The organism is Rhodococcus spelaei, from assembly GCF_006704125.1.
Classification (GTDB): domain Bacteria; phylum Actinomycetota; class Actinomycetes; order Mycobacteriales; family Mycobacteriaceae; genus Rhodococcus_G; species Rhodococcus_G spelaei.
The window spans coordinates 401606-457549 of the sequence record NZ_VIGH01000004.1 but is presented as its reverse complement, the minus strand read 5'-3'; the positions used below and the strand labels follow the sequence as shown (position 1 = coordinate 457549).

The 55944-nt window shown below is 70.0% G+C and carries 56 protein-coding genes and 1 riboswitch (2 of these 57 only partly in view); of the genes, 19 read left to right on the top strand and 37 right to left on the bottom strand.

Features of this window, described 5'->3' with window-relative positions; all coding sequences use genetic code 11:
• The 5 genes from FK531_RS11520 to FK531_RS11500 form a co-directional block, all read right to left on the bottom strand.
• Nucleotides 1-532 carry the 5' portion of an adenylate/guanylate cyclase domain-containing protein gene (locus tag FK531_RS11520; RefSeq protein WP_435531046.1) on the bottom strand. The gene continues 248 nt to the left of window position 1, outside the view, so 532 of the gene's 780 nt are visible here — the first part of the coding sequence; the start codon lies at nt 530-532; the stop codon falls past the left edge of the window.
• An 89-nt stretch (nt 533-621) separates the two neighbouring features.
• Complete coding sequence (locus FK531_RS11515; protein ID WP_246098103.1) at nt 622-1401, bottom strand: SDR family oxidoreductase; 780 nt, start codon at nt 1399-1401, stop codon at nt 622-624.
• Between the two features lie 35 nt (nt 1402-1436).
• On the bottom strand, nt 1437-2978 hold the full coding sequence (locus tag FK531_RS11510) for an AMP-binding protein (RefSeq protein ID WP_142099324.1): 1542 nt from the start codon (nt 2976-2978) through the stop codon (nt 1437-1439).
• Between the two features lie 81 nt (nt 2979-3059).
• Nucleotides 3060-3350 (bottom strand): YdhR family protein, encoded by a 291-nt coding sequence (locus FK531_RS11505; protein ID WP_142099323.1) that lies wholly within the window; start codon nt 3348-3350, stop codon nt 3060-3062.
• Nucleotides 3351-3411: 61 nt separating this feature from the next.
• A complete protein-coding gene (locus FK531_RS11500) occupies nt 3412-4812 on the bottom strand; it encodes an APC family permease (RefSeq protein ID WP_181762915.1) in 1401 nt (466 codons plus the stop codon).
• A 200-nt stretch (nt 4813-5012) separates the two neighbouring features.
• On the opposite strand from FK531_RS11500, the gene FK531_RS11495 reads away from it, so the two are divergent.
• A complete protein-coding gene (locus tag FK531_RS11495) occupies nt 5013-5792 on the top strand; it encodes a helix-turn-helix transcriptional regulator (RefSeq protein WP_142099321.1) in 780 nt (259 codons plus the stop codon).
• Nucleotides 5789-6949, top strand: coding sequence for a MalY/PatB family protein (locus tag FK531_RS11490; RefSeq protein ID WP_142099320.1), 1161 nt, complete (start codon nt 5789-5791; stop codon nt 6947-6949). The genes FK531_RS11495 and FK531_RS11490 overlap by 4 nt, the downstream gene beginning before the upstream one ends.
• Before the next feature lie 43 nt (nt 6950-6992).
• On the opposite strand, the gene FK531_RS11485 is transcribed toward FK531_RS11490, so the two are convergent.
• The 6 genes from FK531_RS11485 to thiO all read right to left on the bottom strand — a co-directional run bounded on the left by FK531_RS11485 (nt 6993) and on the right by thiO (nt 11927).
• A complete protein-coding gene (locus FK531_RS11485; protein WP_142099319.1) occupies nt 6993-7787 on the bottom strand; it encodes an ABC transporter permease in 795 nt (264 codons plus the stop codon).
• Nucleotides 7787-8734 (bottom strand): ABC transporter ATP-binding protein, encoded by a 948-nt coding sequence (locus tag FK531_RS11480; RefSeq protein ID WP_142099317.1) that lies wholly within the window; start codon nt 8732-8734, stop codon nt 7787-7789. Before FK531_RS11480 ends, FK531_RS11485 begins: the two co-directional genes overlap by 1 nt.
• Before the next feature lie 91 nt (nt 8735-8825).
• Nucleotides 8826-9779, bottom strand: a complete 954-nt coding sequence (ppk2, locus tag FK531_RS11475; RefSeq protein WP_142099596.1) for a polyphosphate kinase 2 — start codon at nt 9777-9779, stop codon at nt 8826-8828.
• Between the two features lie 77 nt (nt 9780-9856).
• The gene (locus FK531_RS11470) at nt 9857-10615 is read right to left on the bottom strand and encodes a thiazole synthase (protein ID WP_181762928.1); all 759 of its coding nucleotides are present in this window, start codon (nt 10613-10615) and stop codon (nt 9857-9859) included.
• A 4-nt stretch (nt 10616-10619) separates the two neighbouring features.
• Complete coding sequence (thiS, locus tag FK531_RS11465) at nt 10620-10838, bottom strand: sulfur carrier protein ThiS (RefSeq protein ID WP_142099315.1); 219 nt, start codon at nt 10836-10838, stop codon at nt 10620-10622.
• Entirely contained in the window at nt 10839-11927 is a 1089-nt protein-coding gene (gene thiO, locus FK531_RS11460; RefSeq protein WP_142099313.1) for a glycine oxidase ThiO, read from the bottom strand.
• A riboswitch (TPP riboswitch) is annotated at nt 11924-12035 on the bottom strand. It overlaps the preceding gene by 4 nt.
• Before the next feature lie 26 nt (nt 12036-12061).
• Here thiO and thiE point away from each other — a divergent pair.
• Nucleotides 12062-12778: a thiamine phosphate synthase gene (gene thiE, locus FK531_RS11455; protein ID WP_142099311.1), complete on the top strand. Its 717-nt coding sequence runs from the start codon at nt 12062-12064 to the stop codon at nt 12776-12778.
• 116 nt (nt 12779-12894) lie between these two features.
• On the opposite strand, the gene FK531_RS11450 is transcribed toward thiE, so the two are convergent.
• Nucleotides 12895-13764 (bottom strand): NUDIX hydrolase, encoded by an 870-nt coding sequence (locus FK531_RS11450; RefSeq protein ID WP_142099309.1) that lies wholly within the window; start codon nt 13762-13764, stop codon nt 12895-12897.
• A gap of 169 nt (nt 13765-13933) precedes the next feature.
• Here FK531_RS11450 and FK531_RS11445 point away from each other — a divergent pair, with 169 nt between their 5' ends.
• The 3 genes from FK531_RS11445 to FK531_RS11435 are packed head-to-tail and all read left to right on the top strand — an operon-like array spanning nt 13934 to nt 18565.
• Nucleotides 13934-15286: a GlnX family signal transduction membrane protein gene (locus tag FK531_RS11445; protein WP_142099307.1), complete on the top strand. Its 1353-nt coding sequence runs from the start codon at nt 13934-13936 to the stop codon at nt 15284-15286.
• Between the two features lie 35 nt (nt 15287-15321).
• Nucleotides 15322-16266 (top strand): glutamate ABC transporter substrate-binding protein, encoded by a 945-nt coding sequence (locus tag FK531_RS11440; RefSeq protein ID WP_142099305.1) that lies wholly within the window; start codon nt 15322-15324, stop codon nt 16264-16266.
• A gap of 10 nt (nt 16267-16276) precedes the next feature.
• Nucleotides 16277-18565: a serine/threonine-protein kinase gene (locus FK531_RS11435; RefSeq protein WP_181762914.1), complete on the top strand. Its 2289-nt coding sequence runs from the start codon at nt 16277-16279 to the stop codon at nt 18563-18565.
• 67 nt (nt 18566-18632) lie between these two features.
• Here the strand turns inward: FK531_RS11435 and FK531_RS11430 are convergent, their stop codons facing one another.
• The 6 genes from FK531_RS11430 to FK531_RS11405 all read right to left on the bottom strand — a co-directional run bounded on the left by FK531_RS11430 (nt 18633) and on the right by FK531_RS11405 (nt 26832).
• Nucleotides 18633-19823 carry an acetate kinase gene (locus FK531_RS11430; protein WP_142099301.1) on the bottom strand — a complete coding sequence of 397 codons (1191 nt, stop codon included), beginning with the start codon at nt 19821-19823 and terminating at the stop codon, nt 18633-18635.
• Nucleotides 19820-21919, bottom strand: coding sequence for a phosphate acetyltransferase (gene pta / locus FK531_RS11425; RefSeq protein ID WP_142099299.1), 2100 nt, complete (start codon nt 21917-21919; stop codon nt 19820-19822). The genes FK531_RS11430 and pta overlap by 4 nt, the downstream gene beginning before the upstream one ends.
• A gap of 140 nt (nt 21920-22059) precedes the next feature.
• Nucleotides 22060-24672, bottom strand: coding sequence for a helix-turn-helix transcriptional regulator (locus tag FK531_RS11420; RefSeq protein WP_142099297.1), 2613 nt, complete (start codon nt 24670-24672; stop codon nt 22060-22062).
• Nucleotides 24673-24729: 57 nt separating this feature from the next.
• Nucleotides 24730-25332: a suppressor of fused domain protein gene (locus tag FK531_RS11415; RefSeq protein ID WP_142099295.1), complete on the bottom strand. Its 603-nt coding sequence runs from the start codon at nt 25330-25332 to the stop codon at nt 24730-24732.
• 43 nt (nt 25333-25375) lie between these two features.
• Nucleotides 25376-26383, bottom strand: coding sequence for a glucose-6-phosphate dehydrogenase (coenzyme-F420) (gene fgd, locus FK531_RS11410; protein WP_142099293.1), 1008 nt, complete (start codon nt 26381-26383; stop codon nt 25376-25378).
• A gap of 104 nt (nt 26384-26487) precedes the next feature.
• Nucleotides 26488-26832: a YidH family protein gene (locus FK531_RS11405; RefSeq protein ID WP_142099291.1), complete on the bottom strand. Its 345-nt coding sequence runs from the start codon at nt 26830-26832 to the stop codon at nt 26488-26490.
• A gap of 187 nt (nt 26833-27019) precedes the next feature.
• Between FK531_RS11405 and FK531_RS11400 the strand changes: the two genes are divergently transcribed.
• From FK531_RS11400 to FK531_RS11390, 3 genes are all read left to right on the top strand, one after another.
• The gene (locus FK531_RS11400) at nt 27020-27547 is read left to right on the top strand and encodes an NlpC/P60 family protein (RefSeq protein ID WP_142099289.1); all 528 of its coding nucleotides are present in this window, start codon (nt 27020-27022) and stop codon (nt 27545-27547) included.
• A 75-nt stretch (nt 27548-27622) separates the two neighbouring features.
• Nucleotides 27623-28099: a VOC family protein gene (locus FK531_RS11395; RefSeq protein WP_142099287.1), complete on the top strand. Its 477-nt coding sequence runs from the start codon at nt 27623-27625 to the stop codon at nt 28097-28099.
• A 78-nt stretch (nt 28100-28177) separates the two neighbouring features.
• A complete protein-coding gene (locus tag FK531_RS11390; RefSeq protein ID WP_142099592.1) occupies nt 28178-28945 on the top strand; it encodes an HAD-IIA family hydrolase in 768 nt (255 codons plus the stop codon).
• Between the two features lie 115 nt (nt 28946-29060).
• On the opposite strand, the gene FK531_RS11385 is transcribed toward FK531_RS11390, so the two are convergent.
• The 7 genes from FK531_RS11385 to FK531_RS11355 all read right to left on the bottom strand — a co-directional run bounded on the left by FK531_RS11385 (nt 29061) and on the right by FK531_RS11355 (nt 35805).
• Nucleotides 29061-30404: a bifunctional adenosylcobinamide kinase/adenosylcobinamide-phosphate guanylyltransferase gene (locus FK531_RS11385; RefSeq protein WP_142099285.1), complete on the bottom strand. Its 1344-nt coding sequence runs from the start codon at nt 30402-30404 to the stop codon at nt 29061-29063.
• Nucleotides 30404-31192: an ABC transporter ATP-binding protein gene (locus FK531_RS11380; protein WP_142099283.1), complete on the bottom strand. Its 789-nt coding sequence runs from the start codon at nt 31190-31192 to the stop codon at nt 30404-30406. The genes FK531_RS11385 and FK531_RS11380 overlap by 1 nt, the downstream gene beginning before the upstream one ends.
• Entirely contained in the window at nt 31189-32214 is a 1026-nt protein-coding gene (locus FK531_RS11375) for a FecCD family ABC transporter permease (protein WP_246098102.1), read from the bottom strand. The genes FK531_RS11380 and FK531_RS11375 overlap by 4 nt, the downstream gene beginning before the upstream one ends.
• The gene (locus FK531_RS11370; protein WP_142099281.1) at nt 32211-33146 is read right to left on the bottom strand and encodes an ABC transporter substrate-binding protein; all 936 of its coding nucleotides are present in this window, start codon (nt 33144-33146) and stop codon (nt 32211-32213) included. Before FK531_RS11370 ends, FK531_RS11375 begins: the two co-directional genes overlap by 4 nt.
• Before the next feature lie 89 nt (nt 33147-33235).
• On the bottom strand, nt 33236-34459 hold the full coding sequence (locus FK531_RS11365) for an O-succinylhomoserine sulfhydrylase (protein WP_181762913.1): 1224 nt from the start codon (nt 34457-34459) through the stop codon (nt 33236-33238).
• Entirely contained in the window at nt 34456-34872 is a 417-nt protein-coding gene (locus FK531_RS11360; protein WP_142099279.1) for a rhodanese-like domain-containing protein, read from the bottom strand. Before FK531_RS11360 ends, FK531_RS11365 begins: the two co-directional genes overlap by 4 nt.
• Before the next feature lie 102 nt (nt 34873-34974).
• On the bottom strand, nt 34975-35805 hold the full coding sequence (locus FK531_RS11355) for a helix-turn-helix transcriptional regulator (protein WP_142099277.1): 831 nt from the start codon (nt 35803-35805) through the stop codon (nt 34975-34977).
• Nucleotides 35806-35907: 102 nt separating this feature from the next.
• On the opposite strand from FK531_RS11355, the gene FK531_RS11350 reads away from it, so the two are divergent.
• Nucleotides 35908-36615 carry an SDR family NAD(P)-dependent oxidoreductase gene (locus FK531_RS11350; protein ID WP_142099275.1) on the top strand — a complete coding sequence of 236 codons (708 nt, stop codon included), beginning with the start codon at nt 35908-35910 and terminating at the stop codon, nt 36613-36615.
• Between the two features lies 1 nt (nt 36616).
• Here FK531_RS11350 and FK531_RS11345 read toward each other — a convergent pair whose 3' ends face one another.
• The 3 genes from FK531_RS11345 to FK531_RS11335 are packed head-to-tail and all read right to left on the bottom strand — an operon-like array spanning nt 36617 to nt 39355.
• Nucleotides 36617-37420 carry an ABC transporter ATP-binding protein gene (locus FK531_RS11345; protein ID WP_142099273.1) on the bottom strand — a complete coding sequence of 268 codons (804 nt, stop codon included), beginning with the start codon at nt 37418-37420 and terminating at the stop codon, nt 36617-36619.
• A 7-nt stretch (nt 37421-37427) separates the two neighbouring features.
• Nucleotides 37428-38474, bottom strand: coding sequence for a taurine ABC transporter substrate-binding protein (locus FK531_RS11340; RefSeq protein ID WP_142099271.1), 1047 nt, complete (start codon nt 38472-38474; stop codon nt 37428-37430).
• Nucleotides 38471-39355 (bottom strand): ABC transporter permease, encoded by an 885-nt coding sequence (locus FK531_RS11335; RefSeq protein WP_142099269.1) that lies wholly within the window; start codon nt 39353-39355, stop codon nt 38471-38473. The genes FK531_RS11340 and FK531_RS11335 overlap by 4 nt, the downstream gene beginning before the upstream one ends.
• 303 nt (nt 39356-39658) lie before the next feature.
• Between FK531_RS11335 and FK531_RS11330 the strand changes: the two genes are divergently transcribed.
• From FK531_RS11330 to FK531_RS11320, 3 genes are all read left to right on the top strand, one after another.
• A complete protein-coding gene (locus FK531_RS11330) occupies nt 39659-41026 on the top strand; it encodes an FAD-dependent oxidoreductase (protein WP_142099267.1) in 1368 nt (455 codons plus the stop codon).
• An 81-nt stretch (nt 41027-41107) separates the two neighbouring features.
• A complete protein-coding gene (locus FK531_RS11325) occupies nt 41108-41845 on the top strand; it encodes an amidohydrolase family protein (protein ID WP_142099264.1) in 738 nt (245 codons plus the stop codon).
• Between the two features lie 106 nt (nt 41846-41951).
• Nucleotides 41952-42380 (top strand): hypothetical protein, encoded by a 429-nt coding sequence (locus FK531_RS11320; protein WP_142099262.1) that lies wholly within the window; start codon nt 41952-41954, stop codon nt 42378-42380.
• Between the two features lie 11 nt (nt 42381-42391).
• Here FK531_RS11320 and FK531_RS11315 read toward each other — a convergent pair whose 3' ends face one another.
• Nucleotides 42392-42778 carry a VOC family protein gene (locus FK531_RS11315; protein WP_142099260.1) on the bottom strand — a complete coding sequence of 129 codons (387 nt, stop codon included), beginning with the start codon at nt 42776-42778 and terminating at the stop codon, nt 42392-42394.
• Nucleotides 42779-42888: 110 nt separating this feature from the next.
• Between FK531_RS11315 and FK531_RS11310 the strand changes: the two genes are divergently transcribed.
• Nucleotides 42889-43998 (top strand): CaiB/BaiF CoA transferase family protein, encoded by a 1110-nt coding sequence (locus FK531_RS11310; protein WP_181762912.1) that lies wholly within the window; start codon nt 42889-42891, stop codon nt 43996-43998.
• A 72-nt stretch (nt 43999-44070) separates the two neighbouring features.
• Here FK531_RS11310 and yczR read toward each other — a convergent pair whose 3' ends face one another.
• Complete coding sequence (gene yczR / locus FK531_RS11305; RefSeq protein ID WP_142099256.1) at nt 44071-45552, bottom strand: MocR-like transcription factor YczR; 1482 nt, start codon at nt 45550-45552, stop codon at nt 44071-44073.
• Between the two features lie 101 nt (nt 45553-45653).
• Here yczR and FK531_RS11300 point away from each other — a divergent pair, with 101 nt between their 5' ends.
• Both FK531_RS11300 and FK531_RS11295 read left to right on the top strand, forming a co-directional pair.
• Nucleotides 45654-45887, top strand: a complete 234-nt coding sequence (locus FK531_RS11300; protein WP_142099254.1) for a hypothetical protein — start codon at nt 45654-45656, stop codon at nt 45885-45887.
• A gap of 94 nt (nt 45888-45981) precedes the next feature.
• Nucleotides 45982-46521, top strand: coding sequence for a methylated-DNA--[protein]-cysteine S-methyltransferase (locus FK531_RS11295; RefSeq protein WP_142099252.1), 540 nt, complete (start codon nt 45982-45984; stop codon nt 46519-46521).
• Nucleotides 46522-46569: 48 nt separating this feature from the next.
• Here FK531_RS11295 and FK531_RS11290 read toward each other — a convergent pair whose 3' ends face one another.
• The 5 genes from FK531_RS11290 to FK531_RS11270 form a co-directional block, all read right to left on the bottom strand.
• Nucleotides 46570-47181: a LysM peptidoglycan-binding domain-containing protein gene (locus FK531_RS11290; protein ID WP_181762911.1), complete on the bottom strand. Its 612-nt coding sequence runs from the start codon at nt 47179-47181 to the stop codon at nt 46570-46572.
• 263 nt (nt 47182-47444) lie between these two features.
• On the bottom strand, nt 47445-48485 hold the full coding sequence (locus FK531_RS11285; protein WP_142099248.1) for a lytic transglycosylase: 1041 nt from the start codon (nt 48483-48485) through the stop codon (nt 47445-47447).
• 128 nt (nt 48486-48613) lie between these two features.
• Complete coding sequence (locus FK531_RS11280) at nt 48614-49903, bottom strand: adenylosuccinate synthase (RefSeq protein WP_142099246.1); 1290 nt, start codon at nt 49901-49903, stop codon at nt 48614-48616.
• A gap of 151 nt (nt 49904-50054) precedes the next feature.
• The gene (locus FK531_RS11275; protein ID WP_142099244.1) at nt 50055-50366 is read right to left on the bottom strand and encodes a hypothetical protein; all 312 of its coding nucleotides are present in this window, start codon (nt 50364-50366) and stop codon (nt 50055-50057) included.
• Nucleotides 50367-50617: 251 nt separating this feature from the next.
• Entirely contained in the window at nt 50618-51049 is a 432-nt protein-coding gene (locus tag FK531_RS11270) for a hypothetical protein (protein WP_142099242.1), read from the bottom strand.
• A gap of 274 nt (nt 51050-51323) precedes the next feature.
• Between FK531_RS11270 and FK531_RS11265 the strand changes: the two genes are divergently transcribed.
• Together FK531_RS11265 and FK531_RS11260 are read left to right on the top strand one after the other, a co-directional pair.
• Complete coding sequence (locus FK531_RS11265) at nt 51324-51989, top strand: hypothetical protein (protein WP_246098118.1); 666 nt, start codon at nt 51324-51326, stop codon at nt 51987-51989.
• Between the two features lie 36 nt (nt 51990-52025).
• A complete protein-coding gene (locus FK531_RS11260) occupies nt 52026-52808 on the top strand; it encodes a site-2 protease family protein (RefSeq protein ID WP_142099240.1) in 783 nt (260 codons plus the stop codon).
• Nucleotides 52809-52860: 52 nt separating this feature from the next.
• Here the strand turns inward: FK531_RS11260 and FK531_RS11255 are convergent, their stop codons facing one another.
• Nucleotides 52861-53775: an aminotransferase class IV gene (locus tag FK531_RS11255; protein ID WP_142099238.1), complete on the bottom strand. Its 915-nt coding sequence runs from the start codon at nt 53773-53775 to the stop codon at nt 52861-52863.
• A 98-nt stretch (nt 53776-53873) separates the two neighbouring features.
• Here FK531_RS11255 and FK531_RS11250 point away from each other — a divergent pair, with 98 nt between their 5' ends.
• Nucleotides 53874-54836 (top strand): DUF389 domain-containing protein, encoded by a 963-nt coding sequence (locus tag FK531_RS11250; protein ID WP_142099236.1) that lies wholly within the window; start codon nt 53874-53876, stop codon nt 54834-54836.
• A gap of 105 nt (nt 54837-54941) precedes the next feature.
• Here FK531_RS11250 and FK531_RS11245 read toward each other — a convergent pair whose 3' ends face one another.
• Nucleotides 54942-55944, bottom strand: partial view of a helix-turn-helix transcriptional regulator gene (locus FK531_RS11245; protein ID WP_142099234.1) — the 3' portion only. Its footprint extends 14 nt past the window's final position; only the last 1003 of its 1017 coding nucleotides appear in the window; its start codon lies beyond the right edge, outside the window; the stop codon is at nt 54942-54944.

Genomic DNA, 55944 nt, shown 5'->3' with positions numbered 1-55944 from the left:
CCACCCGCATGCGTGGCCGGTAGCCGCCGTTTCGCACCTCGGCAAGGGCGGTGCGCGCGGCGAACGCCGCTTCGATCGCGCGGTCGGGCCGGGTGAACACGGCCATCATGCCGTCGCCCATCCGTTTGACGACATGGCCGCCGAGGTCCGCGACAGGGGGTTCGATGGCCCTGGCGACGTCCCGCAACAGGTCGAGGGTGGCCTCGTCGCCCGCGGCGAGCGCCCAGTCGGAGAACCCGATCAGGTCGGTGAAGACGATGGTGACCTCGCGGGTGCCGCGGCCACGGCCGGTGCGCTCGAGCAGCGCCTGCCAGACCTGCAGCGCACCGAGGCTGACCTCGCGGGAGGCGCCGGGGCCGTCGTCGAGCAGGCGGTCGGCGGCCCGGGCCATCGCCCGCACCCCGCCCGGGCCGGCCGTGGAGAGGGGGTCACCGAAGGAGGGGTCGCCGGGCAATGCCCGTCGCGCACGCCGCACCGTGTCGACCACGGCCGGCGCGCTGTCGACCGCACGTATCCAGGCCAGCACGGACACGATGCGGCCTGCTGACACCCGCGCATCGCCTCCCGGCTCCTCGGTCACCGGCAAAGTGTAACCGTCCGTCACAGGAAGGCACCCGTGCCTCAGCGGGAGGCGACCACGCCACCGTCGACGGGGATGACCGCTCCGGTGATATAGGTGCTCGACGGTCCGGCGAGGAAGGCCGCGATGCCCGCCATGTCAGCGGGGCGGCCGATCCGGCGCAGGGGAATCTGCGCGGCCACCGCATCCTCACCGAACGCGAGCAGACCGGTGGTCATCTTCGACTCGAACAGTCCCGGCGCGATCGCGTTGACCAGGATGTCCGGCGCGAGGGTGGTCGCCAGCTGCTGGGTGAGCATGTGCACCGCGGCCTTGCTGGCGCTGTAGGAGAAGTTGTTGATGCCGGGCTGCGGCGCCCGGAGTCCGTCGATACTCCCGATGTTGACGACGCGGGCGGGGTCGTCGTCGGTGGACGCCGCCCGCAGTTGCGGCAGCAGCGCCTGGGTCAACCCGAACATCGCCTTGACGTTGACCGAGAGCACCTTGTCCCATGCCGACGCCGGGAAGTCCTCGACCGGTGCACCCCAGTTCGCTCCCGCATTGTTGACCAGGACGTGCAGGGCATCGACCTGCTCCGCGACGTGGGCGGCCAACGCCTCGACTCCGCCGGTGGCGCCTAGGTCGGCCGCGAAGGAGGAGATCTCCCCGAGCGGGGACAGTTCCGCGACCGCCGCATCGAGATCGTCCTGCTTGCGGCTGCTGATGATCACCGAGGCTCCCTCGCGGAGGAGCCCCTCTGTGATCATCCTTCCGATGCCGCGGCCACCGCCGGTGACGACGGCCGTCTTGCCTTCGAGGGTGCGGTGCGACGTGGTGTTCACAGTGCGAATGCCTTTCGGGTGGATAGTGTTGCCGATCAATGGGATACGGGGTCGGGCGCGCCGGCCAGGACCCGCTTGAGGACCTTGCCGGTCGCCCCCTGCGGAAGGGCGTCGAGGACGGTGACCGCCCGTGGGTACTTGTAGGCCGCGACCCGCTCCCTGGCGAACGCGATCAGTTCGTCCGGGTCCAGTCGAAGGCCGGGCTCGGTGACGACGAAGGCGACGACCTCCTCACCGAGCCGATCGTCGGCGCGTCCGACCACCGCGGCCTCCATCACCGAGGGATGTTGCAGCAGTGCTTCTTCCACTTCGCGCGGATAGACGTTGTAGCCGCCCCGCAGGATCACGTCCTTCTTGCGGTCGACGATGAAGTAGTAGCCGTCGCCGTCGACGTACCCGAGATCACCGGTGGCAAGCCAGCCGGCACGCAGGACCGCGGCCGTTGCCTCGGGTTGGCCGATGTAGCCCTTCATCACGTGATGGCCCCGAATCTCGAGTTCACCGACGTGATCGGGCCCGGTCGCCCGCAGCACCTCACCGGCGCTGTCGACTAGACGGACTTCGGTGCCCCACAACGGGGTTCCGATCGAACCGATCTTGCGGGCACCGCGTCCGGTGTTGAAGGTCGCAACACTCGCGCATTCCGTCAGGCCGTAGCCCTCCAGGATGGTCGCGGACGGGACGGCTGCCTCGAAGGCGTTCAGATGGGTGGGTGACAGCGCCGCACCACCGGAGAGGCCGAGCCGCAGGGAGGACACGTCCCGCCCGGCGATGTTCGCGGCCAGCAACGAGACGAAGACCGTCGGGACTCCCGGCAGGACGGTGGCGCGGTGACGTTCGATCGCGTCGAGGACCGCGTCCGCGTCGAAGCGCGGTACCAGCACCAGCGCCGACCCCCACCGGACCGCCGCGTCGAGGACGCTCGAGAGACCGAAGACGTGGAACAGCGGCAGCACCCCGACAACGACGTCGTCGACGCCAAGGCCGCCGAGTCGGCCGGCGTGGGTGCAGTTCATGTACAGCTGCACGTGGGTGAGCTCGGCGCCCTTCGGCCTGCCGGTGGTACCACTGGTGAAGATGACGACGGCCGTGGCCTCGGCGTCGGTGGGTTCCAGCATCGGTTCGGCGCCGTCGACGTGCAGGTCCTCGAAGCCGAGAACGGGGCGCTCGGTCACGACCTCGGCGTCGCCGACCACCACCAGCACCAGGTCCGGCAGATCGCTTGCGCCGGCGAGGGCCTGCTCGAGCAGTCCACGCTCGGTGATCATCACCCGAGCATCGCTGCGGGCAAGTTGGTGGGCGATCTCCGGCGGCCGCAGCAACGGGTTCATCGGAACCATCACCAGCCCGGCCTTGAGTATGCCGAAGTACGCGAACACGAACTCGGGAATGTTCGGCAGTTGCACGGCGACACGGTCGCCGCTGCCCAGGCCGCCGGCGAGCAGTCCGGCCGCGACGCGATCCGAGACCGCGTCGACCTCGCGGCGGGTCCAGGTCCGGCCGCCGAAATGCAGCAGCGCGGCATCCGGGTCGGCACGGACGGACTCACGCAGGATGAGCGCCAGATTGAGAGACATCGTCGGGTCCTTCTTCCGTGCAGGATCGGTGAACGGCGGTGACGGCGCGGGCCCGTTGCCCGCGCCGTCGCCGCCCGGCCGTCAGGCCTCGTCGAGGGTCATTTCCACTTCGAGGAGTTCGATCTCGACGTCGCCGACCACCCGGAACCGCTCGCCGACGCTGGCGACGATCGGGCCGTCGATGTACGCCTGGGCGGCCTCTTTCGATTCGAACAGGTAGACGCCGCCGACCACACCCGCGTCACGGTTGCGCACGTAGTACTTCTGCAGTAGCCCTTCGAGGGCACGGAACTTCGGCAGCCCCGCGCGGGACAGCTTCTCCTGTTCGGCCTCGTCGAGGGCGGTCTCGAATCGCATCCGGACGATCCACATGGCGATACTCCTTCATGGGTTGTTGTTACCGAAAAATGTTGGTGTCAAGGGATTCGAGGGATCAGTTCGCCACGGCAACGGCGACATCGCCGATGGCAGGCACGCCCGGCGGCGTCAGGAGCACACGCGAGCGTTCCATCAGCATCGGCCGAATTCGCGGGTAGCGCACGCAGAACCAGATCCCGCAGGCCGCGAGCCACACGAGCAGGCCGATCGCGGCAACCGGGGACAGGTGGGTGAGCAACAGGTACGTGGTGATGCCGAGTACCGGTACCGAGAAGATCGACAGCCCGACATGCACCGCCCACGGCAGCCGGAAGGGCGCCGCCTCGAACAGGTCCGGACGCCGGCGTCGCAGTCGCAGGGATGCGCCGACCAGGATGATGATCGCCAGCGCAAGGAAAGCCGACACCCCTTTGGCGATGTCCTCGATGCCGTATCCGAGCACGACGGGTGCGAGCCCGACCAGCGTCACCGCTACGAGCAGGTAGTGCGGTGTGCCGAAGCGCTTGTTCACGGCCCCGAACCCGGCCGGGAACCAGCCGTCCCCGATCGCGATCAGCAGCCCCTTGGTACCCCAGGTCATGGACGCGTTCATACTGCCGACCGCGGCGACGAGGCTGCCACCGATGACGAAGAAGACGAACATCGGGTGCGGAAGCACCTCGCTCGCCACCACGGACAGCGGCTTGCCTGCGACCTCGGGAATCGGCAGCACACCGACTGCCGGAATGGCGAGCAGGATGTAGATGACCCCGGCGAAGAGGGTGCCGCCGACGATCGAGATCGGGATGGCCCGCCCGGGGTTCTTCATCTCGCCGCCGAGTTCGGCGATGAACGTGCCTCCGCCGAGCACGAAGGTCAGCAGCGCGGACGTCTGGAGCAGGCCGCCGATGCCGTCGGGCAGGACGGCGGGATAGTCGGCCCAGTCGATGTCGAGGAAGCCCGCGACCACGAAGACCGCGTAGGCGGCGAGCATGACGCCCGCGAGTGCGATCCCGACCCGGGCGGAGAATGAGGCCCCGAGCAGGTTGACGACGAAGAACACCAGGATCAAGGTGACCGCGACCCACCGTGGGTTGAACCACGAGTTGAGGCTCTCCAGGTAGATGCCCGCGGTGAGACCGAAGACGCCGACCGTGATCTGGCCGAGCACGACGAAGCTCAGGTTCAGGAAGCCGAGGGCGGGGTGGACGACCCGCGCGGCGTAGCGGTACATGCCGCCTGCGGTGGGCAGCGCGGACGCCATGGCGGCGTAGGGCATGCTCGCCAGGGGCAGCGCCACCGCGGTGATCACGATGGCCAGCGGTACGCCCCCGCCGGTGAGCGAGATGGCGGAGCCGAGGATGGCAAGGATCCCGGCACCGACGATCTGGTGGAACGTGATGCCCAGCGCCTGCGGCAGGGTGATCGAGCGCTTCAGGTTGGATTCCGCTGTGGTGGCAGCGGACGGAGCACCCATCATCTCAACTCCTTGTTGAATTCAGTGGAGGAATGTTGCGTGAAGTATGAGCAGTGCCCTCGGAATGTGTCAAGGGCCACATAATTTGCCTCGATTTGCTACGTTCTTCAACATGAAGTCGAGTTCCTCCTCTTCATGTTGAGATTTGTTTAGCTTCGCGCATCGCTGACACGCGCGCCCCCGACAGGAGTGGAATCGCCATGACGGAGTGGACCGGACAGTCCGATCTCGGTGCCGATCTCGGCGCCCTCGGCCGCACACTCGACGGCGAGCGATTACTCGTCGTACTCGAGGGCATCGTCGACGTGCTCGGTCACGCACTGCCGTTCGGCACCGAGGTCGTGCTGCACGACCTCTCACGTCTTCCCAATTCCGTCATCGCGGTGAGCGGCTCCGTCACCGGTCGCACCGTCGGCGGCACGGCCGCGGACATCCTCGTCGAACGGATCACTGGCGCCGAGGACGACCGCATCTACGGGTACGAGAGCACGCTGTCCGACGGCCGGTGGATCCGCTCCTCCGCCCTGGTGGTGCGCGACATCGCGGGCACCGCGGTCGCCGCCCTGTGTGTCAACACCGAACTGTCCCTCTGGCAGTCGGTCGAGCGAGTGGTCTCCTCGATGCTCGGCCACGAACCGCGCGAGCCCGTGAGGTCCCCCGCCCCGGCCGCCCCGCGGGTGCCCGCGACGAGCCGCAGCTACGAGCAGGCCAACTTCACCGAGGATGTCGACTCGTTCGCGGCGATGATGATCGGCAGGCAGGTCGCCGCCGCCGAGGTCCCGGTCGAGGCCATGCGCAAGGCACACAAGGTCGCGGTGGTGGCTGCGCTGAAGGAACGCGGCGTGTTCGAACTGCGCGGCGCGGTCCGGCAGGTCGCCGACGCCCTCCATGTCTCGCGGTTCACCGTCTACAACTATCTCAACGAACTCGGCGAGCCGGACAACAGCACGGACCAGGACACAGACGGGGCCGGCAGATGAGTTTCGACACTGTCACCGCCACCCAACTCCGCGCCACCGGCGGGCTGAAGTGGAGCAAGTACCCCGAGGCGCTGGGCGCCTTCGTCGCCGAGATGGACTTCGGGGTGCCGCCAGCGGTGACCCGTGCACTGCACGGCAGCGTAGGCAGTGGACTGCTCGGATATCTACCGTCGTGGCTCGAGCAGGAACTGCAATGCGCGACGAGCGAATGGATGTCCACCCGCTACGACTGGACGATTCCGCCGGAGGACGTGCTACCCACCGCGGATGTGATCCTCGCCTGCGAGCTCGCGTTGCGCGTGCTCACCCCGCCGGAAGCGAAGGTCGTCGTGATGACGCCGGCATACGGTCCGTTCTTCGGGCTGTCCGCCGTGCTCGGGCGTGAGGTGATCGAGGTGCCGATGATCCGGGACCGGCAGTCGTGGGCCGTGGACCTCGACGGTATCGCCGCGGCCTTCCGCGCCGGGGGCGGAATCCTGGTCCTGTGCAATCCTCACAACCCGATCGGCAAGGTGTACACCCGCGCAGAATTGGACGCGATCGCCGAGATCGTCGACTATCACGGCGGTAGGGTCTTCGCCGACGAGATCCACGCGCCGGTGATGTACGGCGGCGGGCGCCACATCCCCTACGCGTCGATCAGCGAGATCGCCGCCGCCCACGCTTTGACCGCGACCTCCGCATCGAAGGGCTTCAACCTGGCGGGCCTCAAGTGCGCCCAGATCGTCGTCGGCAACGACGCCGACCGCAGAACACTCGGCCGGCTGCACGACTACATCACGCACGGCTGTGCCACCCTCGGAGCGATCGCGACGGTCGCCGCCTACCGAGAAGGCCGGCTGTGGCTCGACGAAGTGGTCTCGTATCTCGAAGGCAATCGTGACCTCGTCGCCCGCATGCTGCCTGAGATCGCGCCGGAGATCGGCTTCAGCCACCCCGCCGCCACCTACTTCTCATGGCTCGACGTGCGCCCGTTGCGACTCGACGACCCGCGGTCCTACTTCCTCCACCACGCACAGGTGGCCCTGTCCGACGGAGTCGGCTTCGGCTCCGTCGGACAGGGCCACGTGCGGCTGAACCTCGCGATGCCGCGACCACTGCTCGAGCAGGCGGTCACCGCGATCGCCGAAAGCGCTGCGCGCTCGAGCGCGGTGTGAGGGTCCCTGGACCCGTCAACCGCGCACGGGCGCCGCAGCTGCCTCACGCGTCGCGTCGGTTCACCATCACCAGCGCCGCACCGAAGATCGCGAGTACGACCACCGCGAAGTACACCAGCGAGCCCCACGGACCCCAATGCCAGTCGATGCCCTGGTCCTGGCCGAGGAAGTGGTTCGCGTTGGCGAACGGCAGGAACGGCCGGACCTTCTCGCCGAAGGTCCCGAACAGGCTGAACAGGCTCTCGAGCAGCAGCGGCCACAGCAGCAGCAAGGTGATCGCGCCGGCCGACTGCCGGATCAGCGACCCCACCGCCACCGCGAGGACGACGCACAGCAGGGCGAAGATCGGGACGCCGTAGACGGACCGCCAGTCGTCGCCGCCGGACAGGTGCAGGTCCGCCCCTGCGGCGCTGCCCGCGGTCGCCTTGGCGATCGCGAAGGCGCCCAGCGCCAGAACGAAGGTCAGCACGGCACCGAAGGCGCCGATCAGTCCGGCCTTGGTCACGAGCACCGAATCCCGCTTGGGCACGGCCTGGAAGGTGGTGCGGATGATGCCGAAGCGGTACTCGCTGGTCACCGCCAGGGCGGCCAGGATCATCAGCACCAGCACGCCGAACCCGGTCACCCCGTTGATCGAGTCGGCGACTGTCGGCAGGAAGGGCTTGAAGTCCGGCTCCTTGCCATCCGCGGCCTGGGAGTTGAACGAGTTCAGACTCGCCTTGGACGACAGGCCGACCACCGCGGCCAGACCGAGGCCGAGCACCACGATCGCGACCGTGCACCACCAGGGCGACCTGGTCGAAGTGAGCTTGATTCGTTCCGCTGCCATGACACCCATCAGAGCGCCCCTCCCATCACTTCTTCGACGCCCGCAGCGTGGTACTGCACGTCGTCACCGGTCAGCTTCATGAACGCCTCTTCGAGCGATCCGCGCTGAGATGACAACTCGTGCAGGATGATTCCGTTGCTACCCGCGAGGTGACCGATCGCGTCCGTGGTGGAGTCGAGCACCACCAGCGCCTGGCCGTCGAGCGGGTCCCGGCCGTCCTCACGGACCGTCAGCCCCTGCGAGGTGAGCAGGCTGCGCAGCGCGTCGAGTTGGGGGCTGCGCACCCGCACGCTCGACTCGGAGGATCGGTCGACGAACTCCTGGACCGAGGTGTCCGAGATCAGCCGTCCCCGGCCGATCACCACGAGATGCTCTGCAGTGAGCGCCATCTCGGAGAGCAGGTGACTGGACACCAGGACCGTCCGTCCCTCGGCGGCCAAGCGCTGCATGAACTTTCGAATCCAGACGATGCCCTCGGGGTCGAGGCCGTTGACCGGTTCGTCGAACAGCAGCACCTTGGGGTCGCCGAGCAGTGCGCCCGCGAGTCCCAACCGCTGCGACATGCCGAGCGAGAAGCCCCCTGCCTTCTTTCCCGCGACCTCGGTCAGCCCGACCAACCGCAGCACCTCGTCGACACGCGACGACGGGAGCCCGTTGGAGGCGGCCATCCACTGCAGGTGCGCCTTGGCAGACCTGTTGGGGTGCACCCACTTCGCGTCCAGTAGCGCGCCGACCGTCCGCAGCGGCTGTTTGAGGTCGTGGTACGGCTTCCCGTCGATCAGCGCGGTGCCCGACGTGGGACGGTCGAGGCCGAGGATCATCCGCATGGTCGTGGACTTGCCCGCACCGTTCGGGCCCAGGAATCCGGTGACGATACCGGGCTTCACCGTGAAGGTCAGGTCGTCGACCGCCTTCGTGGGCCCGTATATCTTTGTCAAACCCCTCACTTCAATCATGAGGTCAAGGATTCACCAGTATGTGCCGTCGCGCATCGCCCCCAGGTCGCGACGTCCGTCATCCCTGGGGATGACGCGACCCCGAGTCCGGTCAGATGGCCCGATGACCGTCGCCGCCCGGGACGGGCCAGTTCGTCGTCTCCGGGAAGTGGTTGGTGGGCTGCTCGCCCTCGTCGTACACGGTTGCGGCCGGACCGATCAGCAGCGGGTCGGGGGTGCCGACCACCCGCTCGTTCTTGTCCGTGTAGTCGAACCGCGCCAGCAGCCAGCGCATCGCCTCGAGCCGCGCCCGCTTCTTGTCGTTCGACTTGACGATCGTCCACGGCGCGTGCGGGGTGTCGGTGTAGAAGAGCATGTCCTCCTTCGCCTCGGTGTAGGCGTCCCACTTGTCGAGGCTGGCGAGGTCGGTCGGCGACAGCTTCCACCGTTTGACCGGGTCGGTGCTGCGAGCGACGAACCGGGCGTGCTGCTCCTCGCGTCCGACCGAGAACCAGAACTTGACCAGGTGGATTCCCGACTGCACCAGCATCCGCTCGAATTCCGGTGCAGAGCGGGTGAATTCGAGGTACTCGTGCGGCGTGCAGTACCCCATCACGCGCTCGACGCCCGCCCGGTTGTACCAGGACCGGTCCATCAGCACGATCTCCCCGCCCGACGGGAGGTGCTCGACGTACCGCTGGAAGTACCACTGCTTCCGCTCGCGTTCGGTGGGCTTCTCCAGCGCCATCACCCGGGCGCCACGAGGGTTGAGATGTTCGGTGAGCCGCTTGATCGCGCCACCCTTGCCCGCCGCGTCGCGCCCCTCGAAGATGATGACGATCTTCTCGTCGTTCTCCTTGACCCAGGCCTGCAGCTTGAGCAACTCGATCTGCAGGGTCCGCTTGCGCCGCTCGTACTGGCGGCGGGTCATCTTCTTGTCGTACGGGTACCCATGCCGCCACGGCGCGTCCGGACCGTCGTCGCTGCGCACCCGCCCGGACTTGCGGAGCAGTTCGCCGATCTCGTCGATTTCGGGCGTGACGTCGATCTGCTGCGGCTGCGCCATCTCGAAATCGGGGCCGGCGTCCTTGCTGTCGGAGTTCCGAAGATCGTCCACCTGTCGAGACTACCTCCGGATCCGGGTCAGAGCCCGGGTGACGACGCCTGCGCCCAGAACCGCTTCGGGATCCGGCCGGCCAGCCGCGCCGCACGACCGGCAGTCACTGCCGACGCCATCGCCGTGGCCATCAACGCGGGATCTTTCGCCCGAGTCACCGCGGTGGCGAGCAGCACGGCGTCACAACCCAACTCCATCGCCAGTGCGGCGTCACTCGCGGTACCGATGCCGGCATCGAGGATCACCGGCACCCCCGCCGACTCGACGATCATCTCGATGTTGTGCGGGTTGCAGATGCCCAGACCGGTGCCGATCGGGGCGCCGAGCGGCATCACGGCCGCGCACCCGACGTCCTCGAGTCGGCGGGCAAGCACCGGGTCGTCGGTGGTGTACGGCAGCACCGTGAACCCGTCGTCGACGAGTTGTTCGGCGGCCGAGACCAATTCGATGGCGTCGGGCAGCAGGGTGCGCTCGTCGGCGATCACTTCGAGCTTGACCCAGTCGGTCTCGAGCGCCTCGCGGGCCAGCTGCGCGGTGAGCACGGCCTCCGCGGCGCCGCGGCAGCCGGCGGTGTTCGGCAGCGGTGCGATCTTCAGCGAGGTCAGCAGGTCGAGCACACCGGTGCCGCCCACCGCGTCGATCCGGCGCATGGCCACGGTGGTGAGCTCGGTGCCCGACGCGACCAGCGCCTCCTCGAGCACCGCGAGGTTCGCCGCACCGCCGGTGCCCATGATCAGCCGGGAACCGAAGGTGCGGTCCGCGATCGTCAACTGGTCCGTCACCATCGCGTCAGCCACCCTGCACCGCCGTCAGAATCTCGATCTCCCAGCCCTTTTCGACGGGGCGATCCCAGTTCGCGCGCGGGAACACCGTCCCGTCCACGGCCACCGCGATGCCCTTCTCGGGCAGACCGAGGTGCGCGAGCAGCTGGGCCACGGTCAGCTGCTCGGACAGCTGATGGTCCTCACCGTTGACGGTGATGCCGATGTTCACCGGTGTGTTCGTCATCTACTTCCTCACTCGATCGATCGAAGCCCCGAGCCCGTCGAACCGGTCGGGGGAACAGGTCTTCGCCTCGGCCAGCGGCGTGCCCGACAGCTCGGCGACCACCGCGTCCGCGGACAGCGGCGTCAACAGGATGCCGTTGCGTCCGGCCCCCGCGGCCAACACCACCTTGTCGGACACCCGGCCGAGGATCGGCAGATTGTCCGGGCTCATCGGCCGCAGCCCGGCCGCGGTCTCGTACAGCTCGTACTCCCCGATGCTCGGCATGAGCGCCCCCGCGTCCGCGATCAGGTCGCGGACTCCCGCCACGGTGACCTGGGTGTCCTCGCCGGACTCGTGCTGCGTCGCACCCACGACGATCCCGTCGCCGCGCGGCACCAGGTACACGGGCCTGCCGTGCACGCTGCCGCGGATGGTCCGGGTCGGGGCGGGCGCGACGCCGGGCCGGTGGTGCAGGCGCAGGATCTCACCCTTGACCGGTCGAACCGGCAGTCCGGGCCACAGTCGCGCGGCGGCGGTGCCCGCGGCGATCACCACCTGGTCGGCGTCGAGCGCGTCGACATCGGTGACGGCCTGCGGGGTGAACGCCACCCCGGCGTCGACGGTGGCCCGGCGCAGTGCACGCACGAGGGCGCGGTTGTCGACGGCGGACTCGGTGGCGGCGAGCAGCGCCAGCCGGATGCCCGGGGCCAGTGACGGCTCGGCCGCGCGAATCTCGGCCCGCGAGAGCAGGTCCAGCCGGTACCCCTGTGTCTCCAGCCATTCCGCGACACGGCGCAGGTCGGCGGCGTCGGCGGCGTCCCGCGCGACCGTCAGCGAACCGTCGGAGGTGAACAGGGACTCCCCGGACAGTGCTTCGAGCTCGCGGCCGAAGTCCGGCCACCGCTGCAGCGAGGCGGCCCCGGCCGCCAGCACCGCATCCTCACCGGGCCAGCCCTCGGACAGCGGTGCGAGCATGCCGCCCGCCACCCAGGACGCGCCCGACGCGACCGCCGGATCGTGGACGGTGACGGTCCACCCCGCCTGGGCCGCGCGCCACGCGACGGACAGTCCGATGGCACCGCCACCGATCACCGCGACTGTTCTGCTCACACTTCCACCTCACTCCCTGCGCCGGCATGATCCGGGTCAGGTATGACGGTCGGGGCTCGCGAGCCCCCTCTCAGCCCCGCGTCCGCCGGGACTCCCGTGTCACATCGTTCACGGTAGAGACTACCGTTGAGGTCGTGCATCCCTCGCATTCCGGTAAGCACCTGACCCCACGGGAACGCCTCGCGAGCGCCCGTCTGTACCTGTGCACCGACGCCCGCCGCGAGCGCGGCGACCTCGCGAAGTTCGCCGAGGCCGCACTGTCCGGCGGGGTGGACATCATCCAGCTCCGGGACAAGGGTTCGGCGGGCGAGCAGAAGTTCGGCCGGATGGAGACCCGTGAGGAACTCGGCGCCCTCGCCGAGTTGGCTGCGGTGTGCCGACGACACGGCGCGCTGTTGGCCGTCAACGACCGCGCAGACCTGGCGCTGGCAGCCGGTGCGGACGTGCTGCACCTCGGCCAGGGTGACCTGCCGGTGCACTACGCGCGCCGGATCGTCGGCCCGAACGTGGTGATCGGTCGCTCGACGAACAGTCGGGCGCAGGCGCAGCTGGCGTCGATCGAGGACGACGTCGACTACTTCTGCACCGGACCGGTGTGGGCCACCCCGACCAAGCCGGGACGCACCGCGTCGGGCCTCGAGCTGGTGCGCTCGACCGCCGAGTCGCGGCCGACGATGCCGTGGTTCGCGATCGGCGGCGTCGACGAACAGCGACTGCCGGAGGTACTCGACGCCGGTGCGGACCGGATCGTGGTGGTCCGCGCGATCACCGAGGCCCGCGACCCACAGGCTGCTGCCCGCACTCTCGCGGACGCCCTCGCCCGCAACGTCGCCGCCCGCGCCGCCCGCTGACCCCTGCCGCCCTGACCCCTGCGCCGTCCGGGTGATGGTTCCCTTCACCCTGGTGGACCGAATGAAGGTTCCCATCACCCGGGGAGGAGACGCGGGGTTGCGACGGGGGGCGGCGCTCAGTCCAGCCAGGACAGGACGGTCGACGGCGAGAGCCGCAGCACGGACTCGGGCAGCCGGTCACGCAGGCCGCGGTCGGCTGTGACGACAGCTGTCAGCTCACCGGCAACCCCGGTCAGAGTGGCTGAGGCGGGACGGCTCGACGCGAGCTGCGCCAGCGCGTCGTCACCACTGCCGGACGCGACGTGCACCGGGACCCGGGCGTCGACGCCCGCGACCGCACTCGCCTTCCCCTCGAGTACGGCCTCGACTCGCGGCAACCAACCGAAACTGCCGTCGGGGAGTTCGATGATCCGCGGGAGGGTTCCGGCGAGCGCGGCGAGCAGCTCCCCGGTGGCGCCGGCGCGGTCGCGCCACCACCCGTTGGGCCGCGACCCCAGCACGTTGGCGGTGTCGAGCAGCAGTCGGACCGGAGCGGCGCGCAGCGCCGGCCAGCTGGCGGCGAAGCCCGGATGCAGTGGCAGGTCCTCGACCCGGTCCTCGGGCACCCAGCGCAGCTCGGTGCTCTCACCGTTGGGGACGGTGGCCAGCGCGGTCTCCGCATCGGCGACCACCGTCGTGTAGGTCCAGCCGCCCTCGGCTCGCGCCGTCACCCGCTCGGCCCGCACCCGTACCGACGCCGCGGCGATACCCGCCTCCTCCTCGGCCTCCCGGACGGCCGCGTGGGTGGTGCTCTCGTGGCTGTCCCGGGCCCCACCGGGCAACGCCCAGGTTCCGCCCTGATGACTCCACTGCGCCCGGTGCTGGAGCAGGACCGCGGAACCACCGTCGGGTGCGGGTGCGCGCAGCAGCAGCCCCGCCGCACCGAACCGCCCCCAGTACCGGCTGCCGTCCTCGCTCGTGGCCCAGCCGTCCCCGTCACCGCGCATCGACTTCGTTCACCTACCCCAGATCGTGCCGCGCCGAGCCAAGTCGGCACCACGTGTGTCCGCCACACCTGTTCGCCGTCGAACTTAGCCAGTCGCAGATCCCAAAGCGCGGTTACTGCTTATATGCTGCCCTCTGTCGGGCACTCGAGCCAGATAGAAGGGGTGCACAGTGGCTGTTCGGGTTGCACCTTCGACGGAGCCGCTCGGCGACGCGCCCGCCCCGACGGCGGGCTCGCAACTGCCGCCGAGCCGACCCGCGCGCCTGCGCGCGTTCGGTCGCACCACCCCCGCCAGGATGGTCTCCCTCGGCATCGGCCTGATCGCCCTCGCGCTCCTGTCGGGCACCGTCGCGGCGGTCCAGGTCGCCGACCGCCAGCGCACCCTCGACACCCTGCTCACCCGGATCGAACCACTCGCCGACGCCTCCCAGCACCTGTACAGCTCCCTGTCCATCGCAGACGCGACCGCCACCACCGCGTTCCTCTCGGGCGGCCTCGAACCTGCCGCCGTACGCGACCGGTACGCGCAGGCCGTCGGCGACGCGGGCCAGGACCTGGTCGACGCGTCCGCGGGGGTCGCGGCCGACGACACCGCCGCGCGCGACCTGCTGACCGAACTCTCGGCCGGACTGCCGGTGTACACGGGCCTGGTGGAGACGGCCCGCGCGAACAACCGCAGCGGGTACCCGGTGGGCTCGGCGTACCTGAGCGAAGCGTCGTCGATGATGCAGTCCACCCTGTTGCCGCTCGCCGAGCGGTTGCACACCGAGCAGTCCGACCGGGTGGTGCAGAGCCAGGACGAGTTCGCCCGGCCTCCGTGGCTCGCGATCGCCCTGCTGGTGCTCGCGCTGGCCGCTCTCGTGATCGCGTCGATCCTGCTCGCCCGGTGGACGCGACGCAGGCTGAATTTCGGCCTGATCGTCGCGGCGGTCGCGGTCGCCGCCTCGGTCTGCTGGCTGGTGGTCGCGGGGCTGGTCTCGGCCACGGCCACCGGGCACGCTCTCGACCAGGGTGCCCGACCGCTCACGGACCTGACCACCGCCCGCATCCTCGCCCAGCAGGCCCGTGCCGACGAGATGCTCGGCCTGGTCCGGCGTGAGCTCAGCGCCAAGTACGAGCAGCAGTTCGACGACCATCTGGCACGGCTGCAGGCGATCTTCGACGACTACCCGCGTAGCGGCCGGGTGGAGGTCGGTACTGCCCAGGTCGCGGCGGCTGCCGAGGCGAGTGCAGCGTGGTCACGAGCGCATCGGCAACTGGACTCACTGCTCGGTAGCGGCGACTGGACCGGCGCGGTCACGATGGCGGTCGGCACCGGGGACCGCGATTCGGCGTCGCATTTCGCCGAGACCGACAGCGAACTCAGCGACGCGATCGGGCAGACCCGAACGGAGCTGCGCCGCAACGTCGACCGGGCGGTGTCCACCCTGACCGCACTCGCACCCGGCGCACTGGTGCTGGCGGCCCTCGCGGTGGCCGGAATCGTGTCCGGGCTCCTGCCGCGACTGCGGGAGTACCAGTGACCCGGCCCGGAATACACCGGTGGACAGGACTATTCATGGCCGCGGCCGCGGCCTGTGCGCTCGCCGGGTGTGCCGGCACGCAACCGAGCGGTCCCGCCGCGCGACCTGACTACGCATCGCCGCCGATGCCCGCGGGCGCGAGCGTCGCCGCATCGCCGACCGGTACCGCCCCGGCGCGCGACTGCGGGGATCCGACCGCGAGCCTGCGCCCCTTCCCCGAGGGCACCACACCACCCGTTGCGTCGCTGGCGCGGATCCAGGCCAGGGGCAGGCTGGTCGTCGGACTCGACACCGGCAGCAATCTCTTCAGCTTCCGCGACCCGGGCACCGGGACCATCGAGGGCTTCGACGCCGACATCGCCCGGGAGGTCGCACGCGACCTGCTCGGCGATCCCAACCGTGTCGAGTTCCGCATCCTGTCCTCCGCCGACCGGATACCGGCGCTGAACGACAACACCGTCGACATCGTCGTCAAGACCATGACGATCAACTGCGAGCGACGCGAACAGGTCGCCTTCTCCACGGTGTACTTCCTTGCGCAGCAACGGGTCCTCGCAGCCAAGGGCTCGGGCATCCGGGGCGCGGCCGACCTCGCGGGCAAACGGGTGTGCGCCGCGGCCGGCACCACCTCGGTCGACCACATGCAGCGCGTCCAACCCGCGGCGACCATCGTCACGGTCCCGAACTGGGCGGACTGCCTGGTGGTCCTGCAACAGCGACAGGTGGACGCGGTGACCACCGACGACGCCCTCCTCGCGGGCCTCGCCTCCCAGGACCCGAACCTCCAGATCGTGGGCGAGAGCCTCAGTCCCGAACCCTACGGAATCGGGGTCAACAAGGCCGATCCCGATCTGGTGCGTCTGGTCAACGGCAGCCTCGACCGGATCCGCCGGGACGGGACGTGGCTGCGGCTCTACGACCGGTGGCTCGGCATGCTCGGTCCCCCCACCGGCCCGCCGGCCCCGCACTACCAGGACTGAGGGCATTGCTGTGACCACACCCGACGAGCCCGACGTCCCGACGCGGGCGGCTTCCCCGGCCCAGGAGCCCGAGGCCGTCCCGGCCTCTCAGCCCACCCGTGCCGCGCCCGCACCCTCCGCCTCGACCCGCTCGACACCGACGCGCACCACCGGTCGGCGCAGCCGCACCCAACGGTCGCGAACCAGCACTCGCCGCCGGATCGGCGCCGGGATGGTCGAGGTACCACCGGTTTCCGCGCCCGAGCCCGCCGAGGCGGTGATGACCGAAGCCGTTGTGGCCGAGAACAAACGCTTCTGCTGGAAGTGCGGGAAGCCGGTCGGACGGGCCGCCGGCGGCGGGCCGGCGGTCTCCGCGGGCATCTGCGGGTCCTGCGGCACCGTCTTCGACTTCACCCCGCTGCTCGCGCCGGGCGATCTGGTGGCGGGCCAGTACGAGGTCCAGGGGTGCATCGCGCACGGCGGCCTCGGCTGGATCTACCTGGCGATCGACCGCAACGTCAGCGACCGATGGGTGGTCCTCAAGGGACTGCTCCACTTCGGCGACGCGGAGGCCCAGGCCGTGGCGTTGGCGGAACGGCAGTTCCTCGCCGAGGTCGAACATCCGAGCATCGTGAAGATCTTCAACTTCGTCGAACACCCGCGCCCGGACGGCAGCCCGATGGGATACATCGTCATGGAGTATGTGGGCGGGCACTCCCTGCGCGACGTGCTGAGCACTCACCCACGGCCGGAACGGATTCCGGTCGAGCAGGCGATCGCTTACGTGCTCGAGATCCTGCCTGCGCTCGACTACCTGCACTCCGTCGGGCTGGTCTACAACGACCTCAAGCCGGAGAACATCATGGTCACCGACGACCAACTCAAGCTGATCGACCTCGGCGCGGTGGCGGGCATCGAGGGCTTCGGCTACCTCTACGGCACGCCCGGCTACCAGGCGCCCGAGATCGTCGAGACCGGCCCGACCGTGGCGTCGGACATCTACACGGTCGGGCGCACACTGGCCGTGCTCACGCTCCACCTGCCATCGGAGAAGGGCCGGTACGTCGACGGACTCCCGTCGCCGGAGCAGGCTCCGCTGCTGGCCGAGTACGAGTCGTTCCACCGACTGCTGTTGCGGGCCACCGACCCGGACCCCAACCGACGTTTCCCGACCGCCCAGGAGATGGCCGGGCAACTCACCGGCGTGCTGCGTGAGATCCTGGCCCAGCAGACCGGCGAGGAACGGCCGGGGCTGTCCGAGGTGCTGAGCCCGGGTCGCACCACGTTCGGCACCGAGGCGGCCGTGGTCGCGACCGATGTCTACGCCGACGGCCACCGCCACGAGGTGACCATCGACGGTCGCGATGTCGTTGCTGCACTTGCAGTTCCGCTGATCAATACGACCGACCCGAGCTCCGCACTGATCGCCGCCATGGTGCACGCCGAGCCGGACCAGACCCTCGAATCGATCCGCCGCGCCCGCGCCAACGGCCTGGAGCGCACGGTGGACGGGACCGCCGGCTTCACCGTGGAGATCGCTCTCGCCGAGGTCAAGGCGCACCTGGACCTCGGCGACGGCCCGACCGCGGTGCGTGTACTCGACACCGTCACGGCCACGAAGGGCGGCAACTGGCGCGTCGACTGGTACCGAGGCCTGGCAGCGCTACTCGAGGGTCAATACCGTTCCGCCATCGAATGTTTCGATGCGACGCTCGCCGCACTGCCCGGAGAGATCGCCCCGAAGCTGGCGCTGGCGGCCAGCGCCGAACTCGTCATCGGGCACTGGGAGACCGAGCACCCCGAGAAATGGCGCTCCTTCGCCGAGAAGTACTACCGCACCGTCTGGCGCACCGACCGCGGTGTCGTCAGCGCCGCCTTCGGGCTCGCCCGGCAGCTCGCCGACCGGGGTGACATCGCGGGGGCCCTCGCGGCCCTCGACCAGATCCCCGTCACCTCGAGACATTTCAACCTCGCCCGGATGACCGCCGTGCTGACCCGCCTGTCCGGTGCGCCGATCGACGAGATCGACGAGACCGCCCTGCGCGACGCCGCGCGGCGGGTCAACGCCCTGCCCCCCGACGAGGGTCGAGCCCTGCAATTGCGGACTCTGGTGCTGGGCACCGCACTGGACTGGGTGCTGCTCGGCCACACCCCGCGCGCCGGACGGGAGCCGATCCTCGGTGTGCCGTTCACCGAGCACGGCCTGCGCACCGGCACCGAGGCAGGCCTGCGGGCCCTGGCCCGCAACGCAACCGGCACCCGGCACCGCTACACACTGGTGGACATGGCCAATTGGATCCGGCCGCGAACCTGGTTCTGACAATCTCCTGGCGACCTCGGAACCATGTCCGCCGCACTGCCATCGGGCAGCGCGACCGCGGGCGGCGCTACCTCTCGAATTCCCGTGCCGCCCGCGCGATCGCAAGTTCCTCGTTCGTGGGGACGACGAGGACCGCTACGGTCGAGGCGTCGGTGGAGATCACCCGGGCCTCCCGGCCGCGCGCGGCGTTGCGCTCGGCATCGACCTCGATGCCGAACCCCTCGAGCCCGGCGAGTGCGTCGGCGCGCACCTCCGCCGCGTTCTCCCCCACCCCGGCCGTGAAGGTGATCGCGTCCAGCCGGCCGAGGGTCACCATGTAGGCGCCGATGTACTTGCGCAGGCGGTGCACGTACACCCGGTAGGCCAGCGAGGCGGCCTCGTCGCCCGCCTCGATCAGCGCGCGCAGTTCCCGGAAGTCGTTGACACCGCTCAGTCCCTTGAGCCCGGACCGACGGTTGAGCAGGTCGTCGATGTCGTCGACCTCCAGTCCGGCGCTGCGCCGCAGGTGCATCACGATGCCGGGATCGATGTCCCCGCTGCGGGTTCCCATCACCAGGCCCTCGAGCGGGGTCAAGCCCATCGAGGTGTCCATGGCCTTGCCACCCGCGATGGCCGAGGCAGACGCACCGTTGCCCAGGTGCAGCACGATCTGGTGCAGCGACGCGAGGTCGCGGCCGAGCACGTCGGCGACCCGACCGGACACGTACTCGTGGGAGGTGCCGTGGAAGCCGTACCGGCGCACGCCGAACTCGCGGGCGATCCGCGAATCGATCGCGTACGTCCGCGCCGACTCCGGCAGGGTGTGGAAGAACGCGGTGTCGAAGACCGCGACGTGCGGGACGTCGGGCAGCGCAGCCATCGCGGACTCGATGCCGGTCACGTTGGCCGGATTGTGCAGCGGTGCAAGGGAGGACAGTCGCGCGATTTCGGCGAGCACCTCCGCGGTGATCTCCGTGGGCCGGTAAAAGACCTCCCCGCCGTGCACCACCCGGTGCCCGACCGCCGCGATACCGGCGGATGCCAACTCGATACCGGCCTCGGCGAACATCGCGAACGCCAGTTGCAGTCCCACGCCGTGGTCCGCGATCGGACCGCGGTGCTCTCGGTCGACGCCGCCGTGGCGGTGGGTGACGACGCCGTCGGGCTCGCCGATCCGCTCGATCAACCCCGATGCCAGCGCCTCCCCGCTCTCCGGGTCGACGAGCTGGTACTTGATCGACGACGACCCCGAGTTGACGACCAGCACGGAACCCTTCACGACGTGACCTCCTGTGCCGCAACGGCTTGTGCCTGGATGGCGGTGATGGCGACGGTGTTGACGATGTCCTGGACCAGTGCGCCGCGGGAGAGGTCGTTGACCGGCTTGCGCAGTCCCTGCAGCACCGGACCGACCGCGACCGCGCCCGCGCTGCGCTGGACCGCCTTGTAGGTGTTGTTGCCGGTGTTCAGGTCCGGGAAGACGAAGACCGTCGCGCGGCCCGCCACCTGCGAGTCCGGCAGTTTCGTCGTGGCGACGCTCGGCTCGATCGCCGCGTCGTACTGAATCGGCCCCTCCACCAACAGGTCCGGCCGCCGCTCCCGGACCAGCGCCGTCGCGGCCCGCACCTTGTCCACGTCCGCGCCGGAGCCCGAGTCACCGGTCGAGTAGGACAGCATCGCGACCCGCGGGTCGATGCCGAATTGCGCCGACGTGGACGCCGAGGAGATCGCGATGTCGGCGAGCTGTTCGGCGGTCGGGTCGGGCACCACCGCGCAGTCGCCGTACGCGAGCACCCGGTCGGCGAGACACATCAGGAAGATGCTCGAGACCGTCGACACCCCCGGCTCGGTCTTGATGATCTCGAAGGACGGCCGAATCGTGTGCGCGGTGGTGTGCGCTGCGCCGGAGACCATCCCGTCCGCCACCCCCAGTTGCACCATCATCGTGCCGAAGTACGAGATGTCGGCCATCACCTCGCGGGCCCTCTCGAGCGTCGTGCCCTTGTGGGCGCGCAACCGGGCGTACTCCCGCGCGAAGTCCTCGGTGTACTCGCAGTCGGTCGGGTCCAGCACCCGGGCCGACGCCAGGTCGACACCGAGTTCGGCGGCGCGCCGGCGCACCGGGCCCTCCTCGCCGAGGATCGTCAGATCGGCGACCCTGCGCTGCAACAGCCGTCCGGCCGCCCGCAGGATCCGGTCGTCGCCGCCCTCGGGCAGCACGATGTGCCTGCGGTCGGCGCGGGCGCGCTCGAGCAACTGGTACTCGAACATCTGCGGGGTGACGACTTCCGGCCGGGCCACGTCGAGTCGGGCCAGCAGGTCGGTGGCATTGACGCGCTGCTCCATCAGACTCAGCGCGGTGTCGACCTTGCGCTGCGACCCGACCGCGACGCGACCGCGCGCCCGGTAGGCGGCGGAGGCCGTGTCGTAGGTACCGAGGTCGGTGGTGAGGATCGGCAGTCTCGGTCGCAGGCCCGCCATCAGCTTCGCCACCGCCGGGTGCGGGGTGAGGCCACCGTTCATGATGATGCCCGCGAGCGACGGAAAGCCTTCCGCCTCATGGGCGTTGACCAGCGCGAGCAGCACCTCGGAGCGGTCGGCCGGGACGATCACCACCTGGCCTTCGGTGAGCCGCTCGAGGATGTGCTCGGCGGTCATGCCACCCACCATCACCCGCAGGGCCTCGCGCTGGAGCAGCTCGGCATCTCCGCTGTAGAGCTCGCCGCCGACGGCGGCCTGCAGTTCGGCCATCGTCGGCGCCACCAGCAGCGGGATCTCCGGCAGGCTCCAGGCCGGCACCCCGAGCGGTGCCAGCGCGGCGGTGACCGCATCGAGTTCGGTTGGGTCGCATCGGTTCGCGACCACGGCAACGAGGTGCGCGTGATGTACCCGCAGTTCGGCGGCGCAGATCTGACCGAGCTGGATGATCTCCTCGGGAGTGCGCCCGGCCCCGCGCAGCGCCAACAGCACCGGCGCGTCGAGGTTCACCGCGATGCGGGCGTTGTACCCGAGCTCGCTGGGGCTGGCGACGTCGGTGTAGTCGCTGCCGACGATCACCACGGCGTCGCACTGCTCGGCAACCGCGTGGTAGCGCGACACGATCTCACTGAGGGCCAGCTCCGGGTCGGCGTGCACCTGCTCGTAGCTGACGCCGAGGCACTGCTCGTAGGTCAGGTCCGCGGTGGTGTGGTCGACCAGCAGTTCCAGGATGTAGTCGGGTTCGTCGGTGGACCGGGCGATCGGCCGGAACACCCCCACCCGGGCCGCGGACCCGCTCAGCATCTGCAGCACACCCAGCGCGATCGTCGACTTTCCGGTGTCGCCCTCGGGCGAGGCGATGAAGATGCTCGAGACTGCCGACTCTGCGGATGCCATGGGTGACAGCCTAGTGGCGGCTGCCCAGTGGGTGGCCGGCGGTGCGGCAACCGACACTCGGCTGCGACAGGCGGTCGCGGGTCAGCGGCGGGCGGAGCGATTTCACCCTCTTTCGGGGGGTGGGCAGCCCCGCCGACCCGTCAGTGCCGGTCTCGCAGCGACTCGGCGAGTTCGCCGCGGTCCGCCACGTCGAGCTTCGTGCAGGCCCGGTAGATGTGACCCTCGACGGTCCGAACGGACACCACCAGCCGGTCCGCGATCTCCCTGTTCGACAGCCCGACCGCGACCATCGAGGCCACCTCCCGTTCCCGGCTGGTGAGGGGCAGCGGGCGGGCGGCCTCTAGCACCGCCGGGGTCGAGGCGTGATCGCAGCGCTCCGCCAGGGCGTTCGCGGTCGCGGCGGCATCGAGCGCCTCCCGTCGGCGATCGGCCGTCGAGTACGCGACTGCGGATTGCGCCGAGGCGTCCGCGGCGTCGAGAAGTGCGCCGATTTCCTCGAATTCCCGTGCAATCCTGGCCAATTCGCTTCCGTCGCCGTCAGCGAACGCGGCGGCTTGTGCGGCGGCGAGCCGCACCATCGGTCCGTCGCAGCGCTCTGCGAGCTCCGCGAGTCTCGGCGCCGTGGACGCGTCTCCGAGCCTCGTCGCAAGATGCAGGGCGAGCGCCTCGATCGCGAACTGACCCGATTCGCGGGCTGCGTCGGCAGCTCCGCAGGCCGTAGCGATCGCCCGGGATGTCTCGCCCTGCCCGGCCGCCTCCCAGGCCTTGCCGATCTCGAACATCGGCCCGAACACCGCGACATGGCGGCCGTAGCGCCCTTCAGCCGCCGCGACGACGGACTTCGCGTCGGCGGTGCGCCCCAGCACCGAATATGCCTGCGCCAGAATGGGATAGGCGGGAAATACCCAGCCGATGGCCGATCCGGTGTCCCCGACCGTCAACGCGGCCATCGCCTGCTCGAGCCGCCGCACCGTTTCGGCGAACCGGCCACGGGCCACATCGACGATGGCGTACAGGATGTTGGCCTGCCCCCATCCGAGGTACTGCCCGGTGGTGGCCGCGTGGTCGAGGTACGTCTGGGCGCGGCGGGCGGCGGCGTCGAACTGCCCGGTCAGCGTCAGCGCCAGGATCGGCCCAATCGCGGCCGGGTAGCGGGTCAACCCGTCCACCTTGGTCATCGCCGCGTCGGCCCGGGCCGTCAGTGCGGCGACCTCGGATCCACGTCCCACCACTGCGAGGGCCATCGAGGCCGCGAAGGTCCCCATCTCTTCCGACCAGGGCGTCGGGTTCGGTTCGGCAAGAACGGCTTCCGCCTCGGCCAGACCTTCACTCAGACGGTTCTCGGCCACCGCACAGGTGGCGCCGATGCCGCGGACCACCGCGACTGCCGCCGGATTCTGCACCCGCTGCCGAACCTCCTCGAGGACCGCCTCCGCGGTCTCCGCGTCACCGGCCGACCAGAAGAGGTTCGCGATCCGGGTCACGCCCCAGCGCACCAGTTGACTCTCGTCGAGGGTGTCGGGGTCGAAGCGATTCAGGGCCGCCTCCGCGTCGGCGGCATGTCCCTGCCACAACTGTGACCGGGCCAGCAGGTTGGCCGCCCGGAAACCCCCGTCCCGGTCCACCGCGGCCTTGGCCAGCCGTTCGCCGAGGGGGACGTTCGCGAACGCGATCGCGTCCTTCGCGGCCGTCACGAGCAGGTCGACGTCGGGGGTCTGGTCGCTGTCGAGGGCCAGCTCGGCGAGCCTGATCCGATCGCCGGGCCCGGTGATCGGATGGGTCCGGAGGGCCTCGACCAGGTTGCCGCGCAACCGCCGCGCCGCGGCGCGGCCGACCCGCCTGCGGACCACCTCACTGAACATCGGGTGGTTGTACCGGACCTCGGCCTTCGGTCCGTCCTCGACGATCTGGATCAGCCCGCGCTGCTCCGCGTCCTCGACCGCCTCCTCCCCGGCCAGGTCGCTGAGGGTGTCGAGGGCCAGCGGCTCGCAGAACGTGAGCAGTTCGAGCACCCGCATCACGTCCGCGGGCAGGTGCTCGATGCGGTCCTCGAGCAGTGACGCGAGCTCGGGGGTGATGGCCGCCCGACCGCGCAGCTGCCACACGCCGCGCCGCTCGCGCAGCGTTCCGGCCTCGAGCGCACCCTCCACGAGGTGATGCAGGAACAACGCATTGCCGCCTGAGGCCTCCCACATCAGCTTCGCACTCAGCCCCTCGAGCGGCCCCCCGAGCACCGACTCGATCAGTGTGACGCTCTGGTCGCGGGTGAACGGCGACAACTCGAGCCGCATCAGGTGCCCGTCCTTCCACAGCGACGTGACGGCGTCCGGCGTGGACTCGCCGCTGCGGACGGTCGCGACGATGTGCGCGGCCCGGTCGATCGCCAGTTGGTGCAGGAAGGTCGCCGACAGCTGGTCGAGCAGATGCGCGTCGTCGACGCCGATCACCACGGGACCGCCCGCGCCGAGCAGGGCCTCGCGTGCCGCCGAGAGGAAGGCCACCGGGTCGCGTGAGGTGGACGAGCCGACCAGGTGGGCGAACACCCCGAGCGGGATACTGCGGGCGGACTCGGTTCCGGCGACCCAGCGCACGTCGCCGGGTAACGACTGGGTGGCGACCCGGGCCAGGGTGGTCTTGCCGACTCCGGCGTCACCGGTCAGAACGACCCCGCACGCACCGGTGTCGGAGGTCAAGGCGGACTTCAGGGTTTCGAATTCGAGCTGCCGCTGAATCAGCGGCCACGGCCGATTCATGACTGAAAGCCTATGCCCGCCACATGCGAAATTCAGCGTTTCGCCAGGTTCGGCCGCTCAGGCCACCGACGCGCGATCGATGTCGGAGACGTCGGCCCCCGCCGACTCGAGCCGCGCGAACAGCTGCTCGGTGCCGTGCGCCGAGGCGTACTGGAGCTCGCTGTCGCTGATCGGGACGGCCTGCAGCCAGGTGCTCACCGCGTCCTCGGTGTCGACCAGGATCTCGAGGTCCGGCCAGATGAACGGCACCACGAGCAGCACGTGCTTCATCGCCCGATCCGGGTCCGCCTCTCGGACCGCGTTGGGAACGATGGTGTTCGGCGTGACGTGGAACGAGCCGGACGCCACCGCGAAGGCGCATTTCGCGAGCACGTCGGCCATCGTCCGGTAGTCGGCGCGCCCGACCGTCACCAGCTCGGTGCGGATCGGCCTGCCGTCGGCGGTGGCGACATTGGTGGGGTAACGGGACAGGTCGAGCGTCGCGTACGAGGCGAAACCGGGCCCCGGGCAGTTGTCGCCGACGGCCACCGACACCTCGTCCGGCGCCTGTCCGTCGGTGTCCTCGTCGACTGCCGCCCGGAACCTCAGCACCTGGGGCAGCCCGCCGAACACGTCGCCGATCCGGCGAGCTGCTTCCCTGATCGAGTCGCTGGCATCCATGCCACGAAGCCTATGTCGTGCTGTGGGCCCCGCCCGGGCCGGACTACCCCAGCTTGCGCAGTCGCGGGGCGAGGTCCCGCTCGAACAGCTCCAGGAATCGACGCTGGTCGTGCCCCGGCGCGTGGAAAACCAGGTGGTTCAAGCCTGCGTCGACGTACTGCTTGACCTGCTCGACCGCCTCGTCCGGATCGGAGGCGACGATCCAGCGCTTCGCGACCTGCTCGATCGGCAACGCGTCCGCGGCTGCCTCCATCTCGATCGGGTCCTCGATCGAGTGCTTCTGCTCCGGGGTCAACGACAGCGGCGCCCAGAACCGGGTGTTCTCCAGCGCCAGTGCGGGATCGGTGTCGTACGAGATCTTGATCTCGATCATCTTGTCGATGCCGGCGACGTCGCGCTCGGCCTTCTCCGCGCCCTCCGCCACCGCGGGCATCAGCTTCTCGGTGTAGAGCTCCATCCCCTTCCCGGAGGTGCAGATGAAACCGTCGCCCGCCCGCCCGGCGTAGCGGGCCACCACGGGACCGCCCGCGGCGATGTACACCGGAATGCCGCCCTCGGGCACGTCGTAGATCGACGCGCCGACCGTCTTGTAGTACTCGCCGTCGAAGTCGACCCGCTCGCCGGTCCACAGCTCGCGCATCAGCCGGACCGACTCGCGCAACCGGGCGAACCGCTCCTTGAACTCCGGCCACGCACCGGTGTATCCGGTCGCGATCTCGTTGAGCGCCTCACCAGTGCCGACGCCGAGCATGATCCGCCCGGGGTACAGGCAGCCCATGGTGGCGAAAGCCTGCGCGATCACCGCCGGGTTGTAGCGGTACGTCGGGGTGAGCACCGAGGTGCCGAGCTGCAGGGTGTTCGTCCGTTCCCCGACCGCGGTCATCCACGCCAGCGAGAACGGTGCGTGGCCGCCGTTGTGGCGCCAGGGCTGGAAGTGGTCCGACACCGTCGCCGAATCCATCCCGTGCGCCTCGGCCAGTACCGCCAGTTCCACCAGCTCGCGCGGACCGAACTGCTCCGCGGACGCCTTGTACCCGAGCTTGAGAGCCACCGTTCCTCCTCGTGGAGTGATACCCGATTCGTGACAGTCGTTTCGAGACCGCCGTTCTCGCGAACCTAGCCACACCGCGAGTCAGTGCGTTCGCCGGGTCCCGGTCAGTGCACTGCGCCGATCACAGTGACCACCGCGGCAAACCCGGCGACCACCGCGACCACCACCGCGAACACCCACAACTCGCGCTCCACGGGCATCGGTTCGCCCCGTTCGAGGGCGTGCCGCACCTGCACCCACCGCCGCAGTCCGACGAGCGGCGCGGCCACGGCCAGCAGGATCATCACCGTGCCCAGCAGGGTGCGGACCCATGACGTGCCGAACTCCGGGACCAGGTGCACCATGGCGATCCCGCCCGCCAGGAAACCGAGTGAGGTGCGCAGCCAGGCGAGAAAAGTGCGCTCGCTCGCGAGGGTGAACCGCTCGTCGGGCCGCTCGAGGTCAGTCACGGTTACATCCTCACACCCGCGGTCGAATTTCGGCGGGCACGCGGTTCCGAGGCGCGCGTAATCGTTTCGCGGCAAAACGGACAGATCGCGTCACAATGACGTGTGATCTGTAACACTATGTAGTCGATTCGTGATCCAACAGGTGCAGTGCTCTCATCCCAGACGCCGACCGACAAGGACACCGCGCATGGCTACCTCGAACGCGAACGGCATCAGAAGCAGTCACCTCCGAAGGGCCTTCGTCGCGGGCGCGCTGACCGTGTGCGCCCTCGCCCTGCCCGCGGCGCCCGCGATGGCCGTCGGGAGCGAGGGCAGCAGCTCGGGGAGTGCGGGCGGCAGCTCCGTGATCCCCCTGCCGATCTCGAGCCCGGCCGGGCTGATCGCCCTCTCGGCGGCCACCACCCAGACCGGCAAGCCCTACCTGTGGGGTGGCACCGGGCCGAACGCCTGGGACTGCTCCGGCCTCACGCAGTGGGCGTTCCGACAGGCCGGGATCAGGCTGCCGCGAGTCAGCCAGGACCAGGCCTGGGCCGGGACCCCGATCCCGTTCGCGGCGATGGCGCCGGGCGACATCGTCACGTTCCGTCCCGAGAACGATCACGTCGGCATCTACGCCGGCTTCGGTCAGGTGTTCAACGCGTACGGCGCCGGGGTGCCGATCGGGTTGACGCCACTGTCGGAACTACCGCCGATCAACCAGATCCGCCGTTTCTGAGTGGACGCGATTAGTTCGGACCGCCAGGCTGGTCTGTACGTGTGAGGACACCCCACCCGAGAGGACCGACACGTCATGCAGAAGATCACGCCCTGTTTGTGGTTCGACACGCAGGCCGAGGAGGCCGCGACGTTCTACACGTCCATCTTCAAGAACTCGTCCATCGGTGAGATCAGCCGGTACGGCGAGGGCATGCCCAAGCCCGCCGGCACCGCGATGACCGTCGCGTTCACGCTCGACGGGCAGAATTTCACCGCGCTCAACGGCGGGCCGGAGTTCGCGTTCACCGAGGCCGTCTCGTTCCAGGTCGACTGCGCGGACCAGGCCGAGGTCGACGAGTACTGGGAGGCGCTCACCGCCGACGGAGGGCAGGAATCGCAGTGCGGCTGGCTCAAGGACAAGTTCGGAATGTCGTGGCAGATCGTGCCGTCGGCGCTTCCTTCGGTCCTGGGCGGCCCCGACCCGGCGGGCGCGCAACGCGCCGTCGCCGCGATGATGCAGATGCGCAAGATCGACATCGGCGTCCTGCAGAAGGCGTACGACGGCGAGTAGCGGTCAGCGGGCGGGCCGGCCGGCGCGCACAATTGTCAGGTGACCACCGACGCGATGACCACCGGTTGGACCTACCTGATGGACATGGACGGCGTGCTCGTCCACGAGGACCAGCTGATCCCCGGCGCCGACAAGTTCCTGGCCGAACTCCAGCAGTCGGGCACGCCGTTCGTCGTGCTGACGAACAACTCGATCCGCACTCCACGCGACCTGCGCGCACGCCTGGTCCAGACCGGCCTCGACATCCCCGAGAAGTCGATCTGGACCTCCGCCCTGGCGACCGCGACCTTCCTGGGTAACCAGCGCCCCGAGGGCAGCGCGTACGTCGTCGGCGAATCCGGCCTGACCACCGCGTTGCACGACATCGGCTACGTCCTCACCGACAAAGACCCGGACTACGTGGTGCTCGGCGAGACCCGCACCTACTCGTTCGAGGCGATCACCACCGCGATCCGGCTGGTCGAGCGCGGCGCCCGGTTCATCGCCACCAACCCGGACGCCACAGGTCCGTCGCGCGACGGCTCGCTGCCCGCGACGGGGTCCGTCGCCGCGCTCATCACCCGCGCCACCGGCCGCGAGCCGTACTACGTGGGCAAGCCGAACCCGTTGATGATGCGCTCGGCGCTGCGGGCCATCGGCGCGCACTCGGCGAACACCCTGATGATCGGCGACCGGATGGACACCGACATCGTCTCCGGGCTGGAGGCCGGCCTGCAGACCATCCTCGTGCTCACCGGGATCTCCACGCGCCAGTCGGTCGAGATGTTCCCCTACCGGCCGACGCTGGTGCTGAACTCGGTGGCCGATCTCGTGGGGCGGACCCACGACCCGTTCGCCGCTGCCTGACGGCCGCGCGGAAACCGATTCCGGGACAGATTCCAAAAGGTACAAATCGCTGAATCTGTACAGATTCAGCGATTTGTACAGACTCGGCAATTGGCATCCAGATTCTCGGAGCTCCCTACCGCAGGGGGACGGGGCGGCCGGCGACCACCAGCACCACCGACTCGGACTCGGCGGCGACGGCGGCGTTGAGGCGGCCAAGCAAGTCGCGGAACCGGCGACCGGACGCGGTCGCCGGGACCACCCCACTGCCCACCTCGTTGCTGACCGCGACGACCGGCACCGTCGCGGCCCGCCACGCCCCGAGCAAGTCCTCGACATCGGACTGCACTGTCACCCAGCATGATTCGTCGGACCAGGCACCGCGGGCGTCGATGCGCCGGGTCAGCCAGGTGCCGAGGCAGTCGACGAGGACCGGCACCGTCGCCACACGCAACGCCGCGGCGACGTCGTCTGTCTCGACGGTCCGCCACGACGCCGGCCGCGACGCCCGGTGCTCCGCAATCCGCGCCGCCCACTCCGCGTCGCCGTCGACAGCAGCGCCGGTCGCGAGGTAGGTGACGTCGTCGCGGTCGACGAGCAGGCGCTGCGCGTGGGTGGACTTTCCTGCCCGCGCACCGCCGAGCACCAGGGTCCGACGCGGACACTCCTCGCGCGCCGGCGCCTGCCCGAGCACCACCACGGCTCCGTCGGGAACGACGCGAACTCCCCACGGCCGCAACCTGTCCGGCAGGTCGGGCGGATTGTGGTGGCCGAGGTGGACTGCAATCACGTCGGTTCGATCGACCACCGCCCCGGCTTCGCGCAGCGCGGCCAACGCCCGCGGGAAGGTGCGCAGGTCCAAATGGTCGGCGTCGTGGTCCGCGAGGTCGCCGAACGTCTCCTCCAGGAACACCGCGTCGTAACGGGCGCCACGCACCAGGTCCAGTACCGACGCAGGAAGGGGTCCGGTGTCGGTGGCCCACAACAGCTTCCGACCTTCCCGGCCCGCGACCTCGTACAGCACCGAATCGCCGTCGCGCATCACCCGGTGCGCGGCGGGCAGCACCCGCACGTCGTAATCGCCGACCCGCACCTCGTCGCCCGACGTCACCGGTACCCAGCGGACCGGATCGTCGGGCCCGACCCAGTCCCGGCACAGGTCCAGTGCCTCCGCCGGGCCCACGACATCGAGAGTCTCCCCGCACCCCGCCCACGACCGTATCAGCAGCGCCAGCGGTCCGACATGGTCCGGGTGCGCATGGGTGAGCAGCAGGTGCCGGACCCCGGCCAGTGACCGACCCGCCGCGACGGCAGCGCGCGGCACCTCCGGCCCGCAGTCGAGCAGCAGCACGTCGTCGACCAGTGCCGCGGTCTGGGCGCGATTCTCGCCGCGCCGCAACACGGTCCGGCAGGAGGCGCACCCGCAGAACGGGTTCGGCCAGCCGTCGGCCGCGCCGGTGCCCAGCAGCACGACCTCCATCACGCCTCCCCCGCCGCAGCGTCGTCCGGCCCGACCGGCAGCACCACCGGCCCGCCCGGACGGTCCAGGACCTCGACCCTGGCGCCGTACACCTCGTTGATCCGGTCCGCCCGCAACACTTCTCGCGGGGTCCCGTCCGCGACAACGCGGCCGCCGTCGAGCATGACGATGCGCCGGCCGTACTGGCCGGCGAGGGTGAGGTCGTGCATCGCCGCCACCACCGTGATGCCGTCCGCGGTTCGCATGCCCTGCACGAGGTCCAGCACCTGCTGCTGGTGGCCGATGTCGAGGGCGCTGGTCGGCTCGTCCAGCAGCAGTACCCGAGGTTGCTGCGCGAGCGCGCGAGCGAGCACCACGCGCTGCAGTTCGCCGCCGGACAGTTCGGTGGCCGGCCGGCGCGCCAGCCCGGACAGGTCGAGCCGCTCGATCACGGCCTCGACCACCTCCCGGTCCCGACCCGTCTCGGTGCCGAACCGGGGCACGTGCGGCGTGCGGCCGAGCGCCACGAGTTCGGCCACGCTCACCCCCTCGGGCACCACGGGACGCTGCGGCATCAGCGCGACCGCCCGCGACATCGCACGCCGGGCGGCCCGGCCGGGATCGTTCCCGGCGACGGTCACCGTCCCGGTGGACGGCACCAGCCCGGCGAGCGCGTGCAGCAGCGTGGTCTTGCCCGCCCCGTTCGGCCCGACCACGGCGACCCACTCGCCCTGCCGGACAACCAGATCCACGCCGCCGAGCACGGTCACTCCGCCGCGCTCGACCCGTAGTCCCGCGCACTCGATCACGACGCCTGCCGCCCGCGGCGCAGGATCAGCAGGAAGAACGGCGCGCCGATCGCGGCCGTCACCACCCCGATCGGCAGCTCGGCCGGCGACATCGCGGTCCGCGCGACCACGTCGGCCAGCACCAGGAACGCGGCGCCGAGGATCAGCGACAGCGGCAGCAGCAGCCGGTGACCGGGCCCGACGACCAACCGGACCGCGTGCGGCACCACGATTCCGACGAACCCGATCAGCCCGCTGACGCTGACCACCGCCGCGGTGCCGAGGGTCGCGGCGGCCACCAGCGTCAGCCGTACCCGGGCCGGGTGCACGCCCAGGCTCGCCGCCTCCACGTCGCCGACCGCCATCACGTCCAGCACCCGCCGGTGCAGGCCGATCACCGCCGCGGACACCACCACGTACGGCAGCACCACCAGCACCTGCGTCCAGCCGTCGGTGCTCAAACGGCCCAGCAGCCAGCTGTACACCTGCCGCAGGGTCTCGTCGTGGCTCTGCTGCAGGAAGGTCTGCGCCGCATTGGCGAACGCCGCCACCGCCACCCCGGCGAGAATGATCACGACCTCGCTGCGGGCGCCGCCGACGCCCCGGCCCAGGGTGTACGTGGCGGCGACCGCGAGGACCCCGCCGGCGAACGCCGCCACCGGTACCCCGAAGGTGCCCAGTGCCGCACCGGAGACGATCGCCGCGGTGGCACCGAGACCGGCTCCGCTCGAGACACCCAGCAGGAAGGGATCGGCGAGCGGGTTGCGGAACACGCCCTGGTACGCGGCGCCGGCGATGGCCAGGGTGGCCCCGACCAGCGCGCCGAGCACCACCCGCGGTAGCCGGATCTGCCACAGGATCGCGTGCTGCTGCGCGGACAGCCCCGAGTCGAGGTGCACACCGGGGATCGCGTCCAGCAGGTCCACGATCACCCCACGCACGGTCAGCCCGGCCGGCCCGGTGACGGCACCGATCAGCAGCGCCGCCACGAGCACGACCACGGCGCCACCGATCACCGTCGCCGTGCGCCGGGTCGTGCTCACCCGGCCGGGGTCGGCTGCGCGGCGGGGACGGTCTGCGCGGCGGCGGCGATGCCGCGCACGAGGTCGACCACGCGCGGCCCCCAACGGCTGGCGAGGTCCGCGTCGAGCACGTGAATCTGCTTGTCGCGCACCGCGGCCAGGCCCGACCAGCCGGGACGCGCGGCGACCGTGTCGGGCGTGACGCCGCAGCACTGGCCGTCGGCGAGGAAGATCAGGTCCGGGTCGGCCGAGACGACGTACTCCGCCGACAGCTGCGGGTAGTCGCCACCCGACCCGCCGCCGGCGGCGATGCTCCGCAACCCGAACAGCCCGTAGATCTCGCCGAGGAAGGTCTTGTCGGTGACCGTGTAGAGCGTGTCGTCGAGTTCGTGGAAGTAGGTGCGCGCCTTCGGCTGCGGCGGCACCGACGCCACCGCCGCGGCGATCTGGGTGCGCATCGACGCGGTCAGGGTGGTCGCTTCCGACCCGTGTCCGGTGGCCGACCCGACGCGCTCGATCTGCCCGTACGCCTCGTCGAGGTTCGCCGCCGCGGGCAGCAGCAGGGTGGGCACCCCGGCCGCCTTCAACCCGGACACCAGGCCACCGGGGTCGTCGGCCGCGATCACCAGGTCCGGTGCCTTGCCGATGATCGCCTCGACGTTCGGCGCGTAGCCCGACAGGTCGGTGGTGGGGACGCCCGCCGGGTAGTCGGACTTGTCGTCGACGGCGACCACCTGATCGCCCGCGCCGACCGCCCACAGCGTCTCGGTCGCGGTGGGGCTGAGGGAGACGATCTTCGTCGGGCGTGCGCCGACGGTCACGGTGCCGGTCGAGTCGGCCGGCCCCGACTGCACCGTCACCAGGAAGGTGCCGTCACCGGTCGAGGGTGCGGACGAATCCTGCGATTCGCCCGCGCACCCCGCCGTGAACGCGAGCACGGCCGCGCCGAGCATCGCCGCCACCCCGGCAAACCGAGGTCCGCGATGGCGCGCGCTGCGCGGAAAGCCTGTCGACACAGCCGATCTCGTCATCCGACTCGCCGCTAGCGCAGCGCGTTGTCCAGGTCGGCGAGCAGGTCCTCGACGTCCTCGAGGCCGACCGACAGGCGCACCACCCCGTCGGTGATGCCGACCGCCGCCCGACCCTCCGGCCCCATCGCGCGGTGGGTGGTGGTGGCCGGATGGGTGATCAACGACTTGGAGTCGCCGAGGTTGTTCGAGATGTCCACCACGCGCAGCGCGTCGAGCACCTCGAACGCACGCTTCTTGGCCTCGCCCTCCGGTGCGTCGAGTTCGAAGGTCACGACGGTGCCGCCGCCGCTCATCTGCGTCTTCGCCAGCTCGTACTGGGGATGCGACTCGAGGTACGGGTACTTGACCCAGCGCACGGCCTTGTTCTGTTCGAGGAACCGCGCGATCTGGAGCGCGGAGTTCACCGAGTGCCGCACCCGCACCGGCATCGTCTCGAGCCCCTTGAGCAGCGTCCACGCGTTGAACGGGCTCAGCGCGGGGCCGGTGTGTCGCATCAGGTTCTGCACCGGGCCATCGATGTACTCCTTCGGACCGAGGATCGCGCCGCCGAGCACGCGGCCCTGCCCGTCGATGTGCTTGGTGCCGGAGTAGACCACGATGTCGGCGCCGAGGTCGAGGCTGCGCTGCAGCAGCGGAGTGGCGAAGACGTTGTCCAGCACCACCTGTGCGCCCGCCGCGTGCGCCATCTCGGAGACCCGGCGCACGTCGACGAGGGCCTGCATCGGGTTGGACGGGGTCTCGAAGAACACGGCGGTGGTCGGCACGGACAGCGCCTCCTCCCACTGCTCGAGGTCCTCGCCGTCGACGAACACGGTCTCCACGCCCCAGCGCGGCAGGATCTCGTTGCACACCACGAAGCAGGACCCGAAAAGGCTGCGGGCGGCGACCAGGCGGTCGCCCGCGCCGAGCAGCGCACCGAGAGCGGTGAACACCGCGGACATGCCGCTGGAGGTGCCGAAGCAGGCCTCGGCGCCCTCGATCAGTCGCAGCCGCTCCTCGAACATCTTCACGGTCGGGTTGCCGTACCGGGAGTAGACGAAGTGGTCGACCTCGCCGGTGAACGCCTGCTCGGCCGCGCCCGCGGACTCGTAGACGAAGCCGGAGTTGAGGAACAGCGCCTCCGAGGTCTCCTCGAACCCGGTGCGCATCACGCCGCCGCGCACCCCGAGGGTGCCGAGTCCGACGTCCGCCGGGAGCTCCTTGCGAAACGCGCCGCCTTGGGGAATGCCACTCACTGCTGCCTCCAGGGAAGTCCGACCGCGCGCCAGCCGACCACGCCGCGATGACCGTCCGCGTCGATGCCACCCTCGAAGCCGTCGAGAACGTTGTAGGACGGGCCGATGCCGGCCGCGGTCGCCGCCTCCGCGGCGCCGATGGAACGCTGGCCGGAGCGGCACAGGAACACGACCTCGCGTGCCTCCCCGCCGGTGATGCCCGCTTCCTTGAGCTGGTCCACGAAGTTGTCGTTACGGGCGCCGCTGACGCTGACCCACTCGATCAGCACGGGGCTCCGGCCCAGTTCGGAGGTGTCCGGGACCCCCACGAACCGCCACTCCGCGTCGGTGCGGCAGTCCACGAGGACCGCCTCGGGATGCTCACGCAGCAGGTCCCATGCCTGCTCGGGAGTGATGTCGCCTGCGTAGCTCATGGGGACAGTTTTTCACAACCTCGCCGCGGCCCCCGGGTCGGCAGCCTCCCCCGTCCGGTTCGGGGTCGCGCATGCCGCCTCCCGGCCGGACCCCGGGGATGTTCACTCGGCCAGCGCCTGGGTACCGAGAACGCCGAGGAGCGCGAGCCGCTCGGCGTCCTCGGTGTCCGGTTCTGCCGTGTACACCAGGATGCGCAGGTCGCTGCCCTCCACGCTGAACACGTCACAGTCCAGTGTCAGCGGTCCCACCAGTGGGTGATCGATCGTCTTGGGCGCAATCTCGGGACCTGCGACAGCGCCCGTCTCCCAGAGGTCGGCGAATCGAGTGCTCCCGGCCCGTAACTCGGCGATCAGCCTCCGCAGTCGTTGGTCCGCCGGGTACCGGACCGCCGCCGAGCGCAACGCGGCCACCTGTGCGGTCTCGAGTGCGTGCCGCGACTCGGGAGTGTGCCGGACACGACTGCCCGAACCGAGAAAGTTGCGCCACACCGCATTGCGCTCGTTGCCGTGGACCTGCCCCATCAGAGCCGTGTAGAGCGGGTTGGCCAGAAGCAGCGTCCACGTCGCGTCGGCGACCGCGACGGGCGTCCCCGCCAACCGGTCCAGCATCCGCTGGACGCTCGGAGTGATGAAGGCCGGCACGGTTCCCCGACCCGGCGGCACCAGCCCGGCGACGTGGAACAGGTGCACACGCTCGGCCGCGGACAGGCGCAGTGCCCGGCCCAGGGACTCGACCACCTGCTCCGAGGGGTTGGCCGCGCGGCCCTGTTCGAGGCGGGTGACGTAGTCGACCGAAATTCCCGCCAGCAGCGCGAGTTCCTCGCGGCGCAGCCCCGCCGCCCGCCGGTGGCCGCCGACGGACACCCCGGCCGCCTCGGGGGAGACCCTGTCGCGCCACCGCCGCAACGTGCGGCCGAACTCCGTGGTCGTCATCGCTCCACTGTGCACCGCCCGGCACCGAAGCATGCTGGTACTGGCAGTCCCAGGAAGACGGGACTGCTGGCTGAGCTCGTCTTCCCCACCCAGAGTGGAGGTATGACCACCACACTGATCACCGGAGCGAACAAGGGGCTGGGCTTCGAGACCGCCCGCCGACTCGTCGACGCGGGACACACCGTGTACATCGCCAGCCGGGACACCGAACGCGGGCTGGCCGCCGCCGCACGCCTGGGTGCGCGGGCAGTCCGGTTGGACGTCACCGACGACGCCTCGGTGGCAGCCGCGGCGGCGACAGTCGAGGCCGACGGCGGACTGGACGTACTGGTCAACAACGCGGGCATCGAACTGCGCGGGCCGGACAACACCATCATCGGCGCCGCCGACCTGACCGCCGAGGTGATGCGAAAGATGTTCGAAACCAATGTCTTCGGACCGGTGCGCGTCCTCCACGCGTTCCTGCCGCTGCTGCAGCGCTCGGCAGCACCGGTCGTGGTCAACGTCAGCAGCGGCCTGGCCTCCCTGACCGGGGCCGCCACCCCAGGCACCCCGGCGTACGGCTACCCGGGCGTCGCCTACCCGGCGTCGAAGACGGCGGTCAACATGATCACCGTGCAGTACTCGAAGGCGTTCCCGAACATGCGGATCAACGCGCTGGAGCCCGGCTTCACCAAGACCGACCTGAACGGGAACACCGGCACCCAGACCGTCGAGCAGGGCGCCGAGATCATCGTGCGGATGGCCCAGGTAGCTCCCGACGGTCCCACCGGGGGCTACTTCAGCGCCGAAGGGACCCTCCCCTGGTAGCTCACGCGGCGGCGGCCTCCTTGACCGCGTGCCCGACTCGAGCGCGGAGCGCGGCGAAGCGAGGCGACCCCCGTAGCTCGTCCGCGTCGACCCCCGAGCGGGGCAGGTCCACCGTCAGATCCAGCGCGATCCGGCCGGGACTGCGGCTGAGCACCACGATCCGCGACCCGAGGAACACGGCCTCGTCCGCGCTGTGTGTGACGAAGACGCTGGTCCTGCTGGACTGCGTGCTGACCGCACGCAGGTCCTCCTGCAGCCGCTCGCGGGTCAACGCGTCCAGCGCCGCGAACGGCTCGTCGAGCAGCAGCAGTGAGGTCTCGGCGGCGAGCGCCCGCGCGATCGCGACCCGCTGCTGCTGACCGCCGGAGATCTCCCAGATCCGCCTGTCCGACATGCCCTCCAGGCCGACCCTCTCGAGGAGTTCCTCCCGCCGCGAGGGCCGAGCCGACCGCGGCACGCCGGCGTACTCGAGCGCCAGGTCGACATTGCCGCCGACGCTCTTCCACGGGAACAGGCGCGGCTGCTGGAACACCACTCCCGAGCTCACCCCCGGTTCCGGGGAGGCGCCCCCGACGCGGATCTCGCCGGCCGTGGGCCGTTCGAAGCCGGCGATCAGCCTCAGCAGCGTGCTCTTGCCGCAGCCGGACGCCCCGACCAGCACCAGGAACTCGCCGGCAGGCACGTCGAGCGAGAGCGGTCCGACCGCGGTGACGTCGCCGTAGGCGTGGGTGACCGCGTCGAGCCGGATGTGCGGCTCCGCCGCCCGTGAGTCCTTCTGGTCCGCAAGGGGGCCAGAAGGACTCACGGATGCATTACTGGACGGCACCGGGCAACCCCTTCACGTACAGCGCCTTCTGGAAGACGGACAGGTCCGGTGCGGCGCCGATCTGCTTCTGCTCGGCGAGGAACTGCGCGGCGCTGTGCAGGTTGTTCGCCAGGTTGCCGGGCGCGCCCTCGGTGCCGAGCCACTCCGGAGAGGACAGCGCGGCGGGCGCGAGGAAGACGCCCTGCTTCAGCTGCGCGGCCGCGTCCTGCTCGGTGGTCCCGATCTCCGCGGCGACCGCCTTGGCCGCCGCGGCCGGGTCGTTCGCGATGGTGGTCAGGGCGCGGGCCTGCGCCGTGCGCCACGCGTCGACCACGTCGGGGTGCGCGTCGGCGAAGGCCCCGGACACCACGCCGAGGTCGAGGGTGGGCTTGCCGGCGGTGGCCAGCTCACGGCTCGCGATCAGGGTCTTGCCGTTCTTGCGAAGCTCGTCGAGGGTCGGCAGCCAGGTGTAGACGGCGTCGACGTCGCCGCGCTGCCACGCCGCGAGGGAGGCCTGCGGCTGCAGGTCCACCAGCTGTACGTCGGAGGCGGACAGACCCGCCTGGTTCAGGGCGGCGAGCAGGCTGTAGTGCGCCGTGGACGCGAACGCGGTGCCGATCTTCTTGCCGCGCAGGTCGGCGACGGACTCGATGCCGGTGCCGTTGCGGGCGACGAGTGCCTCGTTGTCGCCGGCCACGTCGAGCACGAATGCGACCTTGTACGGGATGTTCAGCGGCGCCGACAGTCCGCGGGCCACCGGGCTGGACCCGATCGCGCCGAAGTCGACCTCGCCCGCGACGAACGCCGTGTTGACGTCCGCGCCGGAGTCGAACTTCGTCCACTTGACGTTGTAGTCGGGCAGCGCGTCCTCGAGCCAGTGACTGTTCTTGACCACCAGGTCGCCACTCGGAAAGGTTTGGTACGCAACGCGAATGGTGGGTTTGTCGTTGCTCGCCGACGAGTCGACCGAGCAGGACGTGACGCCCAGGGCGACGACCGCTCCGGCGACGGCCACTGCCAGCACCCGGCGAACACGACTGACGGGGTTACTCATACTTTTCCTCTCCAGGGCACCGCGCGCCGTTCGGCGACACGCAGCAGGGCGTCGATGACGAGCCCGGACAGTCCGATGGCGAAGATGCCCACCAGCACGACCGGCGTGTTGTTGTAGTTCGAGGCGTCCTTGACCATGCCGCCGACTCCGGGCAGGCCGTTGAACAGTTCCGTGGCGACCACCGACGAGTAGGCGATGCCGACCGCGAGCCGCACGCCGGTGAACGTCTCCGGCAGTGCTGCGGGCACCACCACGTCGCGGATGACCTGAGCCCGGCTGGCACCGAGGGCGCGTGCGGCCTCGATCAGGCCGACCGGGGCCGCGAGCACCGCCGCGGTCGTGGCGACGGCGGCGGGCGGCAGCGCGGCGAGCGCGAGCAGGGCGATCTTCGGGGCCTCGTCGATGCCGAGCCAGATCACCAGCAGGAAGAAGTAGGCCAGCGGCGGCAACGCCCGCAGGAACGTCAGCCAGGGTTCGAGGATGCGACGCAGCCAGCCGACGGTGCCCATCGCCAGACCCAGTGCGACGCCGACCGCGACGCCGATCACCACGCCGGCCGCGACCCGGCGCAGGGTCATGTAGAGGTGCTCCCACAACAGGTAGCCCTGGTAGCCGCGAACCCCGTCATGGGTGGTGGAGGCGTCGACCGCCGCACGCCAGACGGTCGCCGGGTAGGGCACGAAGATCTCGTTCCAGAGCCCACTGGCCGCGGCGAGTTGCCAGAGTCCGAGGAAGACCAGGACCGACAGCAGGGGCAATACGGCCCGGCCCGCGCGGCGGAGCCAGCGCCCGCGGGAACCCGGTGCGGGGGCGAGCGCGGACCGTGCCGCCCGCGGACGCGTCGGGGCGGCCGGGGCGCGGCGGGCGAGCGTCTCGGACATGAGGAGCATTGGTACGCGCCGCGCGCCACGCGGTGAAGGGTTTTACTCAGGGCCGCGAGTAAGGGTTGCGGCGGCGATCGCCCTCGGCCATCCTGCTTGCCACAATCATTGCTTGTGCCCCCTCAAGTCGGGGTGCCCTAGCGGAGTCGGCCGCGGTGGCGGAAGATCGACAGACGAGGGCCCGGCGACAGGGCTGCACACACCTGTTAGGTACGGCTCAGTTTAAGCTGAAGGCTCGCCGGTAATGGCTGGTTACCAGCACCGAACCGTCCGTCCGCTAGTCGAAGAGGTAGTTCGTTCGAGATGACTGACCAGAATCGTCCGCTCCGCGTTGCCATCGTCGGCGCCGGCCCCGCCGGCATCTACGCCGCCGATGCCCTCATGAAGTCCGACACCGCATCGGGCCGCGGCGTGTCCATCGACCTGTACGAACGCATGCCGGCGCCCTTCGGCCTGATCCGCTACGGCGTCGCCCCCGACCACCCGCGCATCAAGGGCATCATCACCGCCCTGCACAAGGTCCTCGACAAGGACCAGGTCCGGCTGCTCGGCAACATCGACTACGGCACCGACATCACCCTCGACGACCTGCGCCGCTTCTACGACGCGGTGATCTTCTCCACCGGCGCCAACGCCGACCGCGCGCTGGACATCCCGGGCATCGACCTCGACGGCAGCTACGGCGCCGCCGACTTCGTCTCCTGGTACGACGGCCATCCCGACGTCCCGCGCACCTGGCCGCTCGAGGCCGAGAAGGTCGCCGTCCTCGGCGTCGGGAACGTCGCGCTCGACATCGCACGCGTGCTCGCCAAGACCGGGGACGAGCTGCTGCCCACCGAGATTCCCGCGAACGTGTACGAGGGGCTCAAGAACAACAAGGCCGTCGAGGTCCACGTCTTCGGCCGGCGCGGCCCCGCGCAGGCCAAGTTCACCCCCCTCGAACTGCGCGAGCTCGACCACTCCCCGACCATCGAGGTCATCGTCGACCCCGAGGACATCGACTACGACGAGGGCTCCGAGGCCGCGCGCCGTAACTCCAAGCAGGTCGACATGGTCGCGAACACGCTGCAGGACTGGGCGATCCGCGACGTCGGCAACCGCCCGCACAAGCTGTTCCTGCACTTCTTCGAGTCCCCCACCGAGGTTCTCGGCGAGGACGGCAAGGTCGTCGGCCTGCGCACCGAGCGCACCGAGCTCGACGGCACCGGCAACGTCAGGGGTACCGGGAAGTTCAACGACTGGGACGTCACGGCGGTCTACCGCGCCGTCGGTTACCTCTCGCAGAACATCGCGCAGCTGCCGTTCGACGAGCAGGCCGGCACCATCCCCAACGAGGCGGGCCGGGTCATCGGCGACGACGGCGAGCACCTGTCGGGCACCTACGTCACCGGCTGGATCAAGCGTGGCCCGGTCGGCCTCATCGGCCACACCAAGGGCGACGCCAACGAGACGGTCGCCTGCCTGCTCGAGGACTCGGTGAACCTCGCCGGCGCCGCCGAGCCCGATGAGGACGCCGTCGTGAAGTTCCTCGAGGGCAAGCAGGTCCCCTTCACCACCTGGGACGGCTGGTACCGCCTCGACGCCCATGAGCGTTCACTCGGCGAGCCCGAGGGCCGCGAGCGCATCAAGGTCGTCGAGCGCGAGGACATGCTCCGCGCCTCGAAGAAGTAGCAATCAACCAGTGAGACGGCGTCCGGCCCGGTGAACGGGGCGGGCGCCGCATCTCGTTCTCGGACAAGGCATTCTTGAGCGGTGTTTGACGCCCACGTACACATCATCGATCCGCGGTTCGCGCTGGTCGAGAACGACGGCTACCTGCCGGACCCGTTCACCATCGCCGACTACCGCGCGCGGGTCGACGGGTTCGGCGTGGACGGCGGCGCCGTGGTCACCGCGTCGTACCAGGGCACCAACCAGGACTACCTGGTTGCCGCGCTCGAGGAACTCGGCCCCGGTTGGGTGGGGGTGACCCAACTCCCCGAGGACGCCACCGACGAGGACATCCTCGCGCTGGACCGGGCGGGCGTCCGGGCACTGCGGTTCAACCTGCGGCGCAGCGCCACCGACGTCAAGGTCCTGACCACGCAGGCCCTGCGGGCGTGGGAACTTGCCGGCTGGCACGCCGAGTTCTACGTGGACGCCTCCCTGCTGCTGTCCCTGGAACCGGTGTTCAAGAAGCTGCCGCTCGTGAGCGTTGATCATCTCGGCATGTCGACCCGCGGCCTGCCGTACCTGCTGAACCTGGTCGACCGCGGGGTGAAGGTGAAGGCCACCGGCTTCGGCCGCGCGACCATCGACGACGTCGGCGACGCGCTGCGACGCATCCACCGGGTCAACCCGGCGGCGCTGATGTTCGGCACCGACCTGCCGGGCACCCGCGCCCGCCGCGCCTTCGAGGCCGCCGACCTGGACGTGATCACCGAGGCCGTCGGCGACGACCTCGAGGCCGTGCTCGGCGGCAACGCCCGCGCCTGGTACCGATTGCGCTGACGCGCCCGTGCGCGCCGTTCACCCCGACTGGGGTGCTGGCCATCCGGGTCGTTCCGCAGGCTCCACTCCCGCCTCGCGCACAGTCGCCGCAGGCGATGATGTCCGCATGGACCTCGGGATCGACACCACCCTCACCCTGCTCGCCGCCGGGCTGATCTTCCTGCTCGCGCTGGGCCTGGGCGTGTGGAAGTACCGGCAGATGGCGGTCAGCGAGAACCACCTCGCGCACCCGTACGTCGACATCGCGCACCGGGCCGCACTGATGTACGCCTTCGCCACCGCACTGATCGCAGTGTTCGTGGAACTGAGCGACTGGCCGACCTGGGTGAACCTGACCGCCGCCGCCGTGGTGGTGTTCTTCTTCGTCGCCGCGATCGGCAGCTACATCCTGCACGGCGCCACCCGCGACACCGACAACCAGTTCGCGCACGCCGGGATCCCGCTGCACCTGTCGATGGTGCTGCTCATCGTCGGCGAGATGGGCGGATTCGCGGTGCTACTCGCCGGTTTCGTGCACGGTCAACTGCCGGCCTGACGCCGGGAGGGCTACCGCGCCGCCGGTTCCTGGTGAAGGGACAGGACGTTGCCGTGTGGGTCGCGGAACCAGGCGATACGGGTGCCGTCCGGGGCGGTCCAGGCGTCGTGCTCGTCCTGGTCCATTCCCTGATAACTGGTGAACTCGACTCCCTTGGCGCGCAGGTCCTCGACCGCAGCATCCAGGTCGTCGACCTCCCAGCCGAGCACCGTGTAGCCGGTGTCGCCCTTGGTCTGCACGAGCGTGATCCGAAGGGAGGTCCCGCCGCCTCCGTCCACCACCAGTGCGAACGGGGTGCGCGAGGTGACCCGCAGCCCGAGCGTGTCGACGTAGAACATCGACGACACGTCCAGGTCCGTGCTGGCCACGAATGCCACGAGACGACCGGGGAACGTCATGGACTCCACTGTGCTCGGCCCACGCGCGCCAGGCAACACGTGACCCGCAGCACATCCCGACCCTACGAAGGGTTAACGTCTGTCAAGTCAACGTTCCGCCCATGCTCGAAATGAGGAGAACCGTGTCCGCAGAAGACGTTAGGAAGGGTCCGCTCGCGGGTGTCCGCGTGGTCGAACTGGCCGGAATCGGACCGGGTCCGCATGCCGCACTGCTGCTGGCCGACCTCGGTGCGGACGTCATCCGCGTGCAGCGCGCCGGGATGATCCCGGGCGCCGACCAGCGCCACGACCAGACGCAGCGCGGCCGCCGCATCGTCGAGGCGAACCTCAAGGATCCGGCCGACATCGAACTGGTGCTCGGACTGCTCGAGCGGGCCGACGTGCTGATCGAGGGCTTCCGACCCGGTGTCACCGAGCGGATGGGTCTCGGCCCGGACGTCGCGCTCGAGCGCAACCCGAAGCTCGTCTACGGCCGGATGACCGGGTGGGGTCAGGAAGGTCCGCTCGCGCAGGCCGCCGGCCACGACATCAACTACATCTCGCTGACCGGTGTGCTGCACGCGATCGGCCGCAACGGAGAGCGTCCGGTGCCGCCGCTGAACATGGTCGGCGACTTCGGTGGCGGCTCGATGTTCCTGGTCTTCGGCATCCTCGCCGCACTCGTCGAGAGGCAGACCTCCGGCAAGGGGCAGGTGATCGACGCGGCGATGGTCGACGGCACCCTGGCGCTCTCGCACATGATCTGGAGCTTCCGCGGTCAGGGCATGTGGTCGGACGAGCGTGGCGTCAACATGCTCGACACCGGCGCCCCGTATTACGACACGTACGAGACGTCCGACGGCAGGTACATGGCCGTCGGCGCGATCGAGCCACAGTTCTACGCGGAGCTGCTGAAGGGCCTCGAGCTGGACCCGGCGGAGTTGCCCGGACAGCACGACAAGAACGCCTGGCCGGAGCTGCGCAAGGTGTTCACCGAGAAGTTCCTGTCCAAGACCCGCGACGAGTGGGCGGCGATCTTCGACGGCACGGACGCCTGCACCACGCCGGTGCTGACCTTCGCCGAGGCTCCCGACAACGCGCACATCGCCGCACGCGGCTCGCTGGTCGAACTGGACAAGGTCACCCAGCACCGGCCGGCGCCGCGGTTCTCGCGGACCGAGACCGGCATCCCGACGCCGCCGCCGATCGCCGCGGTCGACGCCGCCACCGTCTGGCAGTAAGGCAGCTCCGCCGCTGTGGTGCGGTTCCGGAGTCCCTGGACTCCTGACCGCACCACAGCGGCAGACCCCGCCTCAGATCACCAGGGCCGGGCGGGACAACTCGGCGCCACCGGACAGTGCGCGATACGCCGCCGCGATACCCGTCACCGCGGTCCGGAGATCGTCCTCGCCGCGGGCGTAGGGCAGCCGGACGTACCGCTCGAACGCGCCCTCGAGCCCGAAGCGTGGACCCGCCGCCAGGACCACCCCGTGGTACGGAGCAGTGGCGGCCAGCGCCGTGGACATCGGCGTCGGCAACTGCATCCACAGCGCCAGACCGCCGCTGCCCGGGGTGCACCGCCAGTCCGGCAGTTCGGTCGCGACCGCGTCGAGCAGCGCCGCGCGCTGACCGCGCAACTGCTCCCGTCGGGCCGGCAGCACCCGGTCGGCCGCCTCGATCAGCGACACCGCTGCCAACTGTTCGAGTACCGCGGTGCCGAGGTCGAGCGCGGAGCGCACCGCGACGAGGGCGCTGATCATCGACGGCTCCGCGCGGATCCACCCGATCCGCAGGCCCGACCAGAACGACTTCGACGCCGACCCGACGCTGATCACCTCGGCCCGACCCGCGCCGCGCGCGAACGCGGCGACCGGGCTCGGGGGCTGCACGTCGAGCGACAGGTCGGCCATCGTCTCGTCGATGATCAGCGTCATCGACGTCTCGCGGGCGATCTCGACCAGTCGCGCCCGCCCCGCCTCGTCGAGGCAGAATCCGGTGGGGTTGTGGAAATCCGGCACCAGGTACGCGAGCTTGGCAGCGGTTTGCCTTGCGCTGCTACGGATTCCGTCGAGGTCCCAGTCCCGTTCGGCCAGTCGCAGCGGTACCGGCACCGGGCGGGCCCCCGCCCTCTTGATCGCCTCGATCGCGTTCGTGTAGGTCGGGTGGTCGATCAGCACCCGCTCGCCGGGCGCGGCGAGCAGGTCGAGCAGCAGCACCAGCGCGTGCTGCGCACCGGAGGTGATCATGATCTGCTCCGGCTCGGTCGGCAGCCCGCGGCGCCGGTACCGCTCGGCGACCGCCTCGCGCAGTACCGGCAGTCCGGTGGGCTCGAGCCCGTGCCCCGGGAGGTACGCGGGCAACGCCTCGAGTGCCCGCGCGTAGGCGGCCTGCACCTCCTGCGCGGGCGCCGCCATCGCGGCACAGGTCAGGTCGATCGGCGGGCCCGCCGCAGGTTCGCCGAACCCGTCCCGGTGCGGCACCGGGGCGCGGCCGGCGACGAGTTCCGGCAGGGCGACGGTGCTGCGCGAACCCTGCCTGCTCACCAGGTATCCCTCCTCCCGCAGCACCGCGTACGCGGAGGTGATCGTGGTGCGGCTCAGTTCGAGGACCGCGGCGAGATCGCGTTCGCTCGGGAGCGCGACGCCGAGCGGGATCCGGCCGTCGAGGACCAGCAGTCGGACGCTGTCCGCGAGCGCGCGGTAGGCGGGCACGGCGGTCCGGCGTCGCCCGGCGGGCTGGTCGTCCTGCCACTTCCCGAGGTCGCGGGCCAGGGTCGTCGCGCCTATCACTCTCATTGATTCAGCACTCTTATCGTTTCAGCACTCGCGCAGCCATGAAGGCCAGTGTCCTTCAACTGGATATTTATTGCAATGCCAATTGGTCGCAGGATGGGCACATGCTGCCCGCCCTGGTCTTCCTCGCCGTCCTCACCGTCCCCGTCGCGAGTCACCTGCTCGTCCGCCGCGCCCGCGGTTCCGGACTGTTCCGGCTGGAACAGTTCCGCCCCGCCTCGTCGCTGGCCGGAAGGCTTCCAGAGGGGCACGACGCCACCCGCGCCTACCGCGACCTGCAGGCCGCCCTGTCCCGCCACGAGGTCGTGCCGCCGGTCAGGCCGGCCCCGCACCACTGAATCGCACCCGATTAACCAGTCCAGTTGACGACAACTGGACTTGTCACTCGCGTCCCGTCGCCGCACTGTCGGCACGGGCGCGCATACTGACCCGGTGACCGCCCCCGGCTACACCCTCTTCGACACCGCGATCGGCCGGTGCGCGCTCGCGTGGAGCGACCGCGGGGTAGTCGGACTCCAGCTCCCCGAGGTGTCCGCCGAACGGACCCTGGCCCGACTGCTCGACGCGCATCCCACCATGCAGGACCGCGCGCCCTCCCCCGCGGCGCGACGGGCCGTCGAGGGCGTCACCGCACTGCTCACGGGCGTGCCCGACGACCTCGCCGACGTACCGCTCGACCTGAGCGCCGTGGCCGAGTTCGACCGCCGCGTGTACGCCGTGACGCGTGACATCGACCCCGGCGAGGTGCTCACCTACGGTCGGGTGGCCGCACTGATCGGCAGCCCCGACGGAGCCCAGGCGGTCGGACAGTCGTTGGGGCGCAACCCCATTCCGATCCTGGTGCCGTGCCACCGGGTCCTGGCCGCGGGCGGCAAGGTGGGCGGGTTCTCCGCGTCCGGCGGCACCGTCACCAAACGAGCACTGCTGGCACTCGAGCACACGCCAGGGTTCGACGACCCGACGCTGTTCTAGTGGCCACCACCGGCGGCGACGCCCATGAGGCGCCGCCGCCGGTTGCCGCTACCGCGGGAAGTACGGGCCGACACCCGGCTTGTCCGGCACGATCAGCACCTGACCCGGGTAGATCACCGTGTCGACGCTCGGGAAACCGTTGAGCCGCAAGATCTCCCCGACGTCGCCACCGAAACGCAACGCCACGTCGGACAGCGAGCCGCCCGGCTGCACTGTGTACGTCTTGGTACCGGGCGGGGTCACCGGCGGCGGGGGCGGGCTAACGCTGTTGCCCGGGAAATACGGGCCGACACCCGGCTTGTCCGGCACGATCAGCACCTGACCCGGGTAGATCACGGTGTCGACGCTCGGGAAACCGTTGAGCCGCAAGATCTCCCCGACGTCGCCACCGAAACGCAACGCCACGTCGGACAGTCCGTCGCCGGACTGCACGGTGTACGTCTTGGTACCGGGCGCGTGGCCGTGGTCCGGTCCCGGCATGCCGGACACATCGAGAACCTGGCCCGGAAAGATCACCGAGTCCACGTTCAGCCCGTTAGCCTGCAGCAGCACGCCCAGCGGGATGCCGAACTTCTGCGCGATGCCGGGCAGGCTGTCGCCGGCCACCACCGTGTAACTGCCGGATACCCCGGGGTTCGGCACAGACAGAGTGGGAGTCACGGATGGGGAGGGTGTCAGCGGCGGCGTGGGCGACACCGAGGGCGCCTCGGAGGCAGAAAGAGGCGGCGGCGCTGACCCGTCGGAATCCCCGGAATCCGATGAACAACCAGACAACGCGAGCGTCATCGTCACCGCGAGGACACCGGCAAGGCCAAATCGTCTGCGCATGCAGCAGACCCTACGCAGAGTCAAGCTCAGAACGCGCAACAGCAGCGACGCCGTGACGGCGCCGCCGCTGTTGACACACTGCGACCTTGACCCGGTTACTGCGGGGTCCCGTACATCCGCAGCCCGTCCTTGGTGCACTCCGGGAAGTTGTACTCCCGCGGATGGCAGTCCCAGCCCCGGATGTTCGCGGGCTGCTCGGGCGCACCCGGCGTCGCAACGAATCCCTCCATGACGTTGAACGCCTCGCCGCAGCCGATCCGTCCGGCCGGCGTGCTCACGGCGATCAGGTTGAACGGGGTCGAGCCGATGTTGAACTTGCCGCAGTTGGTGTCCGAGAGTGCAGGCGGCGGCGGGTTGCCACCGTTACCCGGGAAGTACGGGCCGACACCCGGCTTGTCCGGCACGATCAGCACCTGACCCGGGTAGATCACGGTGTCGACGCTGCTGAAACCGTTGAGCCGCAAGATCTCCCCGACGTCACCACCGAACCGCAGCGCCACATCGGACAGCGAGCCGCCGGGCTGCACGGTGTACGTCTTGGTGCCGGCGGGCGGCGGGGGCGGATTACCACCGTTACCGGGGAAGTACGGGCCGACACCCGGCTTGTCCGGCACGATCAGCACGTCGCCCGGGTGGATCACCGCGTCGGTGACCGCGAAACCGTTGAGCCGCATGATCTCCCCGATGTCACCACCGAACCGCAGTGCGATATCCGACAGGCCGTCGCCCGGCTGAACGACATACGTCTTGGTTCCGGGAGTCGGTGCAGTACCCCCGTTACCCGGTGCCGGCATACCCGACACGTTCAGCACCTGGCCGGGAAAGATCACCGAGTCCATGTTGAGACCGTTGCGCTCGAGCAGTGCACCGATGGGGATACCGAACCGCGCCGCGATTCCGGAGAGAGTGTCGCCGGGCACCACGGTGTAGCTGGCGTCGGCGGAGGCCGGCGCCTGACTCATCAGCGGCGCGGGGGCCGTGACGGGTGTCGTCGCGGGCGATTCCGACGCCGACACCACCGCCGACGATCCCGACCCAGCAGCGGAGTCCGACCCCGTGGAGTCACCGGCGCCGGACGAGCATCCCGCAACGGCCAACGTAACGGCGAGCACGCCGACGCACCCAATTCGCTTCATGCCGTGGACAGTAACGCATCGATAGCTGGGCGCCCCCGCAATGTGAAGTGCGTTCCGCGAGTTTCACCGCGACGTGCGACAGGACCCGCCCGGCGCGCGGCGCCGAGCGGGTCCTGTGAGGGCGTAGATCAGGCCAGCACGTCCCGACGGACGATGGTCTCGTCCCGGCCCGGCCCCACACCGATGCACGAGATGAACGCGCCGGAGAGTTCCTCGAGCCGCAGCACGTAGTTCTGCGCGTTGACCGGCAGTTCCTCGAAGGTGCGGGCGTGCGAGATGTCCTCCCACCAGCCCGGCATCTCCTCGTAGATCGGCTTCGCATGGTGAATCTCGGTCTGCGACATGGGCATTTCGTCGTACCGCACACCGTCGACCTCGTACGCGACGCAGATCGGCACGGTGTCGAGACTGCTCAGCACGTCGAGCTTCGTCAGGAAGTAGTCGGTGATGCCGTTGACCCGCGTCGCGTAGCGGGCGATCACGGCGTCGAACCAGCCGGTGCGCCGCGCGCGTCCGGTGGTGACGCCGACCTCGCCGCCCTGCTTGGCGAGGTACTCGCCGTGATTGTCGAACAGCTCGGTCGGGAACGGGCCCGAGCCGACGCGGGTGGTGTAGGCCTTGAGGATGCCCAGCACCGTGGTGATCTTGGTGGGACCGATGCCCGAACCGACCGCCGCGCCACCGGAGGTGGGGTTCGACGAGGTCACGTACGGGTACGTGCCGTGGTCGACGTCGAGCAGCGTGCCCTGCGAACCCTCGAGCAGGACCGTCTCGCCGCGTTCGAGCGCCGTGTTCAGCTCGAGTCGCGTGTCGGCGATGCGGTGCTTGAAGCCCTCCGCCTGCTCGAGCACTTCCTCGACGACCTGCGCCGCGTCGAGCGCCTTGCGGTTGTAGATCTTGACCAGCACCTGGTTCTTGAACTCGAGGGCCGCCTCGACCTTCTGGGTCAGGATCTTCTCGTCGAGCACGTCGGCCACCCGCACGCCCACGCGGGCGATCTTGTCCTGGTAGCAGGGCCCGATCCCGCGGCCGGTGGTGCCGATCTTCCGGGCGCCGAGGAACCGTTCGGTGACCTTGTCGATGGCCACGTGGTACGGCATGATCAGGTGCGCATCGGCCGAGAGCAGCAGCCGACTGGTGTCGACGCCGCGCTCCTCGAGGCCGGCGAGTTCGGTCAGCAGCACCCCGGGATCGACCACGACGCCGTTGCCGATCACGTTGGTGACGCCCGGGGTGAGGATGCCCGACGGAATCAGATGCAACGCGAACTTGTCGCCGTTCGGCAGGACGACGGTGTGACCCGCGTTGTTACCGCCCTGGTAGCGCACCACCCACTGGAGGCTTCCGCCCAGTAGATCGGTAGCTTTGCCCTTGCCCTCGTCGCCCCACTGGGCTCCGATGAGGACGATTGCCGGCATGACGTCTCCTAGGTCGACAGACTTCTGCGCATCTCAGCGCAGAGACCAGCCGTCCGTGGACAGTGGCCGGGACGACAGTTTAGTCCAGTGCCGTCGCGGCACTGGTGGGCGCACCACCGAGCGCGTCGAAACCGGTCGCGCGGCGCCCCCGCTACGCCGCGCGGTGCGCGTGCAGCCACGGCGCCGGGCTTACCTGGACCTCGAGACCGGACCCGTCCGCAGCGGCCCGAATGACGCAGGTCGGCGGCCCCCACACGGCCCCGTCCACCTGCAAGTAGATCGGCCGGTCGGCGTCCCCGCCGAGCAGGTAGCTGAGCCCTCGGTTCATGTGGAACTGGCGCATCGCGTGCGGACCGATCCGCTGTGGCAGGTCTCCCGGCTGTCCACGGTCGACGGATTCCACCGGGTCCAGCAACAACTCCTCGTTGGTTGCGTTGACCACGGTGACCGTCACGGTTGTCATCGGATTCACCCCAGCCCGTCGTTCAGTTCAGCTCATCCGTAACACGAACGCCTTCCGTGCCCGGTTCACCCGTGTGCCCATCCCCGACGGGCACGGCGCTGCGCGTGCATTCCGCTCACCGCGCGCCTGTTGCGAGAACGCTGCGGCTACCTTCAGTCTAGGCCGCGACAGCTCCGAACGGGGGCCCGAACCGGGTCCGATCCGCATCCATATTCACGGCGGACTGTGTGCCAAACATGTTCCTGGACTGGTCATTCCGCGACCAGTGCGAATCCAGGCCGGATCTCGCCGGTGGGTTCCGCGGGCACGAAGCCCGCGACCACTACACCCACCCCCGGCCGTACCTCGCCCTCCGCGTGGTACGAGCCGTCATCCACCAGATGTGGCTGCACGGTCTCGAATCCGCCGACGAGCGAGCGCATGTTGAACCACACCAACCGAACCGGACCGTGCGGGGCGTCCGCGGGCAGGTCGGCGGTGAAGGTCACCAGGTCGGGGTGTGCCGTCGACCTGCCGACGTCCGCGTGCACGGGATGTTCGCCGAACACCGGGGGCACCTGGAAGGGATGCACGTGCCGCGCCGACGGGGTGGACATGTGGCCGATTCCGAGCTCGAGCAGGTCCTGGGCGGCGCGGAGGTCAGTCGACCCCTCGATCACGCCCTCCCGCCGCAGTTCGGTCACCACCGAGGTCAGACCCGACCGACAGAATCGAGTGATGCGCGTGGAGGTGGGTGAACCTGCGCGTGGGCGTTCCGTTGTCAGCATGATGGCCTCCGGCCGGTAGCTGCAGGGTGCCCTCCCAGATTACGACCGTCCGGTCTCCGACACACCGGTAATCGACCGTATCGTCGAACCGGACCGCCGGAGCGGAGCCGGCGGAGCGACCATCCCACCGGAGCGGAGCCAGCGGAGCCACCATCCCGAATCGACACACATCCGGAGCGGACCCTTGACCATGATCGTGCTCGCCTGCGGGGGTGCTGCTGTGCCCGCGCGGCTGGCGTCGCTGCCCACCGTGACCGCGCCCGCGGTGCCCGCCAAACCCGACTTCGACGAACTCTTCCGCCGGCTCGACGAGTCCGCCGAGCAGCCACAGCGACTGGTGGTCGTCGGCGACGACGGTGCCCTGGCCGCCGCGCTGACCCGGCTGATGCGCTCCGAGCGCCTACACGTCGAGCTCGCGTACGTCGCGGCCGCACGGACCGCCGCGACCCGGCTGTACGGACTCGCCGTCGGCGAGCGCGCCGCCGAGCGGGCACTGCACGGCAGGCCCGACGAGCTGCCGCTGATTCGCGACGACGCGGGCACCGCCCTGGTCGCCGAGGCCACCGTCACCGGACCCGACGGCGGCGACCTGGTCGGCGAGGCCTACGTCGACTCCACCCGGTTGTTCTCCGGCACCGTCCGGTCGCTTCGGATTGCGCCGATCCTCGAACAGCCGGGACTGCGCGCGACCGCGGCCCGCGGCTGGGGCCTGCGGCCGAGCCGGTGGACGCCGGGGCGCGCCATGCAACTGGGATCGGTGGGCGCGGTGGTGACTCGGGACGGCGTCATCACGAGCCGCGCGGTCAAACGGTCGAGCTTCTACCGGGACACCCGGCAGTGGCTGCTGGTCCGCTGACCACCGCGACCTGCCGCGCTCGGTGATACTGGAACCATGACCTTCCTCCCCGGTGCCCGGACCCGTCGGGCCGCGGTACGACCGAGCCCGGTGTTCTTCGGGGTGCTCGCCGTCGCGGTTCTCGGCGGGGTGCTGGCCTGGCAGTCTGCCCCGCGGTCGACGGGCGGGACGGTCGGGGTGTTCCTACTCGTCGTCGCGGGCTGGATCGTCACGGTGTGCCTGCACGAGTTCGGGCACGCCTTCACCGCGTGGCGGTACGGCGACGACGAGGTCGCGGCCCGCGGCTATCTCACCCTCAACCCGCTGAAGTACAGCCACCCCCTGTTGTCGATCGGCCTGCCGGTGCTGTTCATCGCGCTCGGCGGCATCGGCCTGCCCGGCGGTGCGGTGTACCTGCGGACCGACCTGCTGCCCGCGCGGGCGGCACGCCGGATCTCGCTGGCCGGTCCCGCGGTGAACGCCGTCGCGGCGGTCGTACTGCTGGTGACGATCCGGGTGTTCGGCGATGCCGCGACGCACCCGGTGTTCTGGTACGGCCTGAGCTTCCTCGCCTTCCTCCAGGTGATGGCGACAGTCCTGAACCTGATCCCGGTGCCGGGACTGGACGGCTACGCCGCACTCGAACCGTCGCTGTCGCCGAAGACCCGCCGCGCCCTCGACCAGTACAAGGGCCTCGGCATGCTGTTCCTGATCGCGCTGCTGTTCGTACCCTCGATCAACCGGGTCTTCTTCGACGCCGTCTACGGGCTGTTCGGGTTGTCCGGGGTGCCGGAGATCTGGGCACAGTACGGCAACTACCTGATGCGGTTCTGGCTCTAGTCCGAACCGACCGGTACCCATGAAACCTGCACTCCCACCGCGCCCCTGAGACTCAGACCAGTTCGGTCACCCAGCCGTGCAGCACATCGTTGCGTTGCGCGGCGAAATGCCGTTTGCGCAGAGCCTGCCCCACCGGACCCGGAATGCCGCCGGCGACCAGGCGGCCGTCCACCTCGGTGACCGGCGCGACCCCGGCAGAGGTGCCGGTGACGAAAACCTCGTCGGCGATGTACAACTCGGTCAGGTCGACGGTCCGCTCGACCACCGGGATGCCGTCCTCGGCGGCCAGGGTCAACAGGGTGCGCCGGTTGATGCCGTCGAGGAGGTCGCACGAGACGTCCGGCGTGATCAGCGTGCCCCCTCGGACCAGGAAGATGTTCGCCGCGCTGAGTTCGCAGACGTGGCCGTTGCTGTCGAGGAAGATCGCGTCGTCGTAGCCGGCGTCGATGGCGTCCTGCTTCGCGAGTACCGAATTCACGTACGCACCGTTGACCTTGGCCCGCGACGGAATCGCGTTGTCGGGGATTCGACGCCACGTGCTCGTCTTGAGCCGCATGCCGTCCTGCGGGACGATCGGCACCGCGTCGTAGACGAACATGCTGACGGTGGTGTGGCAGCCCCGCACCCGGGTTCCGGCGATCGACTCGTCCACGTGCACGGTGGCGCGTACGAACACGTCCCCGGTCGGCGCGTTGGCGGCGACGAGTTCGGTTGCCACCGAGACGAACCGGTCGAAGTCCCACTCCTCGGCGAATCGGTCCATCCCGATGATCTTGCAGGACTCGACCATCCGCTGGAAGTGGTCCTCGAGCCGGAAGGCGGTACGCCGGTCGCCGTCGACGTGCACCGGGAACACCGTGTACACGCTCAGCCCGTAGAGCACCGCGGAGGTCGCGACCCCGAGGGTCGCCTCGCGCGCGTCGACGATCCGGTCACCGAAGTACACGTGGGGATGCGGGTTGGCCATGGCCGGGAATGCTATCGACCGCGCCGCCCGCCGGAAAGCGATTTGTGTCTCGGTGGCGCTTCCCGCAGCACCCGCCGCTGCCACGGCACACTGGGCGGATGCTGCATCTGCGGATTCTGGCGCCGACGGACCTCACCGACGGCGCGATACGCATCCTCGAGGAGGAACCGGGGGTCAGTGGCCTGGTCGTACTGCGGGGGTCGGTGCTGCGTCCTCCAGGCGACCTCGTCCAAGCCGACGTCGCCAGGGAGGCCGCGAACGACGTCATCGAACGGCTCCGCGCGACCGACCTGCACCACCGGGGCACCATCGAGATCGAACCGGTGCACGCGTGGCTCTCGCGCAGTGGGTTCGAGGCCGAACTGCGCACCCCGGGCAGCAGCGCGGACACGGTCGTGTGGGCCGAGGTCGCGCAGCGCTCGTACGAGGACACCGAACTCAACTGGACCTACCTCAGTTTCATGACCATGGCAACGCTGCTCGCCGGGATCGCCATCGTCACCGACTCCCAGATCCTCACCATCGGCGCGATGGTCCTCGGTCCCGAGTTCGGCGCGATCGCCGCGCTGGGCGTCGCGCTGGTGCGTCGCCGATTCGTGCTGCTGCGGCTCGCGATCCGCACCCTGGTCGTCGGTTTCACGGCCGCGATCGCCGTCACCGCTGTGGCTGCACTGGCCGGCCGGGGGCTGGGCTGGGTGACGATCGACGACGTGACCGGGCCGCGCCCGGGAACCGCCTTCATCTACACCCCCGACAAGTGGTCGTTCATCGTCGCCGTGATCGCCGCCGCCGCGGGAGTCTTGTCGCTGACCTCGTCGAAACTCGGTGGCCTGTCGGGGGTGTTCATCTCCGTGACCACGGTGCCCGCCGCCGGCAACATCGCGCTCGGGATCGTGTTCGGGGTCGGTAGCGCGGTCTGGGGCAGCACCCTGCAGTTGCTGCTGAACCTGTTCGGCATGGCGCTGGCCGGGTGGGCGACATTGGCGTTCCAGCAGGCGGTGTGGTCGCGGGTGTCGGTGCGCCGGGCCCGAGCGCTGGACAGGGTTCGACGCATGCTCTGACGCCCAGGCCACCTCGGCGTACGGGCGCGCCCGCCGCGCTGAACAACCGCTCGGAAGTCTTCATCTGCCAGTCGAACCCGAGTGCCCGTCACCTCCACGCCGCGATCATGCACGCACTCCGTCACCTTCCGCGCTGCGGGCCCGGCAGCCGTCCCGTTGCGTGATCGCGGAGTTTCGCCGGGCAATCTCCCGCCCCACCGCGTGAAGTCCGGCACGCAGAGACTTCGGTGCCAGCACCTCGACTCCCCCACCGAGCGCCGTCAGCTGGTGCAGCGCAACCTCTTCCGACTCCAGCATCAGATCCACCTCGACCCAACCTTCGGCGTCGGCGGGGCCGGGCGTCACGCGCGCGGCCTCGGTCCCGACGACCGCGGGCAACGCCCGCCGGGCTGCGGGCGCGAGCCGCAGCCGGCACGGGTACCTCAGCAGCGACCGGTCGAACACTGCCGCAGACTCCGCCCACCAGGCCGCGAGGTCGAAGTCCTCGGGCCGCCGCGCGGTCGCGTCGAGGATCTCCGCCCTGTGGATGCGGGAGACGCGGAAGGACAGGACCGAGCCCCGGTGCGCGGCAACGAGATACCAGACGCCGGCCTTGGCGACCAGACCGAGTGGGTCGAGCGTGCGGGCGGTCGCACGCGCGCCGCGGCGGTAGCCGATCCGCAACCGCCGGTCACCGAGCACCGCCCGGGCCACCTCGGCGAGATGCGGGTCCTGCGTGGGGCGCGCGAACCAGCCCGGCGCGTCGACGTGCAGCCGACTGCGCCACAGCTGCGCACCCGCACGCAACGGAAGCGGCATGGCGCCGAGGAGTTTGGCCTCCGCGGCCGCGGTCTGGTCGCCGAGGCCCAACTGCTCGGCGAGCCCGGGCACACCGAGCAGCATCAGGGCCGACGTCTCGGTCCCGGTCATACCGCTGAGCTTGGACTGCCAGCCGTCGAGCAAGCGGATGCCACCGCCGGGACCACTCTCGGTGTACAGCGGCACCCCGGCGGCCTGCAGCGCCGCGACGTCGCGGTACACGGTGCGCACCGACACGCCGAGCTGCGCGGCCAGACGGTCCGCGGTGGCGCCGGGGCCGCCCTGCAGCCGAAGCATGAGGTCGAGCAAT

Excerpts from the sequence above, each read along its gene's own strand:
- FK531_RS11510 (WP_142099324.1), bottom strand. The coding sequence starts at position 2,978 with ATGTCTCTCAATCTGGCGCTCATCCTGCGTGAGTCCGTCCGTGCCGAC.
- FK531_RS11505 (WP_142099323.1), bottom strand. The coding sequence starts at position 3,350 with ATGTGGATCGTCCGGATGCGATTCGAGACCGCCCTCGACGAGGCCGAA.
- FK531_RS11500 (WP_181762915.1), bottom strand. The coding sequence starts at position 4,812 with ATGGGTGCTCCGTCCGCTGCCACCACAGCGGAATCCAACCTGAAGCGC.
- FK531_RS11495 (WP_142099321.1), top strand. The coding sequence starts at position 5,013 with ATGACGGAGTGGACCGGACAGTCCGATCTCGGTGCCGATCTCGGCGCC.
- FK531_RS11490 (WP_142099320.1), top strand. The coding sequence starts at position 5,789 with ATGAGTTTCGACACTGTCACCGCCACCCAACTCCGCGCCACCGGCGGG.
- FK531_RS11485 (WP_142099319.1), bottom strand. The coding sequence starts at position 7,787 with ATGGGTGTCATGGCAGCGGAACGAATCAAGCTCACTTCGACCAGGTCG.
- FK531_RS11480 (WP_142099317.1), bottom strand. The coding sequence starts at position 8,734 with ATGATTGAAGTGAGGGGTTTGACAAAGATATACGGGCCCACGAAGGCG.
- ppk2 (WP_142099596.1), bottom strand. The coding sequence starts at position 9,779 with ATGGCGCAGCCGCAGCAGATCGACGTCACGCCCGAAATCGACGAGATC.
- FK531_RS11470 (WP_181762928.1), bottom strand. The coding sequence starts at position 10,615 with ATGGTGACGGACCAGTTGACGATCGCGGACCGCACCTTCGGTTCCCGG.
- thiS (WP_142099315.1), bottom strand. The coding sequence starts at position 10,838 with ATGACGAACACACCGGTGAACATCGGCATCACCGTCAACGGTGAGGAC.
- FK531_RS11450 (WP_142099309.1), bottom strand. The coding sequence starts at position 13,764 with ATGCGCGGTGACGGGGACGGCTGGGCCACGAGCGAGGACGGCAGCCGG.
- FK531_RS11440 (WP_142099305.1), top strand. The coding sequence starts at position 15,322 with ATGGCCGCGGCCGCGGCCTGTGCGCTCGCCGGGTGTGCCGGCACGCAA.
- pta (WP_142099299.1), bottom strand. The coding sequence starts at position 21,919 with ATGGCATCCGCAGAGTCGGCAGTCTCGAGCATCTTCATCGCCTCGCCC.
- FK531_RS11420 (WP_142099297.1), bottom strand. The coding sequence starts at position 24,672 with ATGAATCGGCCGTGGCCGCTGATTCAGCGGCAGCTCGAATTCGAAACC.
- FK531_RS11415 (WP_142099295.1), bottom strand. The coding sequence starts at position 25,332 with ATGGATGCCAGCGACTCGATCAGGGAAGCAGCTCGCCGGATCGGCGAC.
- FK531_RS11400 (WP_142099289.1), top strand. The coding sequence starts at position 27,020 with ATGGCTACCTCGAACGCGAACGGCATCAGAAGCAGTCACCTCCGAAGG.
- FK531_RS11395 (WP_142099287.1), top strand. The coding sequence starts at position 27,623 with ATGCAGAAGATCACGCCCTGTTTGTGGTTCGACACGCAGGCCGAGGAG.
- FK531_RS11390 (WP_142099592.1), top strand. The coding sequence starts at position 28,178 with ATGGACATGGACGGCGTGCTCGTCCACGAGGACCAGCTGATCCCCGGC.
- FK531_RS11385 (WP_142099285.1), bottom strand. The coding sequence starts at position 30,404 with ATGGAGGTCGTGCTGCTGGGCACCGGCGCGGCCGACGGCTGGCCGAAC.
- FK531_RS11370 (WP_142099281.1), bottom strand. The coding sequence starts at position 33,146 with ATGCTCGGCGCGGCCGTGCTCGCGTTCACGGCGGGGTGCGCGGGCGAA.
- FK531_RS11360 (WP_142099279.1), bottom strand. The coding sequence starts at position 34,872 with ATGAGCTACGCAGGCGACATCACTCCCGAGCAGGCATGGGACCTGCTG.
- FK531_RS11355 (WP_142099277.1), bottom strand. The coding sequence starts at position 35,805 with ATGACGACCACGGAGTTCGGCCGCACGTTGCGGCGGTGGCGCGACAGG.
- FK531_RS11350 (WP_142099275.1), top strand. The coding sequence starts at position 35,908 with ATGACCACCACACTGATCACCGGAGCGAACAAGGGGCTGGGCTTCGAG.
- FK531_RS11340 (WP_142099271.1), bottom strand. The coding sequence starts at position 38,474 with ATGAGTAACCCCGTCAGTCGTGTTCGCCGGGTGCTGGCAGTGGCCGTC.
- FK531_RS11335 (WP_142099269.1), bottom strand. The coding sequence starts at position 39,355 with ATGTCCGAGACGCTCGCCCGCCGCGCCCCGGCCGCCCCGACGCGTCCG.
- FK531_RS11330 (WP_142099267.1), top strand. The coding sequence starts at position 39,659 with ATGACTGACCAGAATCGTCCGCTCCGCGTTGCCATCGTCGGCGCCGGC.
- FK531_RS11320 (WP_142099262.1), top strand. The coding sequence starts at position 41,952 with ATGGACCTCGGGATCGACACCACCCTCACCCTGCTCGCCGCCGGGCTG.
- FK531_RS11315 (WP_142099260.1), bottom strand. The coding sequence starts at position 42,778 with ATGACGTTCCCCGGTCGTCTCGTGGCATTCGTGGCCAGCACGGACCTG.
- FK531_RS11310 (WP_181762912.1), top strand. The coding sequence starts at position 42,889 with ATGAGGAGAACCGTGTCCGCAGAAGACGTTAGGAAGGGTCCGCTCGCG.
- yczR (WP_142099256.1), bottom strand. The coding sequence starts at position 45,552 with ATGAGAGTGATAGGCGCGACGACCCTGGCCCGCGACCTCGGGAAGTGG.
- FK531_RS11300 (WP_142099254.1), top strand. The coding sequence starts at position 45,654 with ATGCTGCCCGCCCTGGTCTTCCTCGCCGTCCTCACCGTCCCCGTCGCG.
- FK531_RS11285 (WP_142099248.1), bottom strand. The coding sequence starts at position 48,485 with ATGAAGCGAATTGGGTGCGTCGGCGTGCTCGCCGTTACGTTGGCCGTT.
- FK531_RS11280 (WP_142099246.1), bottom strand. The coding sequence starts at position 49,903 with ATGCCGGCAATCGTCCTCATCGGAGCCCAGTGGGGCGACGAGGGCAAG.
- FK531_RS11275 (WP_142099244.1), bottom strand. The coding sequence starts at position 50,366 with ATGACAACCGTGACGGTCACCGTGGTCAACGCAACCAACGAGGAGTTG.
- FK531_RS11265 (WP_246098118.1), top strand. The coding sequence starts at position 51,324 with ATGATCGTGCTCGCCTGCGGGGGTGCTGCTGTGCCCGCGCGGCTGGCG.
- FK531_RS11260 (WP_142099240.1), top strand. The coding sequence starts at position 52,026 with ATGACCTTCCTCCCCGGTGCCCGGACCCGTCGGGCCGCGGTACGACCG.
- FK531_RS11255 (WP_142099238.1), bottom strand. The coding sequence starts at position 53,775 with ATGGCCAACCCGCATCCCCACGTGTACTTCGGTGACCGGATCGTCGAC.
- FK531_RS11250 (WP_142099236.1), top strand. The coding sequence starts at position 53,874 with ATGCTGCATCTGCGGATTCTGGCGCCGACGGACCTCACCGACGGCGCG.